This window comes from Vibrio sp. 10N.261.54.A5 (genome assembly GCF_041471145.1).
In the GTDB taxonomy this organism is placed as follows: domain Bacteria; phylum Pseudomonadota; class Gammaproteobacteria; order Enterobacterales; family Vibrionaceae; genus Vibrio; species Vibrio crassostreae_C.
Map to the genome: position 1 here is coordinate 57,551 of NZ_JBFRNU010000047.1, position 57,671 is coordinate 115,221.

Annotated in this window: 48 protein-coding genes and 1 pseudogene (2 of these 49 running past the window's edge); 26 read left to right on the top strand and 23 right to left on the bottom strand. The window is 43.1% G+C overall.

Annotated elements, in window-relative coordinates; all coding sequences use genetic code 11:
• Positions 1–38, bottom strand: partial view of a DUF3069 domain-containing protein gene (locus tag AB4329_RS15060; RefSeq protein WP_017060108.1) — the start only. Its footprint begins 400 nt before the window's first position; only the first 38 of its 438 coding nucleotides appear in the window; it begins with the start codon at positions 36–38; the stop codon falls past the left edge of the window.
• 131 nt (positions 39–169) lie between these two features.
• Here AB4329_RS15060 and AB4329_RS15065 point away from each other — a divergent pair, with 131 nt between their 5' ends.
• Both AB4329_RS15065 and AB4329_RS15070 read left to right on the top strand, forming a co-directional pair.
• Entirely contained in the window at positions 170–1,141 is a 972-nt protein-coding gene (locus tag AB4329_RS15065) for a diguanylate cyclase (protein WP_170791831.1), read from the top strand.
• A 78-nt stretch (positions 1,142–1,219) separates the two neighbouring features.
• Positions 1,220–2,230 carry a Solitary outer membrane autotransporter beta-barrel domain gene (locus AB4329_RS15070; RefSeq protein ID WP_029235232.1) on the top strand — a complete coding sequence of 337 codons (1,011 nt, stop codon included), beginning with the start codon at positions 1,220–1,222 and terminating at the stop codon, positions 2,228–2,230.
• Between the two features lie 144 nt (positions 2,231–2,374).
• Here AB4329_RS15070 and AB4329_RS15075 read toward each other — a convergent pair whose 3' ends face one another.
• Positions 2,375–3,616 (bottom strand): GGDEF domain-containing protein, encoded by a 1,242-nt coding sequence (locus AB4329_RS15075; protein ID WP_032546996.1) that lies wholly within the window; start codon positions 3,614–3,616, stop codon positions 2,375–2,377.
• 476 nt (positions 3,617–4,092) lie between these two features.
• On the opposite strand from AB4329_RS15075, the gene AB4329_RS15080 reads away from it, so the two are divergent.
• From AB4329_RS15080 to AB4329_RS15120, 9 genes are all read left to right on the top strand, one after another.
• Positions 4,093–4,461 carry a late competence development ComFB family protein gene (locus AB4329_RS15080; protein ID WP_017060104.1) on the top strand — a complete coding sequence of 123 codons (369 nt, stop codon included), beginning with the start codon at positions 4,093–4,095 and terminating at the stop codon, positions 4,459–4,461.
• 40 nt (positions 4,462–4,501) lie between these two features.
• Entirely contained in the window at positions 4,502–4,783 is a 282-nt protein-coding gene (locus AB4329_RS15085) for an HlyU family transcriptional regulator (protein ID WP_004731023.1), read from the top strand.
• Between the two features lie 300 nt (positions 4,784–5,083).
• Positions 5,084–6,631, top strand: coding sequence for a Re/Si-specific NAD(P)(+) transhydrogenase subunit alpha (gene pntA, locus AB4329_RS15090; RefSeq protein WP_372138660.1), 1,548 nt, complete (start codon positions 5,084–5,086; stop codon positions 6,629–6,631).
• A gap of 10 nt (positions 6,632–6,641) precedes the next feature.
• Positions 6,642–8,039 (top strand): Re/Si-specific NAD(P)(+) transhydrogenase subunit beta, encoded by a 1,398-nt coding sequence (gene pntB, locus AB4329_RS15095; RefSeq protein ID WP_017064580.1) that lies wholly within the window; start codon positions 6,642–6,644, stop codon positions 8,037–8,039.
• Positions 8,040–8,328: 289 nt separating this feature from the next.
• Complete coding sequence (gene vxrA, locus AB4329_RS15100; protein ID WP_102320830.1) at positions 8,329–9,801, top strand: sensor histidine kinase VxrA; 1,473 nt, start codon at positions 8,329–8,331, stop codon at positions 9,799–9,801.
• On the top strand, positions 9,776–10,435 hold the full coding sequence (gene vxrB, locus AB4329_RS15105; RefSeq protein WP_017060099.1) for a response regulator transcription factor VxrB: 660 nt from the start codon (positions 9,776–9,778) through the stop codon (positions 10,433–10,435). The genes vxrA and vxrB overlap by 26 nt, the downstream gene beginning before the upstream one ends.
• On the top strand, positions 10,435–11,322 hold the full coding sequence (locus AB4329_RS15110) for a DUF2861 family protein (RefSeq protein ID WP_029235234.1): 888 nt from the start codon (positions 10,435–10,437) through the stop codon (positions 11,320–11,322). Before vxrB ends, AB4329_RS15110 begins: the two co-directional genes overlap by 1 nt.
• Positions 11,323–11,372: 50 nt before the next feature.
• Positions 11,373–12,527: a conjugal transfer protein TraF gene (locus AB4329_RS15115; protein ID WP_372138661.1), complete on the top strand. Its 1,155-nt coding sequence runs from the start codon at positions 11,373–11,375 to the stop codon at positions 12,525–12,527.
• Between the two features lie 41 nt (positions 12,528–12,568).
• On the top strand, positions 12,569–12,721 hold the full coding sequence (locus tag AB4329_RS15120; RefSeq protein ID WP_004731009.1) for a YoaH family protein: 153 nt from the start codon (positions 12,569–12,571) through the stop codon (positions 12,719–12,721).
• Positions 12,722–13,267: 546 nt separating this feature from the next.
• Here AB4329_RS15120 and AB4329_RS15125 read toward each other — a convergent pair.
• The 3 genes and pseudogenes from AB4329_RS15125 to AB4329_RS15135 form a co-directional block, all read right to left on the bottom strand.
• Positions 13,268–13,759: pseudogene (locus tag AB4329_RS15125) on the bottom strand (GGDEF domain-containing protein); the annotation flags it as partial.
• Positions 13,760–14,789: 1,030 nt separating this feature from the next.
• On the bottom strand, positions 14,790–15,101 hold the full coding sequence (gene yciH / locus AB4329_RS15130) for a stress response translation initiation inhibitor YciH (RefSeq protein ID WP_008221404.1): 312 nt from the start codon (positions 15,099–15,101) through the stop codon (positions 14,790–14,792).
• A gap of 3 nt (positions 15,102–15,104) precedes the next feature.
• The gene (locus tag AB4329_RS15135) at positions 15,105–15,473 is read right to left on the bottom strand and encodes a DUF3319 domain-containing protein (protein WP_372138662.1); all 369 of its coding nucleotides are present in this window, start codon (positions 15,471–15,473) and stop codon (positions 15,105–15,107) included.
• Positions 15,474–15,573: 100 nt separating this feature from the next.
• Here AB4329_RS15135 and AB4329_RS15140 point away from each other — a divergent pair, with 100 nt between their 5' ends.
• Positions 15,574–16,542, top strand: a complete 969-nt coding sequence (locus AB4329_RS15140; RefSeq protein ID WP_017060094.1) for a tyrosine-type recombinase/integrase — start codon at positions 15,574–15,576, stop codon at positions 16,540–16,542.
• 155 nt (positions 16,543–16,697) lie between these two features.
• Here the strand turns inward: AB4329_RS15140 and AB4329_RS15145 are convergent, their stop codons facing one another.
• Positions 16,698–17,693: a D-alanine--D-alanine ligase gene (locus tag AB4329_RS15145; protein ID WP_065584955.1), complete on the bottom strand. Its 996-nt coding sequence runs from the start codon at positions 17,691–17,693 to the stop codon at positions 16,698–16,700.
• A 179-nt stretch (positions 17,694–17,872) separates the two neighbouring features.
• The gene (locus tag AB4329_RS15150; RefSeq protein WP_017064585.1) at positions 17,873–18,436 is read right to left on the bottom strand and encodes an SPOR domain-containing protein; all 564 of its coding nucleotides are present in this window, start codon (positions 18,434–18,436) and stop codon (positions 17,873–17,875) included.
• A gap of 216 nt (positions 18,437–18,652) precedes the next feature.
• On the opposite strand from AB4329_RS15150, the gene AB4329_RS15155 reads away from it, so the two are divergent.
• Entirely contained in the window at positions 18,653–21,334 is a 2,682-nt protein-coding gene (locus tag AB4329_RS15155; RefSeq protein ID WP_017069918.1) for a bifunctional acetate--CoA ligase family protein/GNAT family N-acetyltransferase, read from the top strand.
• Here AB4329_RS15155 and AB4329_RS15160 read toward each other — a convergent pair.
• A complete protein-coding gene (locus AB4329_RS15160) occupies positions 21,326–22,213 on the bottom strand; it encodes a LysR family transcriptional regulator (protein ID WP_136974592.1) in 888 nt (295 codons plus the stop codon). The two genes, AB4329_RS15155 and AB4329_RS15160, sit on opposite strands and share 9 nt — an antisense overlap.
• Positions 22,214–22,435: 222 nt before the next feature.
• Here AB4329_RS15160 and AB4329_RS15165 point away from each other — a divergent pair, with 222 nt between their 5' ends.
• Positions 22,436–24,583: a TonB-dependent hemoglobin/transferrin/lactoferrin family receptor gene (locus tag AB4329_RS15165; RefSeq protein WP_372138663.1), complete on the top strand. Its 2,148-nt coding sequence runs from the start codon at positions 22,436–22,438 to the stop codon at positions 24,581–24,583.
• A gap of 358 nt (positions 24,584–24,941) precedes the next feature.
• Here AB4329_RS15165 and galE read toward each other — a convergent pair whose 3' ends face one another.
• The 4 genes from galE to AB4329_RS15185 all read right to left on the bottom strand — a co-directional run bounded on the left by galE (position 24,942) and on the right by AB4329_RS15185 (position 28,755).
• Positions 24,942–25,955, bottom strand: coding sequence for a UDP-glucose 4-epimerase GalE (gene galE / locus AB4329_RS15170; protein ID WP_017060088.1), 1,014 nt, complete (start codon positions 25,953–25,955; stop codon positions 24,942–24,944).
• Between the two features lie 82 nt (positions 25,956–26,037).
• Complete coding sequence (locus tag AB4329_RS15175; protein ID WP_372138664.1) at positions 26,038–28,014, bottom strand: diguanylate cyclase domain-containing protein; 1,977 nt, start codon at positions 28,012–28,014, stop codon at positions 26,038–26,040.
• On the bottom strand, positions 28,014–28,550 hold the full coding sequence (locus tag AB4329_RS15180; protein WP_104216047.1) for a YfiR family protein: 537 nt from the start codon (positions 28,548–28,550) through the stop codon (positions 28,014–28,016). Before AB4329_RS15180 ends, AB4329_RS15175 begins: the two co-directional genes overlap by 1 nt.
• The gene (locus AB4329_RS15185; protein ID WP_102394477.1) at positions 28,540–28,755 is read right to left on the bottom strand and encodes a hypothetical protein; all 216 of its coding nucleotides are present in this window, start codon (positions 28,753–28,755) and stop codon (positions 28,540–28,542) included. Before AB4329_RS15185 ends, AB4329_RS15180 begins: the two co-directional genes overlap by 11 nt.
• A gap of 170 nt (positions 28,756–28,925) precedes the next feature.
• Here AB4329_RS15185 and AB4329_RS15190 point away from each other — a divergent pair, with 170 nt between their 5' ends.
• The 3 genes from AB4329_RS15190 (at position 28,926) to AB4329_RS15200 (ending at position 31,485) form a co-directional block, all read left to right on the top strand.
• The gene (locus AB4329_RS15190) at positions 28,926–29,669 is read left to right on the top strand and encodes a 5-oxoprolinase subunit PxpA (RefSeq protein ID WP_017060084.1); all 744 of its coding nucleotides are present in this window, start codon (positions 28,926–28,928) and stop codon (positions 29,667–29,669) included.
• 120 nt (positions 29,670–29,789) lie between these two features.
• On the top strand, positions 29,790–30,542 hold the full coding sequence (locus tag AB4329_RS15195; protein WP_372058325.1) for an allophanate hydrolase subunit 1: 753 nt from the start codon (positions 29,790–29,792) through the stop codon (positions 30,540–30,542).
• Positions 30,535–31,485: a biotin-dependent carboxyltransferase family protein gene (locus AB4329_RS15200; RefSeq protein ID WP_372084212.1), complete on the top strand. Its 951-nt coding sequence runs from the start codon at positions 30,535–30,537 to the stop codon at positions 31,483–31,485. Before AB4329_RS15195 ends, AB4329_RS15200 begins: the two co-directional genes overlap by 8 nt.
• A 180-nt stretch (positions 31,486–31,665) precedes the next feature.
• Here AB4329_RS15200 and AB4329_RS15205 read toward each other — a convergent pair whose 3' ends face one another.
• From AB4329_RS15205 to AB4329_RS15215, 3 genes are all read right to left on the bottom strand, one after another.
• Entirely contained in the window at positions 31,666–33,120 is a 1,455-nt protein-coding gene (locus tag AB4329_RS15205; protein ID WP_372138666.1) for an FAD-dependent oxidoreductase, read from the bottom strand.
• A 532-nt stretch (positions 33,121–33,652) separates the two neighbouring features.
• Positions 33,653–36,091: an ABC transporter permease gene (locus AB4329_RS15210; RefSeq protein WP_017071507.1), complete on the bottom strand. Its 2,439-nt coding sequence runs from the start codon at positions 36,089–36,091 to the stop codon at positions 33,653–33,655.
• 1 nt (position 36,092) lies between these two features.
• On the bottom strand, positions 36,093–36,767 hold the full coding sequence (locus AB4329_RS15215) for an ABC transporter ATP-binding protein (protein WP_004730959.1): 675 nt from the start codon (positions 36,765–36,767) through the stop codon (positions 36,093–36,095).
• On the opposite strand from AB4329_RS15215, the gene AB4329_RS15220 reads away from it, so the two are divergent.
• The 5 genes from AB4329_RS15220 to mrdA all read left to right on the top strand — a co-directional run bounded on the left by AB4329_RS15220 (position 36,766) and on the right by mrdA (position 44,802).
• Positions 36,766–37,383, top strand: a complete 618-nt coding sequence (locus AB4329_RS15220; protein WP_017060079.1) for an arylesterase — start codon at positions 36,766–36,768, stop codon at positions 37,381–37,383. The two genes, AB4329_RS15215 and AB4329_RS15220, sit on opposite strands and share 2 nt — an antisense overlap.
• 81 nt (positions 37,384–37,464) lie before the next feature.
• Entirely contained in the window at positions 37,465–38,664 is a 1,200-nt protein-coding gene (gene fabV, locus AB4329_RS15225) for an enoyl-ACP reductase FabV (protein WP_372138667.1), read from the top strand.
• Between the two features lie 179 nt (positions 38,665–38,843).
• On the top strand, positions 38,844–40,751 hold the full coding sequence (locus AB4329_RS15230) for a GGDEF and EAL domain-containing protein (RefSeq protein WP_017060077.1): 1,908 nt from the start codon (positions 38,844–38,846) through the stop codon (positions 40,749–40,751).
• A gap of 120 nt (positions 40,752–40,871) precedes the next feature.
• Positions 40,872–42,527, top strand: a complete 1,656-nt coding sequence (locus AB4329_RS15235; RefSeq protein WP_017060076.1) for an ABC-ATPase domain-containing protein — start codon at positions 40,872–40,874, stop codon at positions 42,525–42,527.
• 376 nt (positions 42,528–42,903) lie between these two features.
• Complete coding sequence (mrdA, locus tag AB4329_RS15240) at positions 42,904–44,802, top strand: penicillin-binding protein 2 (protein ID WP_017060075.1); 1,899 nt, start codon at positions 42,904–42,906, stop codon at positions 44,800–44,802.
• A 145-nt stretch (positions 44,803–44,947) separates the two neighbouring features.
• On the opposite strand, the gene AB4329_RS15245 is transcribed toward mrdA, so the two are convergent.
• Positions 44,948–45,568: a DNA-J related domain-containing protein gene (locus AB4329_RS15245; protein ID WP_029235437.1), complete on the bottom strand. Its 621-nt coding sequence runs from the start codon at positions 45,566–45,568 to the stop codon at positions 44,948–44,950.
• Positions 45,569–46,143: 575 nt separating this feature from the next.
• Positions 46,144–46,983: an isopenicillin N synthase family dioxygenase gene (locus AB4329_RS15250; RefSeq protein ID WP_372138668.1), complete on the bottom strand. Its 840-nt coding sequence runs from the start codon at positions 46,981–46,983 to the stop codon at positions 46,144–46,146.
• A gap of 201 nt (positions 46,984–47,184) precedes the next feature.
• Between AB4329_RS15250 and AB4329_RS15255 the strand changes: the two genes are divergently transcribed.
• A complete protein-coding gene (locus AB4329_RS15255; protein WP_102320821.1) occupies positions 47,185–47,790 on the top strand; it encodes a DUF2238 domain-containing protein in 606 nt (201 codons plus the stop codon).
• 82 nt (positions 47,791–47,872) lie between these two features.
• Here the strand turns inward: AB4329_RS15255 and AB4329_RS15260 are convergent, their stop codons facing one another.
• The 5 genes from AB4329_RS15260 to AB4329_RS15280 all read right to left on the bottom strand — a co-directional run bounded on the left by AB4329_RS15260 (position 47,873) and on the right by AB4329_RS15280 (position 51,700).
• Entirely contained in the window at positions 47,873–48,124 is a 252-nt protein-coding gene (locus AB4329_RS15260) for a hypothetical protein (RefSeq protein WP_102398370.1), read from the bottom strand.
• 21 nt (positions 48,125–48,145) lie between these two features.
• A complete protein-coding gene (locus tag AB4329_RS15265; protein ID WP_102398369.1) occupies positions 48,146–49,051 on the bottom strand; it encodes a DMT family transporter in 906 nt (301 codons plus the stop codon).
• 48 nt (positions 49,052–49,099) lie between these two features.
• Complete coding sequence (locus AB4329_RS15270) at positions 49,100–50,791, bottom strand: SgrR family transcriptional regulator (RefSeq protein ID WP_017060069.1); 1,692 nt, start codon at positions 50,789–50,791, stop codon at positions 49,100–49,102.
• 154 nt (positions 50,792–50,945) lie between these two features.
• Entirely contained in the window at positions 50,946–51,179 is a 234-nt protein-coding gene (locus AB4329_RS15275) for a DUF3389 domain-containing protein (RefSeq protein WP_017064605.1), read from the bottom strand.
• A 95-nt stretch (positions 51,180–51,274) separates the two neighbouring features.
• The gene (locus tag AB4329_RS15280; protein ID WP_017060067.1) at positions 51,275–51,700 is read right to left on the bottom strand and encodes a hotdog fold thioesterase; all 426 of its coding nucleotides are present in this window, start codon (positions 51,698–51,700) and stop codon (positions 51,275–51,277) included.
• Between the two features lie 140 nt (positions 51,701–51,840).
• Here AB4329_RS15280 and AB4329_RS15285 point away from each other — a divergent pair, with 140 nt between their 5' ends.
• Positions 51,841–52,629 (top strand): M48 family metallopeptidase, encoded by a 789-nt coding sequence (locus AB4329_RS15285; RefSeq protein ID WP_372138670.1) that lies wholly within the window; start codon positions 51,841–51,843, stop codon positions 52,627–52,629.
• 85 nt (positions 52,630–52,714) lie between these two features.
• On the opposite strand, the gene AB4329_RS15290 is transcribed toward AB4329_RS15285, so the two are convergent.
• Complete coding sequence (locus tag AB4329_RS15290) at positions 52,715–53,797, bottom strand: site-2 protease family protein (protein WP_372138671.1); 1,083 nt, start codon at positions 53,795–53,797, stop codon at positions 52,715–52,717.
• A gap of 358 nt (positions 53,798–54,155) precedes the next feature.
• On the opposite strand from AB4329_RS15290, the gene AB4329_RS15295 reads away from it, so the two are divergent.
• Positions 54,156–55,403: a porin gene (locus AB4329_RS15295; RefSeq protein WP_136974605.1), complete on the top strand. Its 1,248-nt coding sequence runs from the start codon at positions 54,156–54,158 to the stop codon at positions 55,401–55,403.
• 14 nt (positions 55,404–55,417) lie between these two features.
• Positions 55,418–57,671, top strand: the 5' portion of a protein-coding gene (locus AB4329_RS15300) for a VolA/Pla-1 family phospholipase (RefSeq protein ID WP_372138673.1). Its footprint extends 167 nt past the window's final position; only the first 2,254 of its 2,421 coding nucleotides appear in the window; its start codon is at positions 55,418–55,420; its stop codon lies beyond the right edge, outside the window.

The following is a 57,671-nucleotide window of genomic DNA, read 5'->3' on the forward strand; positions in this document are numbered from 1 at the left end:
TCGATTTCTTGTTGTTCGTTGTTTGTAGCGTCTGACATAGTATTTCTCTTTAAAAAGAAACAATGCTAAAAAGATCTGTAAAAAAGTCAATATAATATAGAGATTAGGGCATGATTTAAGCCCAAATTTGAGCTACTTTGAATATTCAACACTAGATAAAGGTGATGTGATGATAGAAAAGGGATCTTCAATGCGCATATTGCTGGTTGATGACGTTCAACTAGACAGGATGCAACTTGCTATCCGACTCAAGCAACTGGGTCATATTGTAGAAGCTGTCGGTAGCGGAAAAGAAGCCCTGAGTGTTTATTCTGATTTTGATCCTGAACTCGTGTTACTTGATATCAGCATGCCTGATATGGATGGTTTTGAAGTGGCGAATGAGGTTCGAAGCCGATTCCCAGAATGGGTTCCCATCATCTTTCTTAGTGGTCACGAAGAACCTGAGATGATCGCAAAAGCGATTGACGCTGGTGGCGATGATTACCTGATCAAGCCAGTAAACAAGGTTGTTTTGAATTCTAAGCTGATTGCGATGCAACGTATCGCGCACATGAGACGAGAGCTAAAACAAAGCACAGCCAAACTCGAAGAACTGAACATCCTTCTGCAGCAACAAGCCAACGAAGATGGCCTGACCAAATTGTATAACCGTCGATATATGGATACTAAGCTTGAAGAGAGCATAGCGTGGCACGGAAGACGTAATATATCCATGACAGTCATACTTCTAGATGTAGACTTCTTTAAGCCTTACAACGATAATTATGGTCATATTCAAGGGGATAAGTGCTTACAAGGGCTTGCTAATACCTTGAAACAGCTGTTTGTTCGTGCGGGAGAATTTGTAGGTCGTTATGGCGGTGAAGAGTTTGTTCTGATTCTTAGCGATACAGACAGTGAAGGCGCTAAGGTACACGCGACTCGAGTTAAAGAGGCATTGCATGAGATGAACTACGCTCATGAACACTCAACGGTATCGGATAGAGTGACAGCGTCACAAGGTGTGTTGTCATTTGTGCCAGAAGGTGGCGAATCTATTGCGTCTATTTACGAAAAGGTCGATCAAGCGCTTTATCAAGCGAAGCAAAGTGGTAGAAATACCTTTGTACAACGTAACATTTTGGAGCTTGCGCGTTAGTTGGCGAGCTCTTTTAGATATTTGAATTTATACTTCTAATAGCGTTTGAGCTAGGAAGTGCTTTAAGTGATAAAAGAAATGCCACATTCGAAGTCATTTTCTATGACTAACACATCTTGGACGCTTGCGGTTCCTCTATTTTTTACCGCTTTGGCGACCACTGTTAATGCCAATACGCTATCTGATCTTTTTCGAAAGGATCTAGAGCAGAGCTTTGCCACCAGTGTATTGCTCAACGACACCGATGTTTTCACTTTTGGTATCAATAACTTTGACCCCAATAAAGTGTTTAGTTTGGACAATGAAGACATCGGTTCGAATGATTCGGTAAGTCGTCGCCAAAACATCACCTCCCTGAGTTTGCCTTACACATTTGAATTACCAAGTTACATCGAAGACAACCATCAAGAGGTGACGCTACGCTTGTCTGCATTGCGAATCGAGAACGATGTCGAGTACGCGGCAGCAAACAGAAACGATTTTCAAAAAGAGTCGGTAGTGTCTGGCTACGTCGAATTCGCGAATGTGTCCCAGCTAGACGAATATTGGAGCTTCAGCTCTGCAATCGGTAACCACATCTCTTACTACCGCAATGATTATGAATATCGCGCTTCGTTGCTAAAGCCTATTCAAGACCAACTGGATGGCGTATATCTCAATACTGATGCTTGGGCTTACATCATCGAGCCTAAAATCAAGCTGATGTACGAAGATAAGAATGACTGGGGAAAGTATAAATTGAGCACCAGTTGGCATTACTTTAATGGCATCGGCTGGGGCGAGGCGAATAATGGCAATGTCGGTCATCCTGAAGGGTGGTATATCGCCAATGAAGCCAAGGTTTTCTATGATCTCGTGCGTTGGGATAAGAACATCACTTCGATGTACTCGAGTATAAGACGAATTGATATTGGTGGTGACACCGTGGCATCTATGGGCACCACATCTTACTACGAGGGCAGTGTTGGTTGGTTGCTTAACCCAAACCTGTTTAATGAGTGGGTCGATAACGTGGGAATAGGTTTTACGATTAACTACGGAAGTAGCTTAAAAGGTGGCAGCTTGGTTATATTCTTCAACCAAGATTAAGCTCTTTTTTCCAGTTAAGCCCATACGGCCTCAAATCAATGAGGCTCGTTGAACTTGGAAGTGATAGTTATTGAAGCAGATCGCTATTAATGGCTTAAGCTATCTAGATCTCTAGCACTCAATATCTTTCGCTATCAACTATTGTTAACGGTCAATACACAGTTTGTTTCGACCGGTTTCTTTCGCTTTATACAGCGCTTGGTCAGCAAGCTTCAACACCTCTTCAGGATGTCTGGTGGTTGTACTATCAGACAATCCAATACTCACCGTCACATTCACCACTTCCGATGGTTTGCCTTTCTTGCCACGCTTTTTCATACCCACTTCATGATCGTCGGGGCGTTCATGACTATTACGAATCGTCATGTCGTAGTTTTGAACCTCGGAAATCAGAGCTTGAAGGTGCTCTTTAACTTGTTCCGAATGTTTTCCTTTGAAGATAATCGTGAACTCTTCTCCACCATAGCGATAAGCTTTAGCGCCGCCTGTGGTTTCTCTCAGAATGCGTGCCACCAGTTTTAACACATCGTCGCCAATGTCATGTCCGTAGGTGTCGTTGAATTGCTTAAAGTGATCGATATCGACCATCGCCATCGAATACTTACGCCCCAAGTGCTTCATATCGACTTCTAAGGCGTGTCGACCTGGAATGTTAGTCAGTTGGTCATTAAAGGCCATATCATGACTAGCGGACATGACATAGACGATGATCAACGTGCCTGACAGCGAGAACATGGTGCTCGAGATGTACTGAATATCGAAGAAGATGAACGTACAAGAAGAAAGCAGGATAGCGCTATAAACCACAACATCGATAGAGCGGTTATACACCAACACGAGAATGGCAGTAAGGCCAAGCAAGCAAAGGCTATACAGCACTAAAACAAAAGGCAGTTTGGAGAAGTCTCTGACAATAAATAGAAGACCATCACTCCATGATTCAAAACCGCCGGCATGGAAGTGAGAGACGATCAATTGTGCCCACACCATAAACAGAACAAGAACGATGGCGTAGAGCAGCATCGACTTTGAGTTTACGCCGTTATCAGGGAAGGCATAAACAAGTAAGCAAGTGACAGGTACTAATGCCGCAAGTAACGAGAGCTCTAATAGCGTTGTGCCAGTATTGAGAGGCGTTTGTAAGCGAACTTGGATGATCAGATAAGCGACAAGCATGGTCACCGATACCATCGCCATTCGACCTTGTCTGAACGTATGGCATAGCAGAACCGCAACGCTCAATAAAATGTAAGGGAGGTTGCTAGCAAACCCTAAATTTGAGTCCGTCACGAGAATGACGTTGTCCATACCAACGAGCAAAATTGTTAACAGGACTAAAGGGAAGCAAAATCGAAACATGCTCGACGTTACAAAAGATGATGCCATTTATGTGGTGAGCCTAACTATATTGATGATCTTATTATTTAATACTATGCGTAGGATACGGTTAAACAAGCGATTGCCAAGCTTTTTACCTAAATTAGAGCAAAAACATAGTCATAGGTCGCTATTGGTGCAATCATTTTTATATGTATTTTGAGTTGCTATTAACCTTAGAACGAACTACACAGTATATATGAGAAATTAATTAGTCGTTATAGATACTTAACAAAATCTGCTCTGCTGCTCTTACGTTGGCGCTGTCACTTAAAGGGCTTGATGATCAGTTATCATTGAGTGACCTTTTCATTAAGCGACGAAGATCTGTAATGAAGTCAGAGTAAGATTAAATAATACCTAAGTTTCAACTATGGACAGTAAAACCTATAACTGAGTTATAGAAAGCTATTAGGAATTGCATGGTTTCAAGTGACTTTAGAAACGACTGCGACTAGAAAAACCGCTACAAATGGAGGTGTGGTATGCAAATTAGTGTTGATGTACATAACTATATGGAAACTCTGGTCGGTCATGTATTGGCTACCGAGGAATATGTGTCTAGTTATACCAACGAACAGTTGGCCGATCTCGCGTGCTTGGCTTTGGGTCAGCTAAAACCTATCTATATTCGTTTTGATATCGATTTTCTGTCAGCATTGCCAGAAGACAAATTGGTGCTCTATAAACGCAATAGTGAGATCGCGGTCAAAAATGCAGAAAGTATGATTATTGACGATCGAAGACGTGAACGTGATGACAATGTGCCTGTTATATTTAGTCAACACAATTTTGACGATGACGTAGAATTGCAATGGTATGAAAAGCCGTTGTTGAACCGTAAACAGTCATGATAGTTTAGGGTGAATACGGTCATTTAAGGAGTAAAAAAACGTGGGATTCTTTTCTAGATTATTTGGTGGCAAAGAAAAAACCGAACAAAAAGTAGAGATTGAGCCAGTCGAATATAAGGGTTTCAATATCTATCAAGATGCCATTGCAGAATCTGGTCAATACCGTGTTGCTGGGCGAATCGAGAAAGAATTCGATGGTGAAATCAAAACTCACCGTTTTATTCGTTCAGATGTTGTTTCAAACAAACAAGATGCCGATGAATTGATGCTCAAAAAATCGCAGATGTTCATCGACCAAATGGGCGACAATATATTTAGCTAACCAATTAGGGTTAGAATTGATGTTGGTCATAATTTAGAGAGCTTTCAGTGTATATGCTGAAAGCTCTTTTTAGTTTTATGGATAAAGAACAGCTAGTGAGTTGTTATTAAAAGGATTATTTGCAAGTGGTTTGACCTCTTGGTTCGAGACGGTCGTCATTTATCCGAATGAAGCGCTCAAATTCCGTCCAAATCGTTATAAGTAATAACTTTTTCTGTTCTTTGAACAAAACGCTTGAAGTATTAGTTGTCGTTAGATACAAACGAATAAGTCATTCGTGCCAATAGTCAAGGAATAGCTATGCAAATTGGTGTACCAAGAGAAACGCTCGCAGGTGAAACGCGAGTTGCTGCTTCGCCGAAATCGGTAGAACAGCTTCTAAAATTAGGATTTGAAGTTTGTGTTGAATCACAAGCAGGTGCGTTAGCAAGTTTTGAAGATGCAGCTTATGAACAAGCTGGAGCAAAAGTTGTCACCGCAGATGAAGCTTGGAAATCCGATATTATCTTTAAAGTTAACGCTCCGATCGTTGACGAGTCTAAAAATGAAATCGATCTTCTTAAAGATGGCGCAACATTGGTCAGCTTTATTTGGCCTGCCCAAAATCCAGAATTAATGGAACAATTGTCCAGTCGTAACATCAACGTGATGGCGATGGATTCTGTACCACGAATTTCAAGAGCTCAGGCGTTAGATGCATTGAGTTCTATGGCAAACATCGCGGGTTATCGTGCTGTTGTTGAAGCGGCGCATGAGTTTGGTCGATTCTTCACGGGTCAGATTACGGCTGCGGGTAAAGTTCCGCCAGCAAAAGTACTGGTTGCAGGTGCTGGTGTTGCTGGCCTAGCGGCAATCGGCGCTGCGGGTAGCTTAGGTGCAATCGTTCGTTCATTCGATGTTCGTCCTGAAGTTAAAGAACAAGTTGAGTCGATGGGTGCTGAATTCTTGGAAGTGGATTTCAAGGAAGATACCAGTGCTGGTGACGGCTACGCAAAAGAGATGTCTGAAGCATTCAATAAGAAAGCGGAAGAGCTTTATGCAGCTCAAGCAAAAGACGTTGATATCATCATTACAACGGCGCTGATTCCAGGTCGCCCGGCTCCGAAGCTGATTACCAAAGAGATGGTAGACAGCATGAGTGCAGGTAGTGTGATTGTAGACCTTGCGGCGGCCAATGGCGGTAACTGTGAATACACGGTTGCGGATCAAGTCATTACAACGGCTAATGGTGTGAAGGTGGTTGGTTACACTGATATGGTTGGTCGACTGCCGACTCAATCATCTCAACTGTATGCAACGAACCTAGTTAACCTTCTGAAACTGCTTTGCAAAGAGAAAGATGGCAACATCAAAATCGACTTTGAAGATGTTGTTCTGCGTGGTGTTACTGTGGTTAAAGAGGGCGAGGTCACTTGGCCAGCTCCACCAATTCAAGTTTCAGCTCAACCACAACAAACTAAGCCAAAAGCGGCCAAACCAGAGCCTAAAGTTGAAGAACCTGTTTCTCCAATTAAGAAAGTGGCGGGTATGGCGGTAGCTGTTGGTGCATTCGCTTGGGTAGCTTCGGTTGCTCCAGCTGCGTTCTTATCTCACTTTACCGTTTTTGTTCTCGCTTGTGTGGTGGGTTATTACGTAGTTTGGAATGTAAGCCATTCTCTGCATACGCCTTTGATGTCCGTGACTAACGCGATTTCAGGCATCATTGTAGTAGGTGCACTGTTACAGATCGGGCAAGGAAGTGGCGTCGTCACGTTCTTATCATTTATTGCCGTATTAATTGCAAGTATCAATATCTTTGGTGGCTTTACCGTGACCAAACGTATGCTTGAAATGTTCCGTAAAGACTAAGGAGTAACAGATGTCTGAAGGATTAGTACAAGCAGCTTATATTGTTGCTGCTGTATTTTTTATTATGAGCTTGGCTGGGTTATCGAAACAGGAATCTGCGCGTGCAGGTAACTATTACGGTATCACGGGTATGGCAATCGCGTTGATCGCAACGATCTTTGGCCCTCACTCTGCTGGTATTGTGTGGATCATCATTGCTATGGTGATCGGTGGTGGTATTGGTATCCACTACGCAAGAAAAGTAGAAATGACTGAAATGCCAGAGCTGGTTGCAATTCTGCACAGCTTCGTAGGTATGGCTGCAGTACTTGTAGGTTACAACAGCTACATCGATCCACCTGCTGCTGTTTCTATCAACCCTGCAGATATTCATGCAGAGCACGTTATCCATCTAGTGGAAGTGTTCCTTGGCGTGTTTATCGGTGCGGTGACGTTCACGGGTTCTATTGTTGCGTTTGGTAAGCTTCGTGGCGTGATCTCTTCGTCTGCATTGAACATCCCTCATAAGCACAAGTGGAATCTAGCGGCTATCGTAGTTTCTACACTGCTGATGATCATGTTCGTTAAAGCAGACGGCAGCATGTTCGCACTAATGGTGATGACACTTATCGCATTCGCATTCGGTTACCACCTAGTGGCATCGATTGGCGGTGCAGATATGCCAGTAGTTGTCTCTATGCTGAACTCGTACTCTGGTTGGGCAGCAGCAGCGGCAGGTTTCATGCTTGCAAACGATCTGCTTATCGTAACTGGTGCATTGGTTGGTTCGTCGGGTGCGATTCTGTCTTACATTATGTGTAAGGCGATGAACCGCTCTTTCATCAGCGTTATTGCTGGTGGATTCGGCCAAGAAGTGGTTGTGTCTGATGGCGATGAAGAGCAAGGTGAACACCGCGAAACATCAGCTGAAGATGTGGCTGATATGCTGAAAAACTCTAAGTCAGTAATCATCACTCCTGGATACGGCATGGCAGTAGCTCAAGCACAATACCCAGTGCATGAAATCACTGAGAAGCTACGAGCGCAGGGCATTAATGTTCGATTTGGTATCCACCCAGTTGCTGGTAGGTTACCGGGTCACATGAACGTACTGCTTGCTGAAGCGAAAGTGCCTTACGATATCGTTCTAGAAATGGACGAAATCAACGATGACTTCGATGAGACAGATACTGTATTGGTAATTGGTGCGAATGACACCGTAAACCCTGCAGCACTTGAAGATCCAAACAGCCCAATTGCTGGTATGCCAGTACTTGAAGTTTGGAACGCTCAGAATGTTATCGTATTCAAGCGTTCGATGAACACAGGTTACGCCGGTGTGCAAAACCCACTGTTCTTCAAAGAGAACACGCAGATGCTGTTTGGCGATGCTAAAAAGAGTTGTCTAAGTATCTTAGAACATCTATAGAGATCACCTCTAAACAATCTGTAACAACTCGATAAGGAGCTCATTTGAGCTCCTTTTTTTATCTTACGAAAGCGACTCTATGTGTGATCTCAGTTGATACGAAGTTGACGAAGCCTGATGCAAAACTTGTCGCAATTGAGGTTTGGCTTGCCAATCAGCCTACTAGTACATATGTACAATGTGGCCGTAATATATTGGCCTTTATCTCTGTAGCTCGCCATTCTCAATGTTTCTCATGCGGTTAAAAATTTATCTTTGATAGCGAATGGTATATATTTGGTTGATCTATATGAATTTGCGTTGGTTTGTGATCATCAAAAGAACATTTACTCTTCTTATCGCTACGTTGTCTGTGTCTGCAAACGCATTTGCTGACTCTTTACCTGAGCGTATCGATAATTTCACCAAACTCTTTGATCATGAAACGGCAATCGAATCTTACGATATTCGAGTGCTACAGGCTGATTATCCAACAGGTTTGATCATGCCGTCTTCTATGCTGCCACAAACAGCAGAGTACCCGTTAAAAGACATTCAGCGCTTGTACCAGTTATCAAAAACCTGTAGTGGTAAACTGCCGTTAAGCCCTTTGATTACTGAGCCTTTAGTTTTTACTCGTGCAATGTGTAAAGGCACCAAGCTTTCTGACCGTTGGTTTAGCCGTAGTGGTTTGATTCACCCTGGCGGAGGTTCTTATGCGGCACGATACGTTGAGAAGTACCCAGAAAAATTCGACTCTCTGAAGCGCTTTATGCATATTCAAGAGCGACCAAACACCGAACACGATGAACTACTGTCTCGCTTGCAACAAATGGATAGCGAAGCAATCACCGCGCTGTTAGCGGGTGCCAGTATGTTTGTTGAGCTTGATGAGATGTGGGTAAAACGCGGCGACAGATATTACCTGTATAAAAAATCAGTCTGGAACGAAAATGCCACGCTTGCTGGGTTATCGTTTAGCTTGTCTTCAGAAGGTAAAAGCTGTTTTGTCCAGCGTGGTAATGTGTGTTGGGAAATAGAAGATCATTCAGAGCTTCTGCAAGTCGCCATGTTTATCTTGGTTATTGCCAACATCATGCTTGTCTTAGGTTGGGCGATTTACCGCTGGAACAGCAAGAAACAAGAGATGAAGAGTCGCATGCTGGTTCTTCAAATCCTAACGCACGAATTAAGAACGCCGATTGCGAGTTTGTCATTGACGGTGGAAGGGTTCAGGCGTGAGTTCGAACACTTACCAGAATCGGTATATGATGAGTTCCGTAGGCTGTGTGAAGATACACGCCGTTTAAGACAGTTGGCGGAAGCAAGTAAAGATTACCTGCAATCAGATAATCAACCGCTCGCAACAGAGTGGGTGCCAAGTGTTGAAGAGTGGCTCCAATACAAAGTTGAAGAAGACTTTGCGCCGGGGATTGAACTCCGTGTAAACAAAGATATAGCTGCAAAAGTGAACGTATATTGGTTGGGAACGTGCATCGATAACCTAATCAGAAATGCCGTGAAATACGGTGTGGCTCCAGTAATTCTAGAACTGAATACTTCTGACAAGAAGCTGACATTCAAAGTTATAGATAATGGAGACTTGTCTCGCAAAGATTGGGGGCAACTAAGAAAGCCATTCGTAAGTAAGAGTGGACTCGGTTTAGGTCTGACGATAGTGGAATCTATGGTTGGAAAAATGGGCGGTCACATGACGCTTATCGGCCCCCCAACAACATTTATTTTGGAGATACCTTGTGAAACAGACATTGCTTCTCGTTGAAGATGATAAAAATTTAGCTGACGGTTTATTAGTTAGCCTTGAGCAAGCTGGATATGAATGTTTGCATGCAGAACTGATCTCTGAAGTTGAAGGCTACTGGGAACAAGCGGATCTAGTGATTCTAGACCGTCAACTTCCTGATGGCGACTCAGTAGATTCACTTCCAGGTTGGAAGAAAAAGAAAGATATCCCAGTTATTTTGCTGACGGCTCTCGTGACAGTAAAAGACAAAGTAGCGGGCCTAGATTCAGGTGCAAACGACTACTTAACAAAGCCATTCGCAGAGGCTGAGCTATTTGCTCGAATTCGTGCTCAACTTCGCCTGCCAGATTCTGAAGAACAAGATGCATCAAAAGTTATCGCTCAGAATCTTGTTATCGATAAAGCGACACGTGAAGTGTTTTTCAATGAACAGGAAGTAACGTTAACGCGCACTGAATTTGACCTTCTACTGTTCTTGGCAAGTAACCTTGGACGTGTGTTTACACGTGATGAACTGCTTGACCATGTATGGGGTTACAACCATTTCCCAACAACACGTACGGTAGACACGCACGTTCTGCAACTAAGACAGAAACTGCCGGGTCTAGAAATTGAAACGCTGCGTGGCGTTGGTTACAAGATGAAAGCGTAATGAGAATAGCCTTACTTCCACTATTAATGTTTTCTTGCGTAGCGAATACCGCGCAAGCAACGGATTGGTTTAAGAGCAGCGATGCTCTGACTCAAGTTCATAAACATCTGCTAGATAATGATTTACCTCAGATGTTTGACTCATTAGTGGAAGTTTGGCAAATCAACTCGTCTCAATCACGAGAAGATCACCTCAATGAACTGTTCGATCAAGCATTGAACAAAGATTGTGGTAAAACTCTCACCAGAAAAACACTCCCAGATTGGATTAGTTCAGTCGTCGTTAAAAGACACATCATTCAAAGCCCTGGCCGAGATACCTTTCGTGTATCGATTAATGTTGAATCCGAAAACAACATTCAAGACATTACCTTCGAGAAGTGGGTCGATAAGATCGTTTCTTCGGACAGTGAGTTAACCAAAGACAGTGAAGTGGTTAACAACGCATCGGTGAGTCTATACCGCAAGCGTTACAATTTAGCCTCTCAACTTGAATCCGGTTTATACCGTTTAAGCGTTAAAGGTGATGGCGGAAAGTCTTGGAGCACTTGGGTTGTTTTGGGTGAAGTTGCCATGCGTCAACAAGTTCGCTGGGCATCAAAAGACACGTGGCGAATCGATAAAAAAGAACTACTCAATCCTTATTGTCCGCTCCCTAAGCTCGAAATCGGTTTGTACGATTACGTTGATGAACACTATGAACAGGTCTGGGGCAAGAGCTACGAATCTGATTATCCAATGAACCTTACTGGTGAAGAACTTCCTAATGATCGCTATGTTTTAGCGGTTTCAATGGTGCATTCACGCTGGCAAGGCGACATAGCGATAGAACAAGCACAAACTATCAGTAAAACTTATGATATTTCTAGCGAAGAAGAGTTAAAGTAATTTAAAATTGTGCCGTTAACTATATAAGGGATCTAACAAAGATAAACGGCATGAAAAAAACTACAAAACTACTCGCAGCGTCAATTGCATTCGCCAGTCTTCCTCTTTCAGCAGCAAACTACGCCATTGAAGCGCGTGGTGATGCGATGGGTGGTGTTGGTGTTGTTTCAGCAAACTTCCTAACTGCTCCATTCTATAACCCAGCACTTGTTGCCATTTATCGTCGTAATGATGACATGGGAATGATCACGCCAAGTTTTGGCGGTAATTATAATGACCCTAATAACTTAGTTGATGATATCGATAATTTAGTTGACAGCATTGAGTCAGGTACTGTGACTGGTTCTGATCTAGATGCTCTTAATGGTGATAGCCTGAATGTTGATTTAGGTGGTGTTGTAGCATTCGCTCTACCAAATCAGTATATTGCAGCAAACGTATTTGCAAAAGCATACACTGAATCATTTGTAACCCCTGATACATCTAGTGACGCTGCTAATAGTGACTTGGTTAATGCTGAGTTAACTGCTGTTAAAGCTGTTTCTATTGGCATTATGGAAGCTGGTATATCATTAGCAAAATATCAAACGTTCATGGGACAACATTTGTCGTTTGGTATTTCTCCAAAACTCCAAAGAATCTATACGTATAACTACATTGCCTCGGCACAAAACTACAATCTAAGTGATGTTCGAGAAAACGACACCGCGGAAACTACATTTAATATTGATGCAGGTGCGCTTTGGTTTTACGGCCCATTTAGAGTGGGTTTTTCTGCAACGAATATTATAGACCGTGAGATTGAAACTAAATCCGTTAGCCAACAGCTAACAAGCAGCACAGGGGCTACAAGAACAGTAACATCGAGTCATTCTTATAACCTGGGGCCTGTCTACACTGTTGGTGCGGGGATCGTTTCTGATTACTTTACGTTGAGTGTTGATTATGATTTGAATGAAGCAGAGAAGTTTACTTCGTTCGAAGACAACGAACAGATGATTCGTGTTGGTACTGAAGTCGACCTGTTACGTCAGCTTAAGCTAAGGGGAGGGTATTACAAGAACCTGGCTTACTCTGATTCAGAAGGAACAGTGACAGCTGGTGTTGGTATCTCGCCATTGAACTTGTTTCAGCTAGATCTAAGTGCTAACTACACGAATGAAAATGCAATGGGTGCATCCATCAATTTCCTTGCTAGTTACTAACAGTCCTTATATAGTTCTGCTCCTAAATAAAGGAGCAGAGCATGCTAAACGACTTACCAACCCTTTCTCACGAAGAACAACAGAAAGCTGTTGAACGAATTCAAGAAATGATGACCCAAGGCATCAGCACAGCACAAGCTATCAAAATCGTTGCTGAGCAAATCCGTGAAGAAATGAGTAATAAAGAAGAGTAGGGCATCAGCCCTTCTTTTTTAATACGATAGTGCACTATAACTAAATATATTACCCTCTAGTATATTATCTCGTACATACCTACTCTTTAGTTTCTCTAAATCCCGACCTGTCCAAAACTCTTAAATACTTTTTATTCAACAAGTTACGTCAGAGTAATTAACTTCTCAGGCTTTACTTGGCTTTGAGTTGTAATTAAATTACAGCAAGATCTGAAAGTAAAACAATCGCCACTTTAGGTGTCAGTATTTGTGTCACCATGTCTAAATGGCTAAATATATGGTGTTTTTACGGCTAGTGACGTTGTGACTTGTATTTTGAACGGATGAGAATCCATGAATGATCAGAAGCAGACAAATGAGGATTTTATCTAAGAACAGAGTGAAACAATCCACAGCGGTAATGTTCAAAACCGATATCGCGAATGGCTTACCACCGCTTAGAGCAAGCTTCGTTGCCACATATGTGCTTTACAGAATAAGTATTTAAAAAGCTTACGAGGCGTAAGGTGTTGTGTAGAAGTCGATTAAGGAATGCGGCGCGTATCAATTTGAGAATGCTAAATTGATGTGTTTTCTATTGGGGAATGATAAGTCTAAGCGATAGAACTTGTTAGAAATAGGGTCGCTTTGAGCGCTGTAGTTGTCGTCGTGGTTACGTATGTAGAATCGAAACCTTGGCTCCTCTTGACCTTCATATTCTATATTGATGGTGACCGAATCGAACGTTGAGAGAGCGAGCCCTTTATTTTGGGTCGATCTCTTAACGTACTCAATTTCACAGAAGGGTAAGCTATAGGTTTGTTCAAAGTCACGCTGTAACTTAATTCCATCTTCTGACTTATGTAATGAGCCTACGGTGCCACCATCGTGGTCTCTGTCCGTATTTACGCGCGTAGGCTATCTGTCAGGTGTGATGATGTAGTTCTTATCCATGAGCGTATTAAAAGAGATCAACGACACTAGCGTGATTGCTAGGCAAAAATACGCGCCCAGCGACAGATATATGCCTAAATAGCGTTGTTTTTGTTCGGTATTTATACGAAAGGTAACGTTTTTAAGGGGATAATAATTTAACTGTGTAAATATACAGTTGTTATTTGGGTTCTTTATTTTGTGTTCCATAGGACCAAGCTTTACCTGTACAGCTAGCTACAGTGTTACTTTACTTATTGATTACATGTGTCGATAAACATTATAAGCTTTCTAATCTCAGGCGGTAACACCATTGCAACTTCAAAGCAGGCATATCAGTTAGAGAAAACAAGTAAAGAAAAACTAAGCGCAATGGGTTTAAAGTAACTCTTAGGTTTATTACCAAAGCTACCTAAGTCCAATTGAACGTAATTTCAGGGCAAACCGTGATTATGGATCTCCCAAGTATCGGTGTTGTGTACCAACAATAAGTGTAATGAATCTATGCAAACTGAACACAAAGTACTAACTCTAGAGAGAATCGTTAAGAAGGTTTGAAAAATCTGTGTGCGGGTCTACATAAGACACACGAACTTTATTAGTTGATGGATTTAAACGAGAGCTAAGCATGTGCAGTTGATAAGAAACATTGGTCGCGTGTGTGAAATCTGGAATAGAAACAACAGCAATGCTTACAAGAATTGCACACAGCGCAGCGAGCCGTTAGTGCAAACAGAGAAGTGGCATATAAGTTAAACCAGACGGACAAAGTTTCGCGTCAATTAGATTTTCTGAATGAAGATTGAATTGTGTAGACGCTGGCCGTACATATAATTATTAGATTTCAAATGCGATAAGAAAACTCTGAACGGCGCAAGAAGCGTGAGAGTCAGTTGGAACAAGGATTTTAAGGACAAAAGATGAGAATACTACCTTTAGAATTAACTACACGCATTATTAACTGCGTATTATGTACGTTATGTTAAATTGATTTTGATGTTTATAAGGCAGGTATCTTTGTGTGATGCCCTGCCTTTGTATTGTGCCGATATTCTCTAATTTATACTGTGTATTTAACCAAACTGGCTATTTACCATAAAATACCTAATAACCAGTGATAATAATCTTCGATTTTAACCCTGGTATTAGTTAGAGATTAACCGCCAGCAAATTTAACTTTGTAGCCTTTCTTTTCAAGGTGCGCTTTGATCTTGTCGCGCGCGTCACCTTGAATTTCGATGTTGCCATCTTTTACTGAGCCACCGCAGCCGCAAACTTTCTTGAGTTCTGCTGCCATTAGTTTTAATGGTGCGTCATCTAGGTCTAAGCCAGTTACGACAGAAACGCCTTTGCCTTTACGGCCTTTGGTTTCTTTTTGGATTCGAACGATACCATCGCCTTTAGGACGTTGGACTTTCTCTTCTTCAGGCTTAATGCGACCTGTTTCTGTTGAATATACTAGGCTCATAATTTACTTCTTTTGTTGCTCTGCTTTTTGTTTTGCGAGTAAGTAAGCTTCTATATGGCGTTGGATTGCAACCTTGCCGCCTTTGATTAAGCGACCGTTAAACATGCAATACCACGCATTAGGCTCACCGGTGTCATTCTTGATTTGGTAGCCGTTGAAGTTTTCAGTCGAGCCACCAGTTCCTCTCGACTTATTTAATGACATGAATTCTTTTGGATCAATAATAGATGCGGTATCAATCCACCAATCAATACTCTTTTTCACGGCAGCTAGGTTGCCCTGAATAACGTTGTTTTTTAACTTAGCACGCCAAACTGTGTTGTTAGCATCTATCGATTGAAGATGGACGCTTCGGTAAACTGAATTAGCCATATCTATTAATCATCTTTCTGTTTTCACTGCATTAATCATAAGTATACTAATAATGATATCAAGCATAATATGGTAAAAACACCTGTCGAGGTATGGTAATTTGAGAAAAAAAGTCCCTATTTTAACTGACTCTGTGATAATTAATTCATTTGTTGAAAAATTAAACAGCAACGCGACAATAGAAATTATAGATGAGTTGACAGGATTTCAATACTCTCGCAATTCACTGTTGGGCATTTACAGTGATTGGAATCGCTATCATGCGTTCTGTACCAAACATCGTATTAACACACTTCCCGCATCTATAACCGCTGTTCGTCGTTTTCTTGAAACGGAGTCTAACGATAGAAAATACGCATCGCTAAAACGTTACACTGCAACGCTTAGCATGTTACATACTGTGTTGAGCTTTGCTAACCCGATCAAGCACAGGCAAGTTCGCTTTACCCTACTCCACTTACAATCTCAAATGGCCGGTGACGCTAAACAAACCAATGCTATGACATCTGTGCATCTCACTGATTTGAATACGTTACTCTCCCATGAGAAAGCAAACCTGAAAGAGATCAGAGACATTGCTATTTATAACGTGATGTTCGAGTGTGCTTTAAAGCGCTCAGAGCTTAAGTTGTTATCGATGAGTGATGTTGAGTACGTTGAAGATCATTACCAAGTAACAGTCAAAGATTCGGCTTATCAGTTGTCACAAATAGCCAGTGTTGCACTTCAACGTTGGCTTTCGTTTACTGGTATACAAGATGACTTGCCAGTATTTCGTGCGATAGACAAGCATGAGAATATTGGTTTGCAGCCTTTAGATGATTCGTCCATCTATAGGATATTGAGAAGAGCTAGCGACTTACTTCAACTGCCAGAAAATCACCATTTCTCTGGAAATTCGATTCGTGTTGGTGCTGCACAAGAGTTGTCGAAACAAGGTCTTAAGGTGAGAGAGATTCAGGACTTTGGTCGTTGGCTTAGCCCGGCAATGCCAGCTCAATATGTCGGTTTCACGGGAACGGCTGATAGTGAGAAGATGAAGTTTAAGGCGTTAATACCTTGGCAATGACGGGTCGCAGATTACTTGGATATTACTATTTTGATATAAGTTATGGTTAAAACGATATTTGTAAAAACGGTTAGCGTTAAAAACAAAAAGCGCCTTGGCGAAAGCTCAAGGCACTTGTTGGTTCAGCTCTAAGTGAACGAAAACGAGTTAGAAACCTAAGAAAGGCTTGTTCTCACGCAGTTTTCTAAGAACTGGCTGAATTTGTGGCCGTCATGCTCAACCATTTTAGGGAACATGGAGATTGGCGTCATACCTGGGAAGGTGTTGACTTCGTTCAGGTAGATTTCGTTGTCTTGCGTTAAAAAGAAGTCGATACGAGACAAGTGACGAAGCTTCATCTGGGTGAAGACTTTTCGTGCGCTGTCTGCAATCAATTCACGCTGTTCGTCAGTTAAATTACTTGCTTCAACTTCAGTGATCGAGTGGCTGTCTGCACTGTACTTCTCTTCGTAAGAGTAAAATGCGCCATTCGGTGCAATCACCTCACCCGGCTTGCTGATGTGTAGCTCGCCATCGATTTCATAAGCAGCAATTTCTAGCTCTCTAGGCACCACTGATTTCTCAACCAATACTTGGTTCGAGAAAGTGAACGCCTTGTTGATAGCCTCGCTTAAATCTTCTACTTGGTTAACTTGGTAACAACCTACAGAAGAACCTTGACGAGCCGCTTTTACAAACACTTTACCCCACTTTTCAAATGCTTGAGTTGCTTGTGAGTGAGCTTGATCATTGTTGTCTGATAAGAACAGGTACGGCGTGTTTGGAATACCAAGTGCGTCGTACCAAAGCTTTGACGTGATTTTGTTAAAGCTGTTGTTGCTTGCTTCTGGACCACAACCTAGGTATGGAATTTTAGCCATTTCAAACAGTGATTGAATGTCACCTGTTTCACCTGGGAAACCGTGTATGCAAGGCACAATGAAATCGACTTTAGATGCTAAATTGTCACCGCGTAAGGTTTGGTCGTTAATATCAAGATAAACCAATTCACCTGAATCAAGACACCAGCCTTCGTTCTTAATTTCAACTCTTACAACGTTAAAATCTGCAACGCTATTAAGTTGTTCAAAAAGGTAATTGGCTGAAACTAAAGATACTTCATGCTCTGAAGATCCACCGCCGCAAAGTAGAAGGATGTTTGTGGTGTTCATGGGTAAATTCGGTCCTTGAAACTAGGAGTACTGACTTCAATGATAAACAAAAGTCGAGATAGGTACAGTGTTTTGATTGTTAAAATTGCGTTCGAAAGATCGAGCGATTAACTATTAAACAAAACAGCGAGTCTTAAAACAAAAGAAGGAGCATTTGCCCCTTCTTTATGAATCAAAACTTAGTTCAACTTGTTAAGCGTTGGGTATTCAGAGTTCTTGATGTCATCAATGCTCTTAACGAACGGCTTCAAGTTTTGGAAAGTGTTCGGCAGTGTTGAGATTGCCTTTTTAGCTTCTAAGCGTGTTGCGTAGTCACCATAAAGTACCGTGAACCACTTAGTGCCGTTAACCATTTTGTAGTTTTCCCAAACTGGTTGAGAAGTCGTAGGTAGCATTTTCACGAAAGAATCGACTTTACTTTGGCTGCCAACAGCAACAACTTGAACTGTGTAACCAAAACGCTGGTTCATGTCTTGTTGTTTCTTGGTTGGTCCTGTCACTACTGCAACTGGCTTAGCTTTAGTCGTTTGAGTGACTTTCTGTTCAACAGGTTCAGTTCTGATCACGTTGACAACGTTTTCTTCAACAACGCCTGTTTGCTCAGATTGAGATACAACTGGAGCTTCAACTTTGGCCGTCTTGTACTCTTCTTGATAACTATCTGAAGTGACATTGGTAACGTAGTCGTCAGATACACACGCAGCCAAGAGCAGTGGCAAAGTCACAATTGCAAATTTTTTCATGGAAAGCTCTATATCCTTAATAATAATTACTATAAATCATGCCGATACGTCGGTTTAGAATCAAGTTAACTTTGGGATTATACACCATTAGTGGGTGACCTATTTCACAAACTTTATGCAGTGTTTGCTTATTCATCTGAATTCGGTGAATTTGCCATCAACCTGTGAGTGCAAAGTAAGTTACGATGAACTTACGTGCATTGCTAGGATATGTCTATGAATCATCTTGATCCCCTACTTAAACCCCGTTCAATCGCTGTTGTTGGTGCTTCTCAACGAGAAACACGCGCAGGATATATTGTTATGAACAATTTGTTGCATGGGGATTTTAAAGGTGCGGTGATGCCGGTTACGCCGAAATATGATTCAGTGGCCGGTGTGCTTTCTTACAAGAACATTTTGTCGTTACCGATTGTTCCTGACCTCGCAATCTTGTGTACCAATGCGACCCGTAATGTCGCTATTTTTGAAGAACTGGCTGAGAAAGGTATAGCCTCTGTCATTGTGCTTTCTTCAGACATGCAGCAAGAAAGCGATAATGGTGAGACGTATGATGAACGATGCCTAGCGATTGCCAAAAAGCACAACATTCGAGTGTTGGGTTCCAATAGTTTGGGGGTGATTGTTCCTTGGTTAAATTTGAACGCCTCATTCTCTCCAGTGACAGCATTACCCGGTAAGATCGCCTTTGTTTCTCAGTCGGCAGCTGTGTGTACCACTATTCTCGATTGGGCTAATGACAAAGAGATCGGTTTTTCGGCGTTTATCTCTATAGGCAATGGTAGCGATATCGAATTCTCGGAGTTATTGGATTATCTCAGTACCGACTCTCACACCGAAGCGATATTGCTTTATGTAGACAGCATTACTGATGCGAGGCGCTTTATTTCTGCAGCGCGTGCGGCTTCGCGTAACCGACGAATTTTGGTGTTGAAAGGCGGTCGAACGGCGAAAGGCAGAGCCGCAGCAATGGCTCACACTGGCGGTGCCGACACATTAGATATTATTTATGATTCCGCAATCCGACGCAGCGGCATGCTACGAGTTAAGAACTTACATGAACTGTTTGCTGCGGTAGAAACACTGACTCATTCAGTACCATTGCGAGGCGAGCGCTTGGCTATTGTTACTAATGGTGGCGGCCCTGCGATTATGGCTGTGGACACCCTATTTGACCGCGGTGGTAAGCTCGCAGAGTTTTCAGAAGAGACACTTGATAAGTTGAACAAGGTTTTGCCATCGAGTTGGTCTCATAGCAATCCTATCGATATTGTCGGCGACGCTGGTGATCAACGTTATATCGACACTATAAACATCTTACTCGATGGCGATGAAGCAGACGCGATTCTTATCATGCACAGCCCTTCAGCGGTCGCACATTCCGCTAAAACGGCAGAACGAATTATTGAAGCGATTAAGAAGCACCCTCGCCACAAGCGCTTTAACATCCTGACGAATTGGTCTGGTGAGCTAACAGCAAGGCCCGCACGAAAGCTGTTTACCGAAGCGGGTTTCCCAACTTATCGGACCCCTGAAAGCTCTGTGGTCGCATTCATGCACTTAGTCGAGTACAGACGTAACCAACGTCAGTTAATGGAAACGCCGACCACTGCAGAAAAAGTACACATTGAAGATCTAGCAGATGCGAAAGGTTGGATAGAAAGAAAACTACTGGATAAAGATACAGTTAGCCTTGATACTCACCAAAACAGTCAGTTTTTCAAGAGCTTCAACCTCGATGTGTTACCAACTTGGATCGCTTCTGACCCAAGTGAAGCGGTACACATCGCTGAAACGATCGGTTATCCCGTCGCAGTAAAATTACGTTCGCCGGATATTGCACATAAGTCAGACGTACAAGGCGTGATGCTCAATTTGCGAAACAGCAGTGAAGTTGCCAATGCGGCTCAGGCAATTCTCGATCGTTCTCAATTATCCTTCCCTACAGCAAACATCCACGGCTTGTTAATTCAAGGTATGGCTAAGCTCGCGGGCGGCCAAGAGTTGCGTATTAAGGTTACAACAGACGAAACCTTCGGCCCAATCATATTACTTGGACAAGGTGGTTCGGAGTGGGATGAGTCGATTGATGCCGCAGCTGCTTTTCCACCGCTCAACATGACACTGGCGCGTTACTTGATTATTCGAGCGATAAAAAGCGGCAAGATTCGTCTACAAAAACTCCCTAACCCCATCGATATAGAAGGTTTGTCTGAGTTATTGGTACGTATATCGCAAATGGTAGTGGATTGCCCTGAAATACATGATTTGGATATCCATCCAGTACTGGCCAATGGTGACAAGTTCACGATATTAGATGCCGATATCATCTTGAAAGCGTACGAAGGCGATCCACAGGAACGTCTTGCGATTCGCCCTTATCCGGTCGAGCTTGAAGAACGTATCCAGCTAAAAGATGGAACCGAAGTGTTGTTACGCCCTATTCTTCCCGAAGATGAACCGCTTCATGCTGACTTCATTAACCGTGTGTCTAAGGAAGATCTCTATAAGCGTTTCTTTAGTGATGTCGGTGAATTCAATCATGAGGCGTTGGCGAATTTCACTCAGATTGATTTCGATAGAGAAATCGCCTTTGTGGTCGTTCGCGAGGAACAAGGCGTTCCAGCGATCATCGGCGTGTCCCGTGCGCTGATTAACCCTGAGAACACAGACGCCGAATTCGCAATATTGATTCGTTCTGACCTTAAAGGTGTTGGTCTAGGTCGCATTCTTATGACCAAGGTTATCGATTACTGCCGTGCGAAGCAGACCAAGCAGATGTCGGGTATGACGATGCCAACCAATAGAGGGATGCTGACACTAGCTCAAAAGCTCGGTTTTAAGCTAGATATCAGTTTTGAAGATGGTACTGCAGATATGGTGTTACCGTTACTTTAACGCCCATGTCTTTTTAAGATGTTGGATACACCAAGACTTGGCGTCGCCCATTTTGTTGCGTCGCCAAGCCATAACAATATCGATCGGTTGTGGTTCTGTACCGGAGATCTGCTGTAGTACGCCAGATTCAATCAAAGGTTTAGCGACACTATTCGGTAAGGTGCCAATCCCTAGTCCTGATGTCAAAGCCTCTACTTTCGCAGGAAAGCTTGTCACGGTTAAACGTGGCTGTTTCTCTAGAATATTGATGCTTAGTGCTGGCTGATCGCGTGCGGTGTCTGCAATGGCAATAACCCTGTAACTTTCTCTCGCCTTCTGATCGAATTCACCAGAACGCTTGTGAACATAGTGGCTTGATGCCGCGACCCACACCATCTCCATTTTACCAATTACGTCACTTTTCATATCGTTTGGAATTGTATCGAGCTTAGGGCATATCAATAAGTCAGCACGACCATCTGTGAGAGATTCCCAACAACCCGCTAAGATTTCCTCTTGCAAACGAACGCGTGTTTTACTGATTTTTCCTAGTTCATCTACCAGTGGGAAAAAGTTAGCAATCGGGATAATGCCATCAAAGGCGATGGTCAAATCGAGCTCCCAACCATTGGCTAGAATGCTTGCCTCGTTAACAAGACGTTCTGTAGCTCCAAGAATGATTCTACCTTGCTCAAGTATCAACTGACCCGCTTCCGTGAAATTTGCACGGTGGCCTGAGCGGTCAAAAATCATGATGTCTAGATCTTGTTCAAGCTTCTGTATTTGATAGCTGAGTGATGAAGGCGCTCTGTCCATTTCATTGGCCGCGGCGGCGAAACTTCCACGTCGGTCAATGGCGTCTAGGATGTGTAACGCTTCAAGTGTTATTGGGCTATGCATAGCTTTCCTACTATAAATTGAGATTTACATCACAAAAACAGAAGCATTCACAAAATGAATGGAACTGAATAAGTCTTTTTAATACAAGTGATTAAGAGCATTAATTATGAATTAGTTGATAAAGTTGAAAATTAATTAAATGCAAATAATAGTAATTATCATTTAGATCCAATATCATCTTCGCAAATCAAGATAATACTATGGAACTAAGGTAACTATCAGATGTATAAGCAATCCCTACTCTCTGCTTCAATCGTTTTAGCGCTTTCATCAACGTCAGCCTTTGCTGAAGATTATGCCCTATTTGATGAGGTTGTTGTATCCTCGACGCGCACGAATCAAACACTTATCAATACAGCGGCTTCTGTTGCAGTCATCTCCGATGAGCAAATCGAAGAGAACATGGCAAAAAATGTAAACGAAATCTTCGAATACACTCCAGGTGTAACGATGAACTCGAGCTCTCGACAAGGTGCACAAACCATCAACATTCGTGGCATGGAAGGTAAGCGCGTAAAGATTTTAGTGGATGGCTCATCGCAACCAGGTTCATTTGATGGTGGCCCTTACGCATTTATTAACTCTAGCGGTATTTCAATCGATCCCGATATGCTGAAAAGTGTCGAAATTATCAAAGGTGCGGCTTCAAGTTTACACGGAAGCGACGCTATTGGTGGTGTTGTCGCCTTTGAAACTAAAGACCCTTCTGATTTCTTAAAAGATGGAGAAGACTTTGGCGGTCAAGCGAAACTGTCTTACTCTTCAGAAGATAACTCTTTCAGTGAGCACGTTGCATTAGCTAATCGATTCGATGACCTAGAAACATTGGTAGCCTACACTCGTCGAGATGGTGAAGAGTTGCAAAACTTCCGTAACCCTAACGACTTAGAGAACTACGCTGTAGAAGGTCAAGATACTTCAGCAGATAATCTTTTGGTTAAGTTGCAATATCAGTTAAACGAAAGTCATCGTATCGAGTTTTTAGCTGAGCTAATCAAAGATACTTCAGACTCTGACATCTACCACTCAAGCTACGATAGCTATACAGGTGCTGATGACACAACGCAAAATCGATTCGCTATTAAGCACATTTGGTTCGCTGATGGCACAATTGCCGATACTGTAACGAGTAAAGTATCGTACATTTCTAAAGAAGAGAATGGTGTAACTAAGCGCTTTAAACCTGCAGGCCCAGGTATGCCACCTTGGGTACCAGCTAACAACGACAACTTACAAACAAAAGACTACGAGTACACTGAAGATAAGCTTGAAATCGAGACTCAGCTAGATAAAGAAATTAACAACCATTACCTAGTGTATGGTGCAACTTATACACATAGTGACATCAGCAACACCAATATGGAGTATAACTCTGATCCTGCTACTGATAACCAACTTTATGTATATACTCCAGATGCTAAGGAGCAAAAATTTGGCTTGTTTATTCAAGACGAAATTAGCTTAGTGAATGACAAAATTATTGTTACCCCTGGTGTACGCTTTGACTATTTCTCAACTGATCCTGGTAACAACACCACTGAGACGTTGAGTGATTTCTCAGATTCTGCGGTAACTGGTCGTTTAGGTTCAACATACAAACTTACAGATACAGGCACTATTTTTGGCCAAATTAGCCAAGGCTTTAGAGCCCCTTCTTTTGATGAACTTTACTATACATATGATAACCCTGGACATGGGTACGTAAATGATCCAAATCCAGATCTTAAATCAGAAACCAGTATTTCATACGAGCTAGGCTATCGTCACAACACTCAAGCTTCATCATCTGAAATCGCGGCCTACTACAGTGACTACGATGACTTTATCGAGACAGTGGTTACGAAAAAGGTTGGTGGAACAACGCACTATTCTAACGTTAACTTGGATTCGGCAACGATAAAGGGGATTGAATTCTCGAACACGTTACTTTGGGATGTCTTGGTTGGTGCGCCTAAGGGTATTTCAACTCACTTCGTAGCTTCATACACAGAGGGTGAGGACGGAAACGGAAATGCACTAAATAGTGTTAACCCTTGGAATGCGGTGTTAGGTCTTAACTATGATGCGCCAAACCAAAATTGGGGTACTAGCGTTAAGTTAAACTACACAGCTGACAAATCTGGTTCAGACATCAACTTCGATGACGAAAGTGGCGGTAACGCAGGCCAGGCTGAGCTTCCAAGCGCAACAGTTGTTGATTTAACAGCTTACTACAAACCAATGAAGGATCTGACGATTCGTGGTGGTGTGTTCAACTTAACTAACGAAGAGTACTACCGTTGGAATGATATTCGCGGTGATGATGAACTTTACAAAGAGAACACTCAAGCGGAAAGAAACTACGGTATTTCAGCTAAATACGAATTCTAACTCGTTAGAAAACTTCACGACAGAATCTGATACAGCAGAAACTAAAAAGCCAGCTTAATTGCTGGCTTTTAATTTATTTCACTAAAAAATTGTATAAAAAAGGTAATAAGTGAAATTACTTCTCTGCCATCTCTTTTTTAACCATTACTGCAGCAGCAACGATGAAAGTGATGATTAGGCCTAGTTCCATGATTAACTCCAAAGAAAATTAACATTAAACATATAATTCGCGAGCATAATAACACAGCGGATACAGAATGATACTTTTTAACCACTAATTTACTTTTTATTCGATTAAGATCAAAAAAGATGCCCGAAAGCATCTTTTAATTTTTGAATCATTCACGAAACCACTAGGTTAACCAGGGAATCCATTCGGGTTTGTTGACTGCCAGCGCCATGTATCTTCGGTCATTTCAGCCAATGTGCGGCTTGCATTCCAGCCCAGTTCTTTCTGAGCTTTAGCTGGATCTGCCCAACACTCTGCGATGTCACCAGGACGGCGTTCAACTAGCTTGTAAGGGATCTCTTTACCGCTTGCTTGTTCGAATGCTTTAACCATGTCTAACACACTTGAACCGTTACCCGTACCAAGGTTGTAGATATGAAGACCGTCTTTGCACCCTACTTTCTCAAGCGCTGCGATGTGGCCATCAGACAGATCCATTACGTGGATGTAATCGCGAACGCCAGTCCCGTCTTTTGTTGGATAATCGCTACCAAATACAGATAGGAATTCACGGCGGCCCACTGCTACTTGAGAGACAAATGGCATTAGGTTATTTGGGATACCTTGCGGGTCTTCACCTAGCTCACCACTTGGATGTGAACCTACAGGGTTAAAGTAACGCAGCAGTGTAATGCTCCAATCAGGATTGGCTTTTTGGAAATCGGTTAAACACTCTTCAACCATTAGTTTACTACGACCATATGGGTTGGTAGCGCTTGTTGGGAAGTCTTCAGTAATTGGCACACTTGCAGGATCACCGTATACCGTTGCTGAAGAGCTAAATACCAAGGTTTTTACACCCGCATCACGCATTGCATCAACAAGAACTAAAGTGCCGTTTACGTTGTTGTCGTAGTATTCAAGAGGCTTTTCCACAGACTCTCCGACGGCTTTCAGACCAGCAAAATGGATAACCGCTTCGATGTTGTGTTGCTTCATAGTTTCAGTCAAAAGCGCTTTATCACGAACGTCACCTTCAATGAAGTTGGGACGAACGCCCGAGACTTTTTCGATGCGCTCTAGAACGCTTGGTTTGCTGTTGTACAAGCTATCAAAAAGTACAGGTGTCATACCTGCGTTGATCATCTGGATACTTGTATGGCTACCAATGTAACCCATGCCACCTGTAACTAAAACATTCATGCTTAGCAGACCTTTTAATTAAAAATATTCAACCTATCACTTATGATACAACAACTTAGGGTGAGCTCACAAACACCGGTGCCTATTTACCCTCACGAGCGAACACAAACTGACCTTTTCCTTTGCGTTTCGCTTGGTACATAGCCTCATCAGCAACCTTTAGAATCACGTCAATATCACGCTCTGAGCCATCAACTAAATTGATACCTAAGCTCGCCCCAACATGAAGTGAACGCTGTTTATAATTCACTTCTTGCCCGATCAGATCCAACAATCGCTCGGCTAACTTCGCTAATAAGACTTTGTTTGTCTGTTTAATAATAAGAACAAATTCATCACCCGACAAACGTGCAACCAAATCCCCCGCTCTTACCTGAGATAATAACCGGTTTGACACTTCTTTAAGGATTTCGTCACCCGCATCGTGACCATAGTTGTCATTCACTTCTTTGAAGCCATCCAAATCCAAGTAAATAACCGCAAAATGCTGATTTGAATAGTGGCTCGACGTGACAACATCATCCATAACCTTATACAGCTGCGCTCTATTCGCTAACCCGGTTAATGCATCGTGATGAGCCAAGTGTTCGAGTCTTTCCATCTCTTTAACGTTGGATAAATCAGACAGCGTTAATACCATATCAAACTCGTCTTTCTCGTTGTCTGAGGCAATTCGATTCACTTTGACAAACATTGGAACTAACGTGCCGGACGCGCTTTTCTCCCACACTTCGCCTTGCCATTGACCATAGTTGTCTAACGAACTGCGAATTGTCGGCATCAATGATGAAAATTGCTGCCACGAAAATACTTCAAATGGTGTTTTGCCCACCAGCAGATCAGAGTGATAACCGAGAAGTTGTGTGATCGCCGGGTTAACCATGGTTATCACATTGGATGAGTTGAGCACGATCAAGCCGTCTTTACTGTTTTCGAAAACACCCGCAGCAATACGTTGGCGACTCATGGCCGTTTCTATGTCGGTGACATCTTGGATTGCATAAAGAATACGACCATGTTTTGTCAAAGAACGACTGCTCACACGAAGCCAGCGTTTTGATTGAAAGAGATCGGTGGTTTCCAGCAATTCGTCATTAAGTTCAATATTGGCATCAATAACATCTTGTAAGTAACCCGTTTGCTTGGTCGCGATCAACTCTTGGATCAACAAATTCTCAAGAAAGGCTTCCGAGCATTTAAAAATATCCCGAGTAGCTGCGTTCGCATGAAGAATGAGCCCTTTTTCATCCACCACCAACAAAGAGTGCTGAACGGTTTCAATGACCTCATTTGCGAATGATTTTTCTTCTTGTAACTTGTCTAACGTAAAATTGATTTGGTTATCGCGATGTTGAAGCCTTTCTAACATGGTATTGAAAGCTCGAACCAGATCGCCGATTTCATCGCGGTTCGTTACGACTAATTTAGGCTGCTTCGAACGACGCTCAACAAAGGCTTGCATCGCCTCATTGAGGTCAAACATCGGTTCGATAATCAAGCGTTGCACCAATTTGACCACTACTCCGCCTAACATCACCAGAAACAACAGGTAGACGACCGCAACCTTGAAAATATTCGTTAAGATCGAATTAAACGTCTCTTTCGATATTGTTACTCTCAAGTTCGCGATCACTGCGCCATCCAGTGTCACTGGAACGAGCAAGAAGATGAAATGCTCAGAGATGGCAAATTGATGATCGGCGATATCGTCTAATTCTTCTGCGTTTGGCCTTGGAACCAGAGTGTTGCTCACCTGATAGCTGGCAAAAAGCTGTTCGTTGATGTCATAGAGCTTCACTCTAACAATATCTTTATCTGCGATGAAAGCTGACAATATTTCCTGAGCCGATGACTTGTCTTCAAATAAAATCGCGGCTTGCAAGTTATAAGCAACACCTTGTGCTAGCACTTTAACACGCTGAATAAGACTCTCTTTCTCTCTCTCAAACGTGACAGTGTAATTTACCGATTGGATCGTGACAAAAGTGACTGCGATGAAGATGATAATGGGTAATATCAGCTTGTTTTTAATCGATATGTTATTAATGAAAGACAACATTATTGGCCCTCCACTATAGCGATTCGTAACAGGTTCGAGCCAATGACGTAGTCACCGCGCCTTGCGTTCTCTAGATTGATCTTAGGTTTGAGCTTATTATCGATGTGCGTGAGTTCAATGATTCCACCTAAGTCCGTAAAGTTAGGGATATCACTGATTGTCACAGTATGTGGCGAGTGCTCTTGACTAAGAAATTGGTCATTTTTACGGTCAGACAAATACGTAATATCACACTTAGAAGTAATCGACTGTTGAACTCGGATAGCGAGCGAACGAATAGATTTCCCTTGTGTAATCGACGTCAGTGCTTTGCTTACCTTCTCATCGCCAATCACACAGAAGTTAACCGTATTCATGGTGCTCTCGTCGTTCCAACGAATAAAGTTGGCAATTCTAAAAAGGTACACCGCTTTCACTTCATAAGGCTTGAAACTAGCCGCCGATGTATTCAAAGGCACAATAAACATAGCTATAGTGGCAAGGCTGAGTTTCGTAAAACCGAGCTTAATACGGTACTTGAGCCACTTAGAATTCATGAGAGATCCTCACATATACGGACTCTTGGTTGACACAAATCTCGGTAAGTTTTTGTGTCACTTTCGAAGCCGTTTCCATTTCGACATCTAACATAGACAACTCTTCAAGGCTCATCGACATCAGCTGGTCTAGAGAGTTTTCTTGAGCAGAGACAAAAACAGGTATCGTTAATGCTAGTCCTAAGCAAACCTGGCGGGATATCATGTGCTCACCTAATATACAGATAGATATTAATCCTTTAATCAATAGTTCAACTATATATGAAATGCCATACTGGTAAATCTACGGTGTCGAAAGTTTGAGTTAGGTCACTGTTTATTTATGGTATTTATAAGACCGTCATTACTTACCTCAACGTAAAGGATTAGCACCACGTGACAACGAAGATTTTGCTTAATTGCGACATGGGAGAAAGTTTCGGCAATTGGAAGATGGGCGATGACGAGTCGGTCATGGAATGGGTCGATATGGCAAACATCGCTTGTGGCTTCCACGCGTCTGATCCGCACGTTATGTCCAAGACGATAAAACTGGCGCAGCACTATCACACCCAAATTGGTGCTCATCCCGGTTATCAAGATCTCGTTGGTTTTGGTCGCCGTTCTATTCCACACACCATGGACGAAATCAGTGAGCTGGTTTGCTATCAAGTCGGTGCATTACAAGCCCTTTGCCGCTATCACCATACCACTGTTGGCTATGTGAAACCTCATGGCGCTCTTTATAACGATATGATGGCAAACATTGATGTGTTCAATGCGGTAGCCCAAGCCGTCGCTGAGTTTAACATCCCGTTGATGATTCTCTCTTCATCAGACAATCAACAGTATTTGGATATTGCTGACGACCATGACTTGCCTCTCTTGTTTGAAGCGTTTGCCGACCGTGCTTATTTAAATAACGGACAATTAGCGCCACGTACTCAAAAAGGCTCGGTTTACGTCAATCAAGACGATATCTATAACCAAGTTATGCAAATCATTAACTATGGCTCGGTTACGACTTTAGAGGGCGAAAGACTGCCTATTGAAGCTGATACTATCTGTGTTCATGGTGATAACCCTCAATCCATCGCATTAATTAGAAAAATCAGACAAGACCTCAACGCTTTTAATTAGTATGAAGCGTGTGATTGGTATGACGCATGGTCTAATCGCTCGTGAGATCTAATTGATTGGTATTGGCTTGGACACGGAAGTGAGACACGCCAAGTAAGCAAACAAACGTATGGAAACGAAATGACGACGAATCAGATTGAATACAATATAGCGCCAATCGCGGAATGCAGCGTTTTGGTGACCTTGACGCTATCGCCTTCAAATAATCAATCTAGCGCCGAATATGCGCAATACATAGCTCACTTTTCCGATGCCATTCGCCAAAACTTAGCATCGGTGTTGATGAATGTGACACCGGCTTACCAAACAATATTGGTCGACTACCTCCCTTATCGAATATCAGAACAGCAGCTCATTGAACAGCTCAATAATTTGTTGAGTCATGCTCTGTCGTCCTTTTCTAGTGTTAGTAAAACTCGCGATACGATTGAGCTTCCTGCCTATTACTCACCAGAAACGGCGCTCGATTTAGACCGATATCAAAACAAAGGCCTGTCGCTCGACCAGATAATTCAACATCACACCTCACAGACATACAGCGTCAGTGCGATTGGGTTTACGCCTGGCTTTGCCTTTATGTCGGATGTGGTTAATGAGCTTGCCTTGCCCCGTCACTCCACACCCCGCTTAATTGTGCCCAAAGGCAGTATCGCCATCGCGGATACGAAAACAGCTGTGTACCCTTCGGATTCACCGGGCGGTTGGAATATTATTGGCAATTGCCCACTTCCGTTGTTCGATCATAGCCAGTTGAAGAACGCCGATATCACGCAAAGACCACTGTCTCTGCTTAATGTTGGTGATACCGTCCGTTTCATAGCGATTTCAAAAAAAGAATTTGTAGAGTTGGGTGGAGGCATCGTAAATGGCTAAGACAAAAACTAAACCAACACTGACAGTGATTAAGCCCGGCCCGTTGAGTTTGATTCAAGACTTTGGGCGATTTGGTGTTGCTCATCTTGGATTAACGCAAGGTGGACCGGTTGATGACTACTCTTATAGCTGGGCTAACCATCTATTGGGCAACCCAGTCAACCAAGCGGCGTTGGAAATCACGCTTGGGCAATGTGCGTTGAGAATCGATGTTGATTGCGAGATGGCACTATGCGGGGGTGATTTACAAGCGAAACTCGATGGTAAACCACAGGCTAACTGGAGCACTTTTCAAGCTTTTAAGGGGCAAGTTCTCTCATTTGGTTTGCCTAAAAATGGTCTAAGGGCGTATTTAGCCATTAAGGGCGGTTTCGATGTTCCATCAACTCTTGATAGCTGCTCTACAGTCACTCGTGAAAAGATTGGTGGATTAACGCAAGATGGCGAGCCATGCCAGCAAGGGCAACAAATCGCTTTTACCCAACACCAACTCTCTCATCCATTTAAAGCGTTGAGTGTTACCTTCCGATACACGCCTGATTACAATCTACCCGTGAACCTACGAGTGATTGAAGGCTATCAAAGCGAGCTATTCTCCGAGTCAGCAAGAGAGATTTTGTATAACGCGCAGTATCACGTTGACCAAAACTCAAATCGGATGGGTTATCGACTCAGTGGCGAACCCGTAGACTCGCCTGACATTTCGCTATTGTCAGAAGGCATTGCCCTAGGTGCGATTCAAATTCCACAAGATGGACAGCCTATCGTGCTGCTTAATGATAGACAGACCATAGGTGGTTATCCGAAGATAGGATGTGTCGCCAGAATCGATTTACCACGCTTGGCGCAAGCAAAACCTGGACATGCGATATCGTTCAGCAAGGGCGATCGCTTGGGCTTACAAGATGTTTGGTGCCAATGGGCTCAGTTTTTCGGCTATTAGTTTTTGCGATGTGTTATGTGCTAAATGCTATGTAGCTGAGAATAATCAACTAGGAAGATGTCATTTAGATGAGGTTCGGTATCTAAGCAGATGTTGAAATGAAGATTCGGCTTACCTATTACAGTAAGCCGAATTGAAGAAATTAAACGCAGTCGATGATGATAGACTAATTATAGGCTATTAAGCGTGATCTTGACCTGACACCTTGGCAAGCGCTTCTGGGTATCCACGTTCTTGTGTCAAATCTATCGCTCTGTTTTCAATATCATTTAGATTAAGTGACATTGTCACTGAGTGTGTGTCTTCAATAGATGCCGCCTCTGATACATCAAACCATTGCTCAGCGACCTTTTGTGCCGCTTCTAATGTTGAAGAAGCTTTTACTACTTCAAGTCGAGCATAGCGATCCCCACAAAATGAAACGTCTGAAGCTCTTAAGCTTGGATCGGTTCCCGGAATCTGTTGTGCACCAAACAAAGGTTTACCACCGACCAATGCAGAACTGAAACTTGGGATGAACTGAGACATATGCGTTATTGCCGCGCGAGTTCTTAATTCAAGCTGATCTTCACTCCAACCCGATACGATTTTATTAAGCAGCTTCGAAGGCAACTGTGGCTGTGACGAGTCTGTTGACGATGAAACAAGCCCACCCTCAAACAGAGTAATCTCTTCTGTCATGCCGTGAAGTTGGAACACACCATCAGCATACGGCGTTAATTGCGCCATGCCTTGCGGTGTGCCTCTCGGGCCATGGAAGATAACTTCTGGCCACTCTTCCTTACATTCTTGCGAATATGGCCACTCTGTAACGTATGCAGCTTTAAACTCAACAAGTCTTTGCTGCTTAGAGCCAACAAAGTCATCTACGATACCCGTTTCAAACCCACTCGCATTAATCAAGTAATCGGTCGTTAGTTGGCAGCTTTGGTTTTCGGCATCGGTATAAGTCAAAGACCAACCTTGACCTGTCGACTCAACAGAATGTAATCGGCTGTTGGTTAACACAGTACAGTTAGCTTGTTGCCCCAAAGAGAGTTGAGCGGTCGCAGAAAGTCGGAATACGCTCCAGCCATACTCTTGGACCATCGCAACAGGATACTTTAGGGTCTCTAAATCCGTATGCTTGGCGAAAGGAATACACCAATCATCAAGCGATGTTGGTTTCAGAGGCTGTGTTTTCGCAGAAAGTGCTAATAAATCTTCTTTGCTGTACAGCTTATAATACTCTTCCGGATCACCGAGCACTTGGTTGCTTTTATCTTGTTTAACAAGATCGGCATAAGCGCTTTTGATTATCTTGAGACGAGGAAGCAGATCCAACGGCTCTCCACCATCACTGTGCGGAACGGCGATGATTGTCGGACGAATATTGATCGTATGAGGGAATAAGCGGACGGTATCAATTGACTGTGTGAGCAATTGAAGACACTGCTCTACAGAAATATCTCGATACAAATTGCCGCCAGCGTGCAGGTGGCAAATTGGTGGACCATTAACCAAACTCGGCCCTTTTTCTAAGATAGTGACCTTAAAACCCAACTCACTAAAGTGAATCGCGCTCGTTGTTCCGGCAATACCACCACCAACAATGGCAATAGAAGGTTGATTTGTATCCGTTTTGTTGTGGTTCATCGTGTTCTGTAGAATAAGATTAACTGCCTCTATTCTACTTTTGTTCTGCGATGAATTAAAACACATTTTTATCAAGGTCTTAGATAGGCGGGATTTAATATCTATGTAAAAAACATAAATAATCTCTTGACTCAATAACTCCAGATAGGGTTTTAAAGGTTATTCTAACAGTCAAATTTGTCCTAAGTGACGCCACATAAAGGCTGCCTCAGTACTCTTAAAACATAGCGGTTAACTTATCCCTAAAGTTATCCACCGTTTTTGTGGATAACTGTTGATAACGTTCTTGCTAAGTTGCGCAAACCCTTTGTTTACAGGGACTAACCGCTGTTCATTAAATCGGCATTATTGGGTAATTAGTTTTAAAAAATGCTAAAAACAGTGGAATCTAAGGTGCGATATTTTTTACTTATGCTACCGGTTGGTTAAATAAAAAACGGTCTAAAGCGACGTATTATAAATAGTGCATGACTAAGTATAAATAATCTCACTTTTAGACCGTTTTAAGCGCTTGGCTAGATCTCGCTAACGACTAGCCAAAATCCTTGTTTACTGGTGCCAACAAACGTTTGATTAAGCTATTCACTACCGCGGCTAATGTGATGAACGTTAGCACCGGTAGCGCTATCCACAACATCGGGTGAAGTGAAGGTTGTAACTCAAAACCAAAGTTCATCACTCCTGCCACGCTGAGCTCAGAACCAAGGGCTGCAATTGAGCCTGCGACTAACGCCATTAAACCGTACTCACACCAAATAGTATTGAGAATTCGCTTCTTACTCGCGCCTAATGTTCGATACAAGCGTATCTCTTGTTGTCTTTGAGATAAGCTCAATCGCAATAGAGTGAAGATAAGCAACAGCCCCGCCACCACACCTAACGCCGCAAGTACGGTAATCGACCAAACAATCTGCTTAAGCAACTCTTGGATCTTGCTACCCATCTTACGAATATCCATCAAACTCACGGTTGGATGATTTCGAGAGAGTTCGTTGAGCATCTGATTGTGTTGTTCTTCTAATCTGAAGCTCACTAGCCAAGTAGAAGGGATTGAACTCAAGACATCTGGAGTAAAAATGAAGTAGAAGTTCGGCTTCATTTCTCGCCACTCGACTTTGCGGATGCTATTCACCTTGGCAGAAACATTCTGGCTGTTGATTGTGAATGACAGCTCATCGCCAATCTTTAGATCCAGTTGCTCCGCGACATCCGATTCTACAGATACGCCATGCTCTTGTGTCCAGCTGCCTTCTAATACTTCATTGTACTTAGGTAAGCTATCTCCCCAAGTGAAGTTGATCTCACGGCTTAGTGCGTCTGTTTCTCCAGACGTATCACTGTATTCCGATGCTTCGACACCGTTTATCGTCGTCAGTCGTCCTCGGATAATTGGAAACGCTTGAGTACGCTCTACTTCGTTTGCATCAATCGTCTCGAGATAACTGTCTTTTTCATAGCTTGCAATGTTAAGTGCAAACGCATTTGGTGCGTTCTCGGGTAAGGTTTGCTGCCAATCTGACAGTAAATCACTTCTTACCAACCAGATGATAGACAGCAACATCAGTGAAAGCGCTAAAGAGCCAAATTGAATCCCCGTTGCTAAAGGTGTGCGATTAATTCTGCTCAATGCTAAACGCATAGACGTAGATGTCGGTAACTTGCCAACCAAACGCAGAACAAGCGTACTAACGACCGCAAGTACTAAGAACAGGCAAGCGATACCCGCTAGAACTATCCATACCAATAGATTGTCGCCATACATCAGCATCATTGGAATAATCGGTACCAGTAACAACAAATATTTCTTGTAGCTTTCATTGGACTGGTGACTTGATTGGATAACGCTGATTGCCGAGGTATTGACCAAGCCAATTAACGGGATACCAAGAGCAGGAACACCAATTAAGATGCTTGATAAAATCGCCAAGATTGCAGGTTCAATACCATAGCTAGGAAGTGGCGTTGGTAATAAGTCACCCAGAGGTATACGAAGCAAAAACTCTAAGCCGATACCGATAGTTATTCCCAGTACTGCACCGATAACCACTAATAAAGATACCTGTACAGACAACCATTTAACGATCCACTGCTTGCTTGCACCCAAACTCTTAAGCATCGCGATGGTTTTACGACGACTCGCAACATAATGTTGGCAAGTGAGTACCAAAGTGGTCGCAGCCATGATCACTACGATAGCTACCGTTAGTGATAAGTATTGAGTGGTGCTTTCGAACATGTCGTTGGTACGACTGGCTGAGTCTTGTGTACGCCAGCGGTCACTTGGTGTCAGTTCGATACTGTCTTGTGCGGCTTTGAGTTTCGATTCATCACCATTTAAAAACAATCTAAAGCTAACGCGACTGCCCGGTTGAATCGCTCCCGTGGCATCGATATCACTTGTATGAATCAGCACAGCTGGCATTTGTTGGAATGGGTTAAAGCTTAAGCCTGGTTCTTGAGTGATTCGTCCAGTTATCGCTAAATCGGCATCACCAATAGTGACATTGTCACCAATTTCAACCTCTAACTGTGCAAATATACGCTCGTCTAGCCAAAGTTCACCCGGCTCAACATGGTTACTTGATGCTTTATCAGCGCCCTCTAAGATCATTTCACCGCGTAATGGGTAATTACTTTCAACTGCTTTTACCGTCACTAACTGCATTGAGTTATCACTGAATGCCATGGTTGAAAAACGAGTCAACTGAGATCTTTCTAATTGTTCAACTTGAGTGAGGTCTAACAAGGATTGCGGAATTGGGTTTGCTGAGATAAACACGCTATCAGCAGTAAGCGCATCTTTGCCCTGTTTAACAATTACCTGCTCCATACGTTCGGCCAACGCCGACAATGCAAATACACAAGCAATAATAAGCGTTAAAGCGATTGAAACTGGCCAAAGCTGACCGTGTCGAATCTCTTCGATACTCCATGAAAACAGGCGTTTATTCAGTCCGTTTGATGAATTCAATTTAGACTTCCTCTATCTGACCGACATGCATCTTGAGTGTTCTTTGGCAACGTTGTGCAAGCTTAGGATCGTGTGTCACCAAAACTAAAGTTGTGCCGTGGGATGAGTTCAATTCAAACAACAACTCAACAATTTTGGCTGCCGTTTGTTGGTCTAGGTTGCCTGTGGGTTCATCGGCAAAAAGAATTTTTGGCTTAATCATAAATGCGCGCGCCAACGCGACCCTTTGTTGTTCACCACCAGATAGCTGCGACGGTAAGTGATCAAGCCTGTCTTTCAAGCCTACTGATTCAAGCAGAGCAGTCGCGCGTTCGATGTCTTCGTCTTCTCCCTTTAACAAACAAGGTAACGTGACATTTTGTAGCGCTGAAAGACTTGGAATTAACAAGAAGCTTTGAAATACAAACCCTACCGATTCACTGCGGATCTTCGCTCTTGCCTCGTCATCAAGCTGTGAAAGTGGCTGTCCTAATAAACTGATTTCGCCTTTCGTTGGTACATCAAGACCAGCAAGCAGCGTCATTAAGGTCGATTTACCCGCGCCAGACGTGCCGACAATCGCGACAGTTTCGCCTTCACGAATATCGATATCGACGTGCTCTAGGATTGTTAAATGTTCTTGATTAGTAGACACTGTCTTCGAAACAGCTTCTGCTTTAATGATGGATGTATGCATGACTCGACTAATTTCCTTTTTATTCTTTATTTTATTTTCAACCGCTTCTTTGGCTCAAGATACCCGCTTAGATTCTAAGTTACTGGTCCTTGGTGATAGCCTGAGTGCTGGTTACAACATGGACATCAAACAGAGTTGGCCAAGCCTGTTACCAGACGCGTTAGCAAAGCATGACAAAACGGTAACCGTGGTTAACGGGAGTATTTCTGGTGATACAACGGGCAATGGTTTAGCCCGCCTACCACAATTGCTTGAAGAACATGCTCCAGACACCGTTCTTATCGAACTTGGTGCGAATGATGGACTTCGTGGTTTCCCACCTAAGCTGATGTCTGCAAATCTTGAGCAGATCATTGAGCAGATAAAAGCTGCGGGCGCCAAACCTATAATGATGCAGATTAAAATCCCACCAAATTACGGAAAGCGTTACAACCAGCAGTTTGAATACGTTTTTGCAGCGCTTGCTGATCAACAAAACGTGCCACTTTTGCCGTTTTTCCTAGAGCATATCATCCTCAAACCTGAGTGGATGATGAACGATGGACTGCATCCAAAACCAGAAGCTCAACCTTGGATTGCTGAATTCGTCGCCGAAGAATTATATCAGTATCTTTAAGTTTTAATGGTCTAGCTCAATAAATTTTACACAGCTTTACGTTAGCCTGAGTGCATATCACCGTTAACTGTAAGGTTATTTATGCTGATCGAACCTGTTATCAAGGGTGTGGTAGCCAAAAGCGCTCACCCTCTTGGCTGTCAAGAAGCCGTAAAGCAACAAATCAAGTTTGTTAAGAGTGCGCCGCAAATCAAAGATGGCCCTAAACGAGTACTGATTATCGGCGCTTCCTCAGGCTTTGGCCTTGCCGCTCGTATTGCCCTTACCTTTGGCGGCGCAAAAGCTGACACTATCGGCGTCTCATTCGAGCGCGGTCCAAACGAAAAATCCCTAGGTAGTGCTGGTTGGTACAACAACATCTACTTCAAAAAAGAAGCCGAACGAGAGCAACGCACTGCTATCAACATCGTTGGCGACGCATTTTCGCAAGAAACACGCTCACAAGTTGTCGAAGCCATTGAAACCTACTTCGAAGGTGAAGTGGATCTGATTATCTATAGCTTAGCTGCAGGCGTTCGCCCTAAACCAGATTCCGATGAGTTTTGGCGCTCTGCCATCAAACCTATTGGTGAAAGCGTAACTGGCGCAACCATTTCTCTGGAACACGACAACTGGGTCACCAACACGCTTGAAGCCGCGACGGAAGAAGAAGCCGAAAGCACACTCAAAGTGATGGGAGGTGAAGATTGGGAAAACTGGATAGACGAACTGATCAACGCTGAGTCTATTGCTCCGGGTTGTAAGACGATCGCCTTCTCCTATGTTGGCCCTGAAGTGACGCACCCTATCTACTTAGACGGTACTTTAGGTCGCGCTAAGATCGACCTTCATCAAACCAGTCATGCATTAAACCTCGAACTAGCTAACTTCGACGGCAACGCTTACGCGGCAGTATGTAAAGCCCTAGTCACTAAAGCGAGCGTTTTCATCCCTGGATTAAGCCCTTACTTACTTGCTTTGTATAAGGTGATGAAAGAGAAAGAGACCCACGAAGGTTGTATCCAACAAATGCAGCGTCTGTTTGGCAGTAAACTTTATGGTCAATCCAAAGTACCACTTGATGGTGAGCGATTGATCCGTATGGATGATTGGGAATTAGACCCAGAAACCCAAGCGCACGTAACTGAACTGCTAGAAAAGATGGATGAAAACAACTTCCAAACTTTAGGTGATTACCAAGGGTTCAAAGACGAGTTCTTGCAGCTCAACGGGTTCGCGCAGCCATCAGTAGATTACAGTAAGAAACTGAATAGCGAAGACTTTATAAAATTAAAGCCCTAATCGAAATTTATCTCATTACTGAGACCCGTATTCACATTTGAAAACCTCTGCAAAATTGCCGAGGTTTTTTTGTGCAACATTTCTTATACTTAGTTAACGTAAGATTCACAGTTTTCTTTGGTTCATCATAATTAACACAGGATGTGTTGATGCATTTAGCATAATTGACTCGGAGTCATATGAAGAAAATAAAAACTCTCGATTTAGATATCCCAGACGATATGGAGCACGGTTGGCAGAATATTGTCGACCTCTTAGCTCAAATTACTCAAGTGCCCGCAGCACTAATCATGCGTGTTCACGCCAATTACATTGAAGTTTTTTCAACCAGTCGTAGCGAGAACAACCCATACAACAAAGGTGATTCTGAAACGCTGGGGAATGGGCTGTACTGCGAAACAGTGATGGAAACTCAACGACAGCTTCTTGTGCCTAACGCGCTTGCCGATCCTAAGTGGGACAACAACCCAGACATCAAACTCGGCTTAGTCTCCTATTGTGGTATTCCATTACTTTGGCCTAACGGTGAACTGTTTGGCACCATTTGTATCTTGGACTCGAAAGAGAATCACTACACCCCTACTTATATCAAACTGTTAGAGAGCTTTCGGACTTCGATTGAATCTCAGCTTAAAACCCTATTCCAACACGCCAAGCTTACCCAAATGAATCGCGACCTAAAAAACCGCGTTTACAATCGCACTAAAGATCTCGCGAGCCTTAATTACTCGTTGAATCAAGAAATTGATAAACGAAAAGCGGCTGAACAGAAGATTAACTTCCAAAAGAATCACGACCTCGGCACCGGCTTTTTAAACCGAAACGCATTTGAATCTCGCTTAAACCACAAGCTACTGTCACAGAGAAGGCTGACAGACAGCTCATTTGCAGTCGTTCATATTGGTTTTACCAACGGTAGACGCATACAAGCACGCTACGGCTATAACGCGTTAGACCAAGTGCTTGTTGAATACCGAAAACGCATCGACTGTATTTCTGATATCGATGTATTAACTGCACGCCCTACTTCGGTTGACCTCGTATTGGCGTTTAGCGTTAAAGATTTACACCATCGCCTTGAAGAACTTTGCCAGACGCTCGTTAAAGTTGGTCATTCAGAATTCGACATCGAAAGTGACAAAGTGCATTTGCACGCGTTTATTGGGATTGCAATTACGAACGACGAAGATGACGCGGAAAGCATTCTGCAGAAATCTTCTGAAGCGATGTTAGCCTGCAAAGATTCAGGACAAAAGTTCGCTTACTACTCTCAATCCCATACCGAAGAACAAACTCACATTAATAAGATCGAAGGCTATTTGCTTCAAGCCGTTCGTAATGATGACCTTATGCTCTACTTTCAACCCAAAGTTAGCCCGTTGACGCATCGCTGGGTCGGTGCTGAAGCTTTGCTTCGTTGGCGACATCCTGTTTTGGGTGATATCTCTAACGAAACCCTGATCCACATGGCTGAACAAAACGGTTTGATTTTCGAAGTGGGCAGCTTTGTTTTACGCAATGCGATTGAAAAAGCCAAAGAGTGGTCCGAATACGTTGAAGATTTCAAGATGGCTGTGAATGTGTCTGCAATTCAACTCAAGAACGTACACTTTGCGGAACAAGTGGTTCACCTACTCGAAACCTATCATTTAGAGCCTCGTTTCTTAGAACTTGAAGTTACGGAGAGTGGACTGATAGCAGATGAAGTGGTTGCCAAGAATACCTTGGGATCTTTGCACGATATTGGCGTTACATTGTCACTAGATGACTTCGGTACGGGCTACGCCTCCTTCAGTTATCTGAAGAAGTTCCCATTCGACACCATTAAGATTGATAAGAGCTTTATCGACCAAATGCTCAACTCACACGAAGACTCGGAAATTGTTCGTTCTATTGTCCAAATTGCCAAAAAGCTCGACTTAAAAGTGACGATTGAAGGCATAGAAACGGAGGTTCAGGAGCAATTTATTATTAACGAAGGCTGCGATGTGGGCCAAGGTTACCTTTACGGAAGACCAATGCCGAGCCAAGAATTCGAACACAGCTTAATCAATCAAAACTATTTGGGGACAACTCGTTACGCTTAAAGCGAAAAAGAGCAGTTAGTTTTGGATTTAGGCCTACTTTCTCTTTACTCTAAAGGTGGTGATTTTTATAATCGCCGCCTTTCTGTTTTTATCTTTCCCCTTATATAGGCATTCCTCGTTATGGATCAGTTGACTGCAAAGCTTAAAAAGCTCGAAAAACAAAACTACCGTGCATATCAACAAATTAAAGGTCAATACGACTTTGCTGATTTTGAATTACACATCGACCACATCCAAGGTGACCCATACGCGTCAGCTTCTCGTTTTCGTGCAACGCGCGCGTGGTCTTTGACCGGGTTAGATTGGCTGAAAGAAAAATCTTACGAATACCAAGTAGCCGCTCGTGACTTTATCGCACGTAGCTTCTCTGAGTTCGCGAAACAAGAGTCGACCGTTTCTATCGCGCTGACGGGTCAAACCGTATTAGACAACACAGCTGTTGTATTCACAGACCACGGCATCGAAATTCGTTTCCGTATTAATTTACCAGCTGATGGTCGTAGCATTCTTGCTAAGAAAGCGAACAACATCATCACTTTCTACTTACCGAAGTTTATTCGTCGCGCGACGCTTGAGCGTGAGTTAAACATCGATGCAATGATCAAACATTGTGAAACGATTGAAGACCAAGAAGCGCTGCGTGCTCAATTGGATGAAAACAACCTAGCCGCTTTCGTTGCAAACGGCAGTGTGTTACCTCGTATCGCGGGTAACTGCGACCTTCCAATGAAAGACGCGGTACCTTTCGCGGCTCCAGAATCATTGAGTGTTACGTTAAATACTCCAAACCAAGGTGACGTGACCGGCCTAGGCATTCCAAAAGGCATTACGCTGATCGTTGGTGGTGGTTTCCATGGTAAATCGACACTGTTGAACGCCGTTGAACGTTCTATCTACAACCATATTCCTGGTGACGGTCGCGAAGGCATTGTAACTGCGATTGATACGATGAAGATCCGCGCTGAAGATGGTCGATGTGTGCACAGCTTGAACCTGTCAAACTACATCAACCATTTACCAATGCAGAAAGACACATCTGACTTCAGCACACAAGATGCGTCAGGTTCTACGTCTCAAGCGGCTTGGTTACAAGAATCGATTGAAGCCGGCGTTCAAACTCTACTTATCGATGAAGATACGTCAGCGACTAACTTCATGATTCGTGACGAGCGTATGCAAGCGCTAGTGTCAAAAGGCGATGAGCCAATCACACCACTTGTCGACCGCATTGGTCAGCTTCGTGAAGAGATGGATATCTCTACCATTGTTGTAATGGGTGGCTCTGGTGATTACCTAGATGTCGCGAACACTGTGATTCAAATGCACGACTACCAAGCGGTAGATGTGACTGAAAAAGCAAAAGACGTGATTGCTCAGCACCCTACTCAGCGTACTAACGAATGTGAAACTGCTTTAGAAACGTTTGTACCGCGTTCATTGAACCGTGCTTCACTGATGAACATTCTGACTGACGGTAAATTCCGTGTTAATGCTAAAGGCAAAGAGTCACTGCGTTTTGGTAAAGAGTTTGCAGACCTTTCTGCGCTTGAGCAATTAGAATCACCGTCTGAAGTGAATGCGATCGGTTGGGCTTGGTTCCAATTCGCACAAACTCCAGGTTGGTCAAACAACCCTGCTAAAGAGTTTAACGCTATTTTAGAAAACGAATGGCACGCTAACATGCCTAACTACGGTGACCTAGCGAAACCAAGAACGTTAGATGTGATGGCTGCTCTGAACCGTATGCGTAAATCTCAGTTCAAGCCTTCGAACTGATTTCGTTAAATATCGGATTTATTGTGCTTCTAGGTTTTTGAAGTTTTAATCTTCTAATTTACTAAAGCTTCTAAGCCACTAAATAAGCAAATTAACCTTCTATGGCTCTCATTCTGAGGGCCGTAAATTTATCTAACCTCTTTTGACCTAACCTCTAGTGTCGTCAAAACTCTTGAACTTTATAAATTCATAAAACCAATCTTTACATCAATTACTTATCATCTTTTGTAATGAGAAAATTAAAGGCACTGTTTACCGCCATCTAATGCTGTCGATCCCTCAAAACATGACACAGCTTTTACAAAACCCTAGTGATATTCAGATAAAGTCCCGATTCGACAAGTGTAACCAAATGTAACAGACCCTTGAGGCTTCAATGAATCATAAACGCGTTAAGATGCGTGACCATAAAATCGAAGTGAACCTATTCAAAAACCGCGTAATCGTCGCGTTTTGTGGGATCTTGATGTTCACTCTTGTCTTAGTCGGCAATCTATACCGACTTCAAGTTGAAAATTTTAAAAGCTATCAAACTCGTGCCGATGGCAACAGAATCAAAGTATTACCTATCGCCCCTACTCGTGGACTTATTTACGACCGTAACGGCGTGTTGCTTGCAGAGAACAAGCTTGTCTTTGATCTAACCATGATTCCTGAGCAAACCGATGATGTCGATGCAATGCTCACCAAGCTAGACAAATATGTCCCCCGTGATGCAGAGCAGATCGCTCGTTTCAAAAAACGCTATCACAACACCCGCCGTTTTAAATCTGTGACTATTCTAGAGAACTTAACGGAGGAAGAGATCGCCAAGTTCTCCGTGCACCAGTACCAGTTCCCCGGCTTATCTATCGATACCAGCTTAAAGCGTTTTTACCCGAATGGTGAGGTGCTTACCCATGTTCTTGGTTACGTGGCGCACATCAATGATAGCGATCTCAGAAAGCTTGAAGAACAAGGGATAGAAGCGAATTATCAAGCTACAACAATCATAGGAAAACTGGGTGTTGAACGTTATTACGAAGATATTCTGCACGGCACCAAAGGTTATCAAGAAGTCGAAGTAAACAGCCGTGGGCGAATAGTCCGAACCATTGAGTACGTGCCGCCAGTAGCCGGCAAAGATATCGTGTTAAATATTGACCTTGAGCTGCAAAAATACGTCTTTGAGCAACTTGATCACCGAACTGGAAGCGCGGTTATTCTCGATCCGAAAGACAACAGCGTGTTGGCGATGGCATCAAGCCCGAGTTACGACCCTAACCTATTTGTCGACGGCATTTCGAGTAAGAACTACCAACGTTTATTGAATGATCCGGCTCACCCGTTGGTTAACCGCACCACTCTAGGCGTTTATCCTCCTGCCTCAACCGTTAAACCATTTATGGCTGTGGCAGGACTGCAAGAACATGTCATCTCTGAAGATACCATCCGTAACGACCATGGCGTTTGGAGAATTCCTGGCTCTAAACGAAACTCTAAATCGTGGCGTGACTGGAAACGTTGGGGTCACGGACCTGTCGATGTCACTCAAGCCATTGAAGAGTCGGTAGATTCATTCTTCTATCAAACCGCTTTCGATTTGGGTATTGACCGAATTTCAAGTTGGATGAACCGATTTGGATTTGGTGAACCGACAGGCATTGATATCTATGAAGAAAGTACCGCCAACATGCCGACTCGAGAATGGAAGATGATGCGTTATCGCACCCCTTGGTATCAGGGTGACACAGTTCCGATTGGTATTGGCCAAGGTTATTGGACATCGACACCTATGCAACTTGCTAAAGCAACGTCAGTATTGGTTAATCATGGTAAGGTGATGCCACCTCATATCTTAAGAGCCACCTTAGATCATGGTGAAGATTTCAGTACACAACAACTTGTCGAACCGGAGCCAATGCCCTCAATCACCGAAGTACCGGATAGAATTTGGGATGTGCCAATCAATGCGATGCGACTCGTAAACCACGGTAATCGAGGCAGCGGCAGACGTGCATTTAAGGGAACTGAATACACGAGCGGCGGTAAATCAGGAACTGCACAAGTCTTTGATCTTGCGAAAGACCAGGTCTACAACTCGAAGAAACTCGCTAGACACTTGCTTGACCACGCGCTTTACACGGCTTTCGCACCGTATGAACACCCTGAATATGTCGCAACTGTGGTTATTGAACACGGTAACGGTGGCTCAAAAGTTGGTGCGCCTTATATCCGTAAAGTACTCGACTATGCCTTTGAACATAAAAGTGGTGAGAGCAAAGATCACTCCTAACACCAATAACTTAAGTCGCTACAGCACATAACGTAGTTACCCAAAACATAACGTAATAACGACAAAGCCCCACTTGTGTCACTCACAATGTGGGGCTTTCTGTTTTAGGGTTCTAAGCAATTAGACAGCTAAAAATGCCTGTCGATTATGAGCTTCTTAATACATGCCATGCTTCACAGAGCGTCTGAAATTTTGCGGTGTTGCCTTCGTCTCTGTCCGGATGCCATCTCAATGCCAGTTGTCGCCAACGTTTTCTAATTTCATGGTGTGTCGCGTCTAAAGGTAACTCAAACAGGTTCAATGCTCGACTTCGATCCATATCGAGTTCATCACCACCCACATACTTTCTATACCGAGTCCAAAATTCGTTCAACAGCCTTTTGACTTCACCTTCATCCGCTTCATAGTTAACCCAATTAATGTAGTATTCTCGAAGTGGGTCTTGATGATCGATGCTGTGACTGCTTCCGTGATAACGACCATTCATCAATTCGATGTCCATCGCTTGGACTTGGAGCCAACCATCTGGGTGTAAGGTTTCTTGAAGCTGATAAAGCGCATTCATGATAAGGAAGTTCTTTTTAAACAACTCTTTCTCAGGCACAGCATCCAACACTGGCACAAACCCAAGATCGTTCAGATGAGCTGCCAATGTGTGTACTTTCCATCCGCTTGGCTTTTGCTTAAGCACTTCCATTATCGGCCAAAGCAATGGGTTTTCCATATGGCAATGAAAGTTTGCTCTCACATCTTGATAATTCGACATAGTTGACTCAGTTAGCTTCTCTGAATTAATGGATTTCTAGAACTGTGGATACTATAAGTAACCTGTTTCGCATCCGTTGCGTATCTTCTTTAATTGAAAGCGATTTTCTAAGATTTGTCGAGCTTAAGGACAAACAACTTTCTAACGTTTGGCTTAAAGGCACCTTTTATCGTCAAAACTGAGTACCATTTCGTTGAATGCAACCATTAGGGCGTGTTGACCTTTCGCGGTTAAATTTTGTTCGAGATAAAAGCGTTTTAATCGCGGCGAGGGAGAAGTAGCCTAGTCATTCTAAGCAAATCTCCCTCAACAAAGAGTAAAACGCTTTTAGCCGAACCCTTCGGGCAGCGTTTGCTGGTCATTTCTACTACGTTATCGGCTTCTCATGTAGGCTAGCTACACATCGATGCCTCTGCCTTGTATAAATACCCAGCAACTCGCTGCAAAAATCAGCTCGAAAGATCAACACGCCCTAGTAATAAAGCCGCAATTCTTTGGTACGGATACAAAAAAGGTCAGCGACTTAGCTGACCTTTCACATCTATCCCAATTTTAGGGACGAAGCATTGAACTGACTAGATAACGCCAAGCTCTCTTAGACGTTCCATTAGGTATTCGTTTGCTGTGTACTTTTCAGATAGCACTACTTCTGGTTTCGGGTGAAGGAATAGAGGCAAAGAGATACGAGACTTCTCTTGGCGTTCACCTGATGGGTTGATTACACGGTGAGTTGTCGATGGGAAGTAACCACCAGATGCTTCTTGAAGCATGTCACCGATGTTGATGATCATGTTACCGAAGTCACATGGAACATCTAGCCACTCGTCATTTTGAGCTTTAACTTGAAGGCCCGGCTCGCTTGCAGCAGGAAGAACCGTCAGTAAGTTGATGTCTTCGTGTGCCGCAGCGCGGATTGCACCTGGCTCTTCATCACCTTGCATTGGTGGGTAGTGAAGAACACGAAGCAGAGTCTGTTCACTGCCGTTGATCATTTCTGATAACGCAATAGAGAATTTCTCTTGTACTTCTTTAGGAGCATGAGCTTCAACCCAACCTAGCAGCTTTTGAGCAAAAGCATTCGCACGTTGGTAGTAATCTAGAATCTGTTCTTTCAGCTGTTCAGGGATTTGGCCCCAAGGGTATACGTGAAAGTACTCTTTGATGTCTTTTACAGTGTGGCCTTTAGCAACTTCAGACACTGAAGGTGGAAAATATCCATCTTGTGTTTCAACATTAAAGTGGAAGTTCTCTTTCTCTTCAGAGATGAATAATTGGTACCAGTTTTCGTAAATTGACTCAACAAGCTCTTTCGGGATTGGGTGGTTCTTAAGAACACCAAAACCAGTTTCACGTAGAGAGCGAACAAATTGTTCTGCTGCGTCGTCAGCAAGGTAATCGACAGTTTCCAGTTTCATGACTTTCTTTCTTGTTATGTAGTAATAGAGCGATTTTAAGGATCGCTTTGTTGTAAATCAAACTTTTGTGAAACTCTAGCAACCGTTTGTCTAGATACTGGGCGATAACACCACTTTTCAACAAATCTGGTGATTAAGACCCAATTGAACACTGTTCATTATTGTGTAACACTATTAAAAACTTCGACGAGAGATCTTGATATGACAATCACGCCACTTGCTCAAAATCGACCATTGCTGTCATTGACGACGCTGTATCTGACTGTGTTTCTATTTTCAGCGTTCGCTCCCTCTTCAAGAGCGGTGTGGATTGCCGAAATTGTCCCAGCGCTCGCGATATTGGTGGGTATTTGGTGGTTATCAACAAAGCTCACCTTCACTAAGACAGCTTACGTTTTGATGTTTATCTGGCTGATTTTGCATACGATAGGCGCAAAATATACCTTCGCGGAAGTGCCATTTGATTGGTTCAATAACATGATAGGTTCAGAACGGAATAACTTTGACCGTGTCGCGCATTTCTCTATTGGCCTTTATGCTTACCCACTCGCTGAGTACTTGATTCGTAAAAAACTGGCTCAACCGGTGCTGGCATGTTTCTTTGCGCTATTTGCGATTATGAGTGTTGCTGCAGGTTATGAAATTATCGAGTGGTGGTACGCGGAGATCGCAGGTGGTGATGAAGGTATCGCGTTCCTTGGCTCACAAGGTGATATTTGGGATGCACAGAAAGATATGCTGTGTGATACCACAGGCGCAATTGTTTCGCTATTACTTCTTAAGCTTCAAGGGCGTGTCAGAGCTTAAAGCTTTATTCTGAGTATCAAAAGTAACGTTGAAATGCCAAACACAAACTGTGCTGTGGCATTTTTTGTTTCACCGTGGCGGGTTATTTCATCGTTACCTTACCACCAACAAACTTGTAGGCTGGCGTACCTCGAACCAAAGTGTCACGCGCAAATTCAATCCCGCATTCAGGGCACACACATGGCTCTGTCGTGAAATCTTCAACGATACGCTCCTTAAAACATTTCACGAGTGCACCTTTGCCATCTTTCCGATACTTAAAAAGCTGCGTTTTACATTTGGCACAGAAAATCTGAACCGTCTTGGTCGGTTGTTTCTTGTTTGGTTTAGCCATAGAAGTTAATGATTGAACTCTTTATTTCTTAAGTTTAGGGGCGACAAGAACCAAGCTTATCCCAAGAAGTATAACGGTTGATGAGACTATAAATTGCATAGTGACAGGTTCAGATAACAGTAATACGCCACCAAGTGTCGCGATAACTGGAACAGAAAGCTGTGCAATAGACGCAACCACGGTATTCAGTTTTTTCACTACGTAATACCACAAACTATAACCGATACCAGAAGCCACAGAGCCCGATATAACCGCGTAAATCAAACCTTGCTCAGTGATAGACACTTGCGTTAATGCATTAGGTATTAAAACTAATAAGCTCAATGCCACAAGGATAACTAGCGAGCTGAATCCAAAGTTAGCGGTGGTCGATTGCAGTGCGTTTGACGATTTCTTTCCTGCCAATGTGTAAATGCCCCACCCAATTCCGGCCAGAGACATCAAGATAATAGAAACTAAGTCGGGTGCTTGAGTCGATTCCGTTGGCATTAACAAATAAACAAGCCCTGCCACAGATAACAAACACCCGCCCCACTCAATGAGCGACATTCTGTTTCCAGAAAACAGGTGCGCGGCAATCATCGTAAATTGCACTGCGACAAACAACACCAGAGCACCAAGACCTGCGCCGAGCTCTAAGTAAGCAAACGAGAAACCAAACATATACACGAGCAGTGACAGTATTGACGTGAATTGAAACTGTGATTTTAGCCTTGTGTATAGCGATGTGTTGTTTGTTAACACACGTCTAGCTTTAGATTGGGAAGACAAAGTTAATAAAATCAGAAGCGTAAGCGCACCAGATAAGATGCGAACGATCGAAAAGCTCAAAGGATCGATCGTTTGATCCATTAAGGCCCAGCGACACAAAACTGAATTCGCAGCAAATGCCACCAGCGTAATAAATGTAACCATCAGAGTTTGCATCGTTTTTCCTAAATGAGTTATTTGGTCCTAACTGAGTTTTCTTGGATTTCAATCAACGTCAGGCTTCACCCAAACTTGGCTAAAGTCGAACCAACCTAATGCATTACATTTCGCGTTTTGCAACGTACCACATTGATCTTTATTAACGCCTAACCAGCAATGGAACATCGGGATCAATTGATTGCTTTGGACCAGTTGTTTACCTAACTGTCGTGCTGGGAATTGCTCGAATTCACCAGAACGCCAACGGTCAATCATGTGACACCATTGGTCGAAGTCCTCTGCCGGGCTAGATTCATCAAGAAAACTGTAGTCCATTAGCCAACCGGCTAAAGCGTCGTCTCTGTTATTAGCGATACCCATAGGGTTAATCCAAATATCGACATCATCAGCGTGTGGAGGATCGGTTTCGTAACCGTAAAGATCAACATCGACGTTGTATTGCTTCAGCATCGTGACAATCGCCTTGGCAAGCGTTGGAAACATTGGATGTTGGCATTGATACGCCAATCTTATCGTTGGTTTGGAATTTGCTGGTGGACAAACGGGCACTTTTAACTTTATGTCATACCAACCGGGTTTTATCCCATAAGCGTGTAACACGCCCAAATCGATAACAGTCTCTTTTGGAATATGAACAAACAGATCCGCCGCATTCAACGCGTTAGATAAAAACTGTGCCCATGCGGGATCTTGTGCAATACCCTTCTTTCTATTGAGCAGTAAATACGTGCAACCAGGATCGAGTTCTACTTCATCGCTATCGCCACGGTCGGCCATAACAGGCTTAGATAGGCTTGGGTAAACCATTGAAGAATAAGCCTCATCCACCACCCAAACTTCAACGCGATCAATTAACGGTCTGAAACCAAAGTACCCATTGAAAGCGGTTAACACGAGTTGTTTCTCGTCGTTCTTTTCAATGCGATAAGGTCCCGTTCCAATCGGTCGAATATCGTAGTCTTCACCACGTAAAGTGATCGGTAATGTGACTTTAGCGACCGATTCCGTTAGTGCGAGGGGAAAATACTTGTCTGGACGTGTGAGAAAAACATCTACTACACAATTTGCAGGTGAAGAGACATCTTTGATATGCGAAAACATGTTGAGAGGTTCGAGTGCAAGCAGTGTATCCACAACATGATTGGTTAACAGAGGTTCCCCGTTATGGAAACGAACACCGGGTCTCAAGAAGAATCGCCATTGGTAATCGCTGATTTTTTGCCATGAATGAGCAAGATCGGGTTGAAGTTGGTCATTCTCATCTAGACGAGTCAACCCACTGAATACCTGACAAGCGATATGTTGCTCTGAACGACGCATCGATTTGGTTGGGTTAAGCATTGAAAGCGGCCGGTAATAAGGCAAACGAATAACTTGTTCGCCTTCTTGATACTGTACGCCCAAGTAGTTTTGAATAACTTGCGTGAGTTTGGCAGCATTGTGATCAAGCACTGACAGCGCCTGTCCAATTTTTCCTTCCTGCAAGTAGCGTCTTGCTAAGTTCTCGCTGACATCACAACGATTCTGTTTAAAGATAAGTTGAGATAACTTCCCTCGACCAGCTGCAGGTAACCATTCTACCCACCCTTCTTCTTCAAGCTTGTTGAGTACCATTCGGGCATTACGACGGGTACAACAAAGCACATCCGTGATGTCGTCGAGTTGAACATCAGAATCTTTACCATCGAAGTATTCAAACAGGGTTTCAAATTGAACGCGAAGTCTTGGGCTGCTCATAAAGAGGAAAACTTATTCAAAGGACATTGAATTCAGTTTCCCTATTTTATGGCGTAAAATCAATATTACGGACACGATTTTATTGTGAATTATTGAGTACGACATCCTAAGGTGTTATTCAATTTGAAGGGTTAAGTGCTTTTACAGTAAAGGATTACATCACATCGCAGCCAATTTCATTGGCGATTTCACGGAGCTGCTGTTCATCGTCTAGTTTTATCGACCATTTACACTCAGAACCGTTGGCTGAAATGACATTTGCCCCTTTTCCAATCAGTTGAATTGCGTCAACTTGAGCTTGCAAAGTGACTCTATGCTCACCATCTAAACGAACAACCAACTCATGTGCGGTTGCGATGACTTTTCCACTTTTAAACGTTATGACCATGGGCTTCTCGGGTTACTTCTTTAAATACGAATTGCTTGTTCTAAGTACTGATTACTTCTTCTAAAGACAAAACCAGCGTACGACTACCTAGTCTGTTATCTTTTATGTTTCTTCACGGCAATAGTTAAGCGGCTGGTACAAACTAAGCGTTGACGATCATCAGTGATATTGATCTGCCATACTTGAGTAGAGACGCCCAAGTGAATAGGCTCAGCAGTACCGATGACGTGTCCTTCACGCATTGACCTTACGTGGTTCGCATTGATATCGAGCCCAACGCAATAATAGCCTTCTGGTACGCAGAAGTTTGCAGCCAATGAGCCAAGCGTTTCTGCTAGCACAACCGATGCGCCGCCATGAAGCATACCCAGTGGTTGGTGCGTAAAATGACAAACCGGCATGGTTGCCACCAAAGAGTTGTCATTTACTTCGGTGTAAACAATGTTGAGGTGTTCAATTAAGGTATTTTTTGAGGTCGCGTTGAAGGTATCTAGGTCAACGGGCTTTTTCCAAATACTCATGTGGGTTCCTTAATTATTGATCTTGTTATCGCGTGCATAGCTTTTTTCTATATTACTGGCTGTTAGTTATCTTACAGCCCTTAGTTATTACGCAAGTTGATGTTAACATGCATAAAAACCGAATACACAGAGGATATTGTATGACGTCATGGATGAAGTTTGCCTCGCTTCTCACACTTGCAGGCCTAACCGCGTGTAGCGCTTCTCCGACAGGCAGAAACCAATTGCTGCTTTTTTCAGATAAAGACATGTCTCAGCTTGGAGCACAGTCTTTCGAACAAATGAAAAAAGAACAACCCATCAGCAAAGATGCCAAAACTAACGCTTATGTACAGTGCGTAGCGAACAGCATCACTCAATATATTCCTAAACAAGGTTTTAGTGAATGGGAAGTTGTTGTGTTTGATAGTGATCAAGTGAACGCATTCGCCCTACCTGGCGGAAAAATCGGTGTATACACAGGGTTACTCAATGTTGCAGTAAACCAAGACCAACTCGCGACGGTTATCGGTCACGAAGTGGCACACGTTTTAGCGGACCACAGTAATGAGCGTCTATCTCAGTCTCAAATCGCTAATACTGGCTTATCTATTACTAGTGTCGCGTTAGGCGCATCAGAATACAAACAGTACCAAGGAATGACAATGGCAGCCCTAGGTTTAGGTGTTCAATACGGGGTTATTCTACCGTATGGCCGAACTCAGGAATCAGAAGCCGATGTTGTTGGTTTAGAATATATGGCTCAGGCAGGGTTCGATCCTAAACAGAGCGTCGACTTGTGGCAAAACATGGCGAAAGCATCAGGTGGTAGCCAACCGCCAGAATTGCTGTCTACGCACCCTTCCCACAGTACGCGAATCAAAGATCTACAGGCGACGATAAAAACGTTACCTCAATCGGGTTCACCAAGACCAAATTGCAAAGCGTAATTTTACATTTGTTTAGACGCTAAACTTCGAATACAAAAATGCCCTATCCATATTGTTTAGGGCATTTTTTTGTTTTTGATTCTTGTTAAGTACCAAGAATTTGCAATGGTAGGCGTAATAGCTGATCACCAGTAGATGCAAAATACCAGATAACACCGATCAAACTGCTCACTAGACCCACATACCAAACAAACGACACGACTTGACCGTATTTGTCTAATGGCAACAAGTGACTGTGGTGACGCCCTTTCCATTCGAATAGTATTTCCACACTGCCCATAATCAATAAGAAGCCAAACAGGGTTAAATTCAACTGATAACTCAGTACCACGCCAGCAATAGCGGCCGCAACACACAGGACAATACCAAGTACACTGTTCATCGAGAAACTGATACTTTTTAGTACATGTCCGCCATCGAGAGGCAAAATCGGTAATAGATTAAATAAGTTTAATAACGCGTTAAATACCGCAAGCCCCGCGAAGAACATTTCACCAGTCGCCCAGTACAACACCATAAATATCAACGACAATATCAAGCCAAACAATGGTCCCATGATCGAGATAACCACATCTTGCCAGCGCGTATTGATCTTTTCATCGGATAACGCCAAGCCACCAAGAAATGGTATCAAATAGATCCCTTTGGTTTTCATGCCGAAGTATTTCATCGCTCTAATATGACCGTACTCATGGAACATTAAACAGGCGATTAAGGCCAAAGCGAACTGAATTGAAAACAACCATGAATAGGCCGCTAAACTCGCAGAAGCAAGTACGACCTTGATTAGCTTGGCGCTTTTAAGCGCTTTCATACCAAGCGACACCAACCCAATTAAGCTAAAACGCTTCTCTGGTTTAGGAGCGACAACAGGAGTTTGTTGTTCAATATCTTTGGTGTTTCGATTGCCTTCGGTAATGGTTTGCCCATTCACCGACGCTTTATACGTCATCTCAAACGGTTGCCACTGAACGGTCGATTCAACGTGACACTGCAACGTTTCTTCGCCAGCGCGTAGTGTAAATTCGTGTTTTCGGGCGTCTTCTTGGTCTGTGGTCGCATCTAATTGAGATACCAAAGTGTTATCCCAATACAACTGTTGCCACCCTGCCATTGATCCTTCTAAACGAAGCGGTTTTCCAAGAAACTCTATCGCGAGTAATTCCAAACTTAAAATTCCAATTTAATGACTTCTAACGAGTGTCGATATTATGCCGATTTAGCGAATGGTGGTAAACAGAAACAAAGTTGTTACATATTGAGCTATTGAACACTATTTATACCGCAACGATGCATAAACACTCTGGTCACACCTCCAACCATGAATAAATTATTGATTATACTTATATTATCGATGTTAAAGTGCCGCCCCTTTAAAACATAACCTCACAAAATAACAACTCTTTCTTTGACTTTATATAAAACATGAATTTAACATGCCATTTACATTAGAGCTTCAACACCAAAAATGCTCAGTGTGTTTTCAAACCATAATAACGAAATTCGATGCCCTAGGAGGGTCAAGGATGAAAACAATACAACGCTCTCTCGTTTCACTTTCAGTACTATTTGCATGTAACTCACTTGCGGCTGGTTTCCAAGTTGCTGAGCATTCTGCCTCAGGTCTTGGTCGTGCCTTTTCAGGTGAAGGTGCAGTAGCTGATAACGCGAGTGTACTAGCGAGAAACCCCGCCGCAATGACCCTATTTGATACAGCCCAATTTTCAGGCGCGGTTTCTATCGTTGATCCAGAGGTTAACGTTTACGACGTTGACGCTAACGAGCATTCAAAAGATGTTGCTCCATTACAAGTCGTGCCAGCCGCATATTACATCAGCCCAATCAACGAAAAATGGGCTTGGGGTATCGGTATGTTCACCAATTATGGTGTTGCTACGGATTACCCTGATGACATCTCGGCAGGTGATATGGCTGGTGATACGTCGCTCTTATCTGTAAATCTAAATCCAAATATTGCGTATCGCGTGAATGAATCATTTAGCGTTGGTGCAGGTTTAAACCTTGTGTATGCGGAAGCTGAACTTACTCGCCATAAAGGCGAGCTCGCTAACTTTGTTGGTGGAAATCCATCTGACAAACTTATAGGCATGACCGGTGAAACATTTGCCTATGGTTGGAATGTTGGCGCGATGTATGAGCTGAACGAAAACAATCGCTTTAGTATCGCTTACCGCTCTTCTGTTGATCTTGATTTCGATGACGGTGAATTTACCAGCTACGATTCAGGTAGAGCAACATCTCCCAAGGTTGATGGTCGTCTTCAAATCGAGCTTCCTTCTATTCTGGAGCTTTCAGCATTTCACCAACTTAACGAACAATGGGCAATTCACTACGGTTGGCAACAAACTGATTGGAGTACTTTTAAGGAGTTAAAAGCAACAAGTCCAGATTGTACTGACAACGGTGTAGTAGGTCAGTGCTTCTACAAACCTGAAAAATATGAAGACAACAATCGATATTCACTAGGCGCAACGTACCAACTAAACAGTAAGTGGACATTAAGAGCTGGTTACGCTTATGACGAACAAGCTGGTGAAGCAACTTTAAGCATTCCTGATAGTGATCGTATGTGGTATAGCGCTGGCTTCACTTATGTTTGGAGCGAAAATATGACTGTCGATGCAGGATTCGCACTTGTTGTAAGTGATGACGGTGAGTTCACTGAGACAAATGGCGCTCAGCAAGAAAGGACTTTCGAAGCAGAAGGTACCGCTTACCTTTCTTCAGTTCAGCTTAACTACACTTTTAACTAAATCAGGATCGTATCATGAAACGTAACTTTAAGATCTCTCTACTATGTTCAGCGATCCTGCTAGCAGGTTGTGGCGACAACACCGAAAGTTCGGTAACAAGTAACCAACAACTTGAAGCCTATCTAGAAACGTCTTTGGCAAGAGCGACAACTCAAAAAATGCTCTTGCAAGGTAGTAATGCATCAGTTCCTTTAAGCAATAACCTATTATTTGACTCTACAGATGGCACGTTAGCGATCCCAACAGGTGGCGACGATAGCATTTCTAACCCAAAAGCAGCATTAAATTATGCCGATGGTTTTTCGACCAGCATGCCAATTTACATCGAGTTTGAAGGCGACGGTTTTGGTGATACTCCTGGAGTTGTTACTTCCGGAGTGACATTGTTGAAGCTTTCTAAAAAGCTAACAGACACATCCACAGCGGCTCAAGTACCAACACCTGTTGCTAGCTCTGAATACAAAGTTTACAAAGTAGGCTCAAACCTAGCAATTACACCTAATACTCCTTTTGATGAGAAGTCTGAATATTTGCTTGTTGTTACTGATGACGTTACAGATGTAAATGGTAACCCAGTAGGTACATCGCAAAGCTATGCGGCTCTCAAAACAGCCACTAAAACTTATTCAACCGGTGACTTAGCTAGTGCGCAAACTTTAATTAAAGGTCAAGAAGCTATAGCTGCCGCTGTTGGTATTGATGCGGAAAAGATTGTGTATTCAGCTTGGTTTACTACAACTTCTGTTGGTGATGTTCTTGCCTCTACAGCATCGTTGATTGGCGGAATGATTGATGCTGGGGCCCCACTTTCGACTTATTGGAATGGCAGCGCAAACCCAAATAATATCGATCTGACAAACGCTTACAATCTTAGTTTAGATTCCTCATCAACAACACCATTTGCTACAGCAATCGCTGCAGATGCTGACTTTAAAAAATATCTTGCCGATGACGATGCAACAGAAAATGCCACTTTGATTGGAGGGATAAATCTCCTTTACTCTAACGCTGGTATCAGCACTACGTCGGTAAACGTGACTAAAGGTACTGTTCAACTCCCATATTTCTTGGAAACCGATCCAACTAAGTTCTCTACAACGCCATTTGCATCAGCATTGGACAGTTTAGCGGTTATAAAAAGCGCACTAACGGATAACTCTACAAGTTCTTTCGTTGGTGGAGAGTTGGTTAAATTAGGATTAGACCCAACAAACCTTAACGCAGCTGATGTCACGACTTTAATGGGAAAAACACTCACAAAGGACGCAAGTGGAACAGCTCTAGATAGTGATCGCATTGTCACTCAGTATTCACCAATACCACAAATTAAATCACTTGAAGCTGTTGATGTGCTTTTGTTTACTCCTGTAACTGACCCAATAACCGGGGTTGTAATCTACCAACACGGTATTACCTCTGTAAAAGAGAATGCGTATGCGTTTGCGGCAAACTTAACGGCTGAAGGTCTTGCTGTCATTGCAATTGACCACCCTATTCATGGGTCTCGTTCACTTGCCGGAGGTGCTATTTCAACTAACGATAATGCTCTGTACTACTTGAATCTAAGCGCTTTGCCCGTTGCGCGTGACAACATCCGTCAAAGTGCACTTGATGTAATAGGTCTTCGTATGGCACTTGAAAAAGTGGGGAATGACTTTACTGGTACACCATTAGCCGGAGTTGATGTAAAAGACACAACCGTTAAATTTATGGGCCACTCATTGGGCGGTATTACTGGATTTACGTCAGTAGCTACATCTGAAATTGCTGGTACACATAAATTTAGCTCGGCGGTATATGCTAATTCAGGTGGGCACATTGCTGAATTACTCTTCGCATCGGAAACCTTTGGCCCCGAAATTAAACACAATCTAGCTAAACAGTTAAATGCAACGTATCGGGATTCAGTGGCTTCAGCTTGTACTGCGGCTGACATTGAAGATGGCGATTGCTATACCGCTTTTGCTAAGGAAAATCCAACTAGTGCCGCAGCAATTGAAACTGAATTAGTTGCATTTAAAGTCGCCGCTCAAACCCTTATTGACACGGTCGATCCACATTCAATAGCAAACACTGAGGACCAGTCATCAATTAGCTCTAGCTATCCAACGTTGTTGATCCAGTCGCAAAATGATGAAACGGTACCAAACAATGGCAATGATGATAATGGTGCACCGTTATCATATACGGCTTCATTTGTTGGCTCTGAAGGGTTAGATTCGACGTTAGGATTGACTGACTCAACAAAAACTAGCCCTTCAACTGGGA

Excerpts from the sequence above, each read along its gene's own strand:
- AB4329_RS15065 (WP_170791831.1), top strand. The coding sequence starts at position 170 with ATGATAGAAAAGGGATCTTCAATGCGCATATTGCTGGTTGATGACGTT.
- AB4329_RS15070 (WP_029235232.1), top strand. The coding sequence starts at position 1,220 with ATGCCACATTCGAAGTCATTTTCTATGACTAACACATCTTGGACGCTT.
- AB4329_RS15075 (WP_032546996.1), bottom strand. The coding sequence starts at position 3,616 with ATGGCATCATCTTTTGTAACGTCGAGCATGTTTCGATTTTGCTTCCCT.
- AB4329_RS15080 (WP_017060104.1), top strand. The coding sequence starts at position 4,093 with ATGCAAATTAGTGTTGATGTACATAACTATATGGAAACTCTGGTCGGT.
- pntA (WP_372138660.1), top strand. The coding sequence starts at position 5,084 with ATGCAAATTGGTGTACCAAGAGAAACGCTCGCAGGTGAAACGCGAGTT.
- pntB (WP_017064580.1), top strand. The coding sequence starts at position 6,642 with ATGTCTGAAGGATTAGTACAAGCAGCTTATATTGTTGCTGCTGTATTT.
- vxrA (WP_102320830.1), top strand. The coding sequence starts at position 8,329 with ATGAATTTGCGTTGGTTTGTGATCATCAAAAGAACATTTACTCTTCTT.
- AB4329_RS15110 (WP_029235234.1), top strand. The coding sequence starts at position 10,435 with ATGAGAATAGCCTTACTTCCACTATTAATGTTTTCTTGCGTAGCGAAT.
- AB4329_RS15115 (WP_372138661.1), top strand. The coding sequence starts at position 11,373 with ATGAAAAAAACTACAAAACTACTCGCAGCGTCAATTGCATTCGCCAGT.
- AB4329_RS15120 (WP_004731009.1), top strand. The coding sequence starts at position 12,569 with ATGCTAAACGACTTACCAACCCTTTCTCACGAAGAACAACAGAAAGCT.
- yciH (WP_008221404.1), bottom strand. The coding sequence starts at position 15,101 with ATGAGCCTAGTATATTCAACAGAAACAGGTCGCATTAAGCCTGAAGAA.
- AB4329_RS15135 (WP_372138662.1), bottom strand. The coding sequence starts at position 15,473 with ATGGCTAATTCAGTTTACCGAAGCGTCCATCTTCAATCGATAGATGCT.
- AB4329_RS15145 (WP_065584955.1), bottom strand. The coding sequence starts at position 17,693 with ATGAACACCACAAACATCCTTCTACTTTGCGGCGGTGGATCTTCAGAG.
- AB4329_RS15150 (WP_017064585.1), bottom strand. The coding sequence starts at position 18,436 with ATGAAAAAATTTGCAATTGTGACTTTGCCACTGCTCTTGGCTGCGTGT.
- AB4329_RS15155 (WP_017069918.1), top strand. The coding sequence starts at position 18,653 with ATGAATCATCTTGATCCCCTACTTAAACCCCGTTCAATCGCTGTTGTT.
- AB4329_RS15160 (WP_136974592.1), bottom strand. The coding sequence starts at position 22,213 with ATGCATAGCCCAATAACACTTGAAGCGTTACACATCCTAGACGCCATT.
- AB4329_RS15165 (WP_372138663.1), top strand. The coding sequence starts at position 22,436 with ATGTATAAGCAATCCCTACTCTCTGCTTCAATCGTTTTAGCGCTTTCA.
- galE (WP_017060088.1), bottom strand. The coding sequence starts at position 25,955 with ATGAATGTTTTAGTTACAGGTGGCATGGGTTACATTGGTAGCCATACA.
- AB4329_RS15175 (WP_372138664.1), bottom strand. The coding sequence starts at position 28,014 with ATGTTGTCTTTCATTAATAACATATCGATTAAAAACAAGCTGATATTA.
- AB4329_RS15180 (WP_104216047.1), bottom strand. The coding sequence starts at position 28,550 with ATGAATTCTAAGTGGCTCAAGTACCGTATTAAGCTCGGTTTTACGAAA.
- AB4329_RS15185 (WP_102394477.1), bottom strand. The coding sequence starts at position 28,755 with ATGATATCCCGCCAGGTTTGCTTAGGACTAGCATTAACGATACCTGTT.
- AB4329_RS15195 (WP_372058325.1), top strand. The coding sequence starts at position 29,790 with ATGACGACGAATCAGATTGAATACAATATAGCGCCAATCGCGGAATGC.
- AB4329_RS15200 (WP_372084212.1), top strand. The coding sequence starts at position 30,535 with ATGGCTAAGACAAAAACTAAACCAACACTGACAGTGATTAAGCCCGGC.
- AB4329_RS15205 (WP_372138666.1), bottom strand. The coding sequence starts at position 33,120 with ATGAACCACAACAAAACGGATACAAATCAACCTTCTATTGCCATTGTT.
- AB4329_RS15220 (WP_017060079.1), top strand. The coding sequence starts at position 36,766 with ATGACTCGACTAATTTCCTTTTTATTCTTTATTTTATTTTCAACCGCT.
- AB4329_RS15215 (WP_004730959.1), bottom strand. The coding sequence starts at position 36,767 with ATGCATACATCCATCATTAAAGCAGAAGCTGTTTCGAAGACAGTGTCT.
- fabV (WP_372138667.1), top strand. The coding sequence starts at position 37,465 with ATGCTGATCGAACCTGTTATCAAGGGTGTGGTAGCCAAAAGCGCTCAC.
- AB4329_RS15230 (WP_017060077.1), top strand. The coding sequence starts at position 38,844 with ATGAAGAAAATAAAAACTCTCGATTTAGATATCCCAGACGATATGGAG.
- AB4329_RS15235 (WP_017060076.1), top strand. The coding sequence starts at position 40,872 with ATGGATCAGTTGACTGCAAAGCTTAAAAAGCTCGAAAAACAAAACTAC.
- mrdA (WP_017060075.1), top strand. The coding sequence starts at position 42,904 with ATGAATCATAAACGCGTTAAGATGCGTGACCATAAAATCGAAGTGAAC.
- AB4329_RS15245 (WP_029235437.1), bottom strand. The coding sequence starts at position 45,568 with ATGTCGAATTATCAAGATGTGAGAGCAAACTTTCATTGCCATATGGAA.
- AB4329_RS15250 (WP_372138668.1), bottom strand. The coding sequence starts at position 46,983 with ATGAAACTGGAAACTGTCGATTACCTTGCTGACGACGCAGCAGAACAA.
- AB4329_RS15255 (WP_102320821.1), top strand. The coding sequence starts at position 47,185 with ATGACAATCACGCCACTTGCTCAAAATCGACCATTGCTGTCATTGACG.
- AB4329_RS15260 (WP_102398370.1), bottom strand. The coding sequence starts at position 48,124 with ATGGCTAAACCAAACAAGAAACAACCGACCAAGACGGTTCAGATTTTC.
- AB4329_RS15265 (WP_102398369.1), bottom strand. The coding sequence starts at position 49,051 with ATGCAAACTCTGATGGTTACATTTATTACGCTGGTGGCATTTGCTGCG.
- AB4329_RS15270 (WP_017060069.1), bottom strand. The coding sequence starts at position 50,791 with ATGAGCAGCCCAAGACTTCGCGTTCAATTTGAAACCCTGTTTGAATAC.
- AB4329_RS15275 (WP_017064605.1), bottom strand. The coding sequence starts at position 51,179 with ATGGTCATAACGTTTAAAAGTGGAAAAGTCATCGCAACCGCACATGAG.
- AB4329_RS15280 (WP_017060067.1), bottom strand. The coding sequence starts at position 51,700 with ATGAGTATTTGGAAAAAGCCCGTTGACCTAGATACCTTCAACGCGACC.
- AB4329_RS15285 (WP_372138670.1), top strand. The coding sequence starts at position 51,841 with ATGACGTCATGGATGAAGTTTGCCTCGCTTCTCACACTTGCAGGCCTA.
- AB4329_RS15295 (WP_136974605.1), top strand. The coding sequence starts at position 54,156 with ATGAAAACAATACAACGCTCTCTCGTTTCACTTTCAGTACTATTTGCA.